This window comes from Nocardiopsis listeri NBRC 13360, from assembly GCF_001570765.1.
GTDB classification, from domain to species: domain Bacteria; phylum Actinomycetota; class Actinomycetes; order Streptosporangiales; family Streptosporangiaceae; genus Nocardiopsis; species Nocardiopsis listeri.
Genome location: NZ_BCSH01000006.1, coordinates 56,363 through 114,033 on the forward strand (window position 1 = coordinate 56,363; position 57,671 = coordinate 114,033).

52 protein-coding genes and 1 tRNA gene (2 of these 53 running past the window's edge) are annotated in these 57,671 nt (G+C 67.6%); 30 read left to right on the forward strand and 23 right to left on the reverse strand.

The genetic code is table 11. The annotated features are described in order from the left end of the window. Nucleotides 1–470, reverse strand: partial view of a pyruvate dehydrogenase gene (locus tag NLI01S_RS02010; protein WP_067598170.1) — the beginning only. Its footprint begins 1,270 nt before the window's first position; 470 of the gene's 1,740 nt are visible here — the first part of the coding sequence; the start codon lies at nucleotides 468–470; the stop codon falls past the left edge of the window. A gap of 187 nt (nucleotides 471–657) precedes the next feature. On the opposite strand from NLI01S_RS02010, the gene NLI01S_RS02015 reads away from it, so the two are divergent. The 3 genes from NLI01S_RS02015 (at nucleotide 658) to NLI01S_RS02025 (ending at nucleotide 4,194) form a co-directional block, all read left to right on the forward strand. Next, entirely contained in the window at nucleotides 658–1,434 is a 777-nt protein-coding gene (locus tag NLI01S_RS02015; RefSeq protein WP_067598173.1) for an SGNH/GDSL hydrolase family protein, read from the forward strand. Between the two features lie 122 nt (nucleotides 1,435–1,556). Beyond that, nucleotides 1,557–3,572, forward strand: coding sequence for an NADPH-dependent 2,4-dienoyl-CoA reductase (locus tag NLI01S_RS02020; protein ID WP_067598175.1), 2,016 nt, complete (start codon nucleotides 1,557–1,559; stop codon nucleotides 3,570–3,572). A 55-nt stretch (nucleotides 3,573–3,627) separates the two neighbouring features. Further along, nucleotides 3,628–4,194, forward strand: coding sequence for a PadR family transcriptional regulator (locus NLI01S_RS02025; RefSeq protein WP_067598178.1), 567 nt, complete (start codon nucleotides 3,628–3,630; stop codon nucleotides 4,192–4,194). A gap of 50 nt (nucleotides 4,195–4,244) precedes the next feature. Here the strand turns inward: NLI01S_RS02025 and NLI01S_RS02030 are convergent. The 4 genes from NLI01S_RS02030 to NLI01S_RS02045 all read right to left on the reverse strand — a co-directional run bounded on the left by NLI01S_RS02030 (nucleotide 4,245) and on the right by NLI01S_RS02045 (nucleotide 5,871). Continuing rightward, nucleotides 4,245–4,332: transfer RNA gene (locus NLI01S_RS02030), tRNA-Ser, on the reverse strand. Between the two features lie 10 nt (nucleotides 4,333–4,342). Continuing rightward, nucleotides 4,343–4,795: a nucleoside deaminase gene (locus tag NLI01S_RS02035; RefSeq protein ID WP_084392254.1), complete on the reverse strand. Its 453-nt coding sequence runs from the start codon at nucleotides 4,793–4,795 to the stop codon at nucleotides 4,343–4,345. Nucleotides 4,796–4,839: 44 nt separating this feature from the next. Next, nucleotides 4,840–5,328, reverse strand: coding sequence for a tRNA adenosine deaminase-associated protein (locus NLI01S_RS02040; RefSeq protein ID WP_067598181.1), 489 nt, complete (start codon nucleotides 5,326–5,328; stop codon nucleotides 4,840–4,842). Nucleotides 5,329–5,370: 42 nt separating this feature from the next. Beyond that, entirely contained in the window at nucleotides 5,371–5,871 is a 501-nt protein-coding gene (locus tag NLI01S_RS02045; RefSeq protein WP_067598185.1) for a tRNA adenosine deaminase-associated protein, read from the reverse strand. A gap of 323 nt (nucleotides 5,872–6,194) precedes the next feature. Here NLI01S_RS02045 and upp point away from each other — a divergent pair, with 323 nt between their 5' ends. From upp to NLI01S_RS26700, 7 genes are all read left to right on the forward strand, one after another. Further along, entirely contained in the window at nucleotides 6,195–6,848 is a 654-nt protein-coding gene (gene upp, locus NLI01S_RS02050) for a uracil phosphoribosyltransferase (RefSeq protein WP_067598188.1), read from the forward strand. Nucleotides 6,849–7,282: 434 nt separating this feature from the next. Continuing rightward, complete coding sequence (locus NLI01S_RS02055; RefSeq protein WP_067598192.1) at nucleotides 7,283–7,525, forward strand: hypothetical protein; 243 nt, start codon at nucleotides 7,283–7,285, stop codon at nucleotides 7,523–7,525. Nucleotides 7,526–7,888: 363 nt separating this feature from the next. After that, nucleotides 7,889–8,053, forward strand: a complete 165-nt coding sequence (locus NLI01S_RS25905; RefSeq protein ID WP_190318334.1) for a hypothetical protein — start codon at nucleotides 7,889–7,891, stop codon at nucleotides 8,051–8,053. Nucleotides 8,054–8,072: 19 nt separating this feature from the next. Beyond that, nucleotides 8,073–8,588: a PH domain-containing protein gene (locus NLI01S_RS02060; RefSeq protein WP_067598195.1), complete on the forward strand. Its 516-nt coding sequence runs from the start codon at nucleotides 8,073–8,075 to the stop codon at nucleotides 8,586–8,588. Between the two features lie 240 nt (nucleotides 8,589–8,828). Further along, on the forward strand, nucleotides 8,829–9,059 hold the full coding sequence (locus NLI01S_RS26195; protein WP_084392240.1) for a hypothetical protein: 231 nt from the start codon (nucleotides 8,829–8,831) through the stop codon (nucleotides 9,057–9,059). A gap of 387 nt (nucleotides 9,060–9,446) precedes the next feature. Further along, the gene (locus NLI01S_RS02065) at nucleotides 9,447–9,635 is read left to right on the forward strand and encodes a hypothetical protein (RefSeq protein WP_067598198.1); all 189 of its coding nucleotides are present in this window, start codon (nucleotides 9,447–9,449) and stop codon (nucleotides 9,633–9,635) included. A 124-nt stretch (nucleotides 9,636–9,759) separates the two neighbouring features. After that, a complete protein-coding gene (locus NLI01S_RS26700) occupies nucleotides 9,760–9,930 on the forward strand; it encodes a hypothetical protein (RefSeq protein ID WP_371850597.1) in 171 nt (56 codons plus the stop codon). 74 nt (nucleotides 9,931–10,004) lie between these two features. Here the strand turns inward: NLI01S_RS26700 and dnaB are convergent, their stop codons facing one another. Further along, nucleotides 10,005–11,357 carry a replicative DNA helicase gene (gene dnaB / locus NLI01S_RS02070; protein WP_067598201.1) on the reverse strand — a complete coding sequence of 451 codons (1,353 nt, stop codon included), beginning with the start codon at nucleotides 11,355–11,357 and terminating at the stop codon, nucleotides 10,005–10,007. Between the two features lie 348 nt (nucleotides 11,358–11,705). Between dnaB and NLI01S_RS02075 the strand changes: the two genes are divergently transcribed. Continuing rightward, complete coding sequence (locus NLI01S_RS02075; RefSeq protein ID WP_067598204.1) at nucleotides 11,706–13,055, forward strand: MATE family efflux transporter; 1,350 nt, start codon at nucleotides 11,706–11,708, stop codon at nucleotides 13,053–13,055. Between the two features lie 68 nt (nucleotides 13,056–13,123). On the opposite strand, the gene NLI01S_RS02080 is transcribed toward NLI01S_RS02075, so the two are convergent. The 6 genes from NLI01S_RS02080 to NLI01S_RS02105 all read right to left on the reverse strand — a co-directional run bounded on the left by NLI01S_RS02080 (nucleotide 13,124) and on the right by NLI01S_RS02105 (nucleotide 19,077). After that, nucleotides 13,124–13,957 (reverse strand): peptidoglycan recognition protein family protein, encoded by an 834-nt coding sequence (locus NLI01S_RS02080; protein WP_067598207.1) that lies wholly within the window; start codon nucleotides 13,955–13,957, stop codon nucleotides 13,124–13,126. A 176-nt stretch (nucleotides 13,958–14,133) separates the two neighbouring features. Further along, entirely contained in the window at nucleotides 14,134–14,580 is a 447-nt protein-coding gene (gene rplI, locus NLI01S_RS02085; protein WP_067598210.1) for a 50S ribosomal protein L9, read from the reverse strand. A 27-nt stretch (nucleotides 14,581–14,607) separates the two neighbouring features. Beyond that, nucleotides 14,608–14,844, reverse strand: a complete 237-nt coding sequence (gene rpsR, locus NLI01S_RS02090; protein ID WP_067598213.1) for a 30S ribosomal protein S18 — start codon at nucleotides 14,842–14,844, stop codon at nucleotides 14,608–14,610. Between the two features lie 119 nt (nucleotides 14,845–14,963). Beyond that, a complete protein-coding gene (locus NLI01S_RS02095; RefSeq protein ID WP_067598217.1) occupies nucleotides 14,964–15,548 on the reverse strand; it encodes a single-stranded DNA-binding protein in 585 nt (194 codons plus the stop codon). A 116-nt stretch (nucleotides 15,549–15,664) separates the two neighbouring features. After that, nucleotides 15,665–15,955 (reverse strand): 30S ribosomal protein S6, encoded by a 291-nt coding sequence (gene rpsF / locus NLI01S_RS02100; RefSeq protein WP_067598220.1) that lies wholly within the window; start codon nucleotides 15,953–15,955, stop codon nucleotides 15,665–15,667. A gap of 290 nt (nucleotides 15,956–16,245) precedes the next feature. Further along, a complete protein-coding gene (locus NLI01S_RS02105) occupies nucleotides 16,246–19,077 on the reverse strand; it encodes a transglycosylase domain-containing protein (RefSeq protein WP_223809068.1) in 2,832 nt (943 codons plus the stop codon). A gap of 866 nt (nucleotides 19,078–19,943) precedes the next feature. Between NLI01S_RS02105 and NLI01S_RS02115 the strand changes: the two genes are divergently transcribed. The 3 genes from NLI01S_RS02115 (at nucleotide 19,944) to NLI01S_RS02125 (ending at nucleotide 23,284) form a co-directional block, all read left to right on the forward strand. Beyond that, complete coding sequence (locus NLI01S_RS02115; protein ID WP_067598226.1) at nucleotides 19,944–21,017, forward strand: inositol-3-phosphate synthase; 1,074 nt, start codon at nucleotides 19,944–19,946, stop codon at nucleotides 21,015–21,017. 119 nt (nucleotides 21,018–21,136) lie between these two features. After that, a complete protein-coding gene (locus tag NLI01S_RS02120; protein ID WP_067598229.1) occupies nucleotides 21,137–22,432 on the forward strand; it encodes an MFS transporter in 1,296 nt (431 codons plus the stop codon). Between the two features lie 120 nt (nucleotides 22,433–22,552). Further along, the gene (locus NLI01S_RS02125) at nucleotides 22,553–23,284 is read left to right on the forward strand and encodes a class I SAM-dependent methyltransferase (RefSeq protein ID WP_067598442.1); all 732 of its coding nucleotides are present in this window, start codon (nucleotides 22,553–22,555) and stop codon (nucleotides 23,282–23,284) included. Here the strand turns inward: NLI01S_RS02125 and NLI01S_RS02130 are convergent. Beyond that, nucleotides 23,262–24,764 (reverse strand): CCA tRNA nucleotidyltransferase, encoded by a 1,503-nt coding sequence (locus NLI01S_RS02130; protein ID WP_067598232.1) that lies wholly within the window; start codon nucleotides 24,762–24,764, stop codon nucleotides 23,262–23,264. The two genes, NLI01S_RS02125 and NLI01S_RS02130, sit on opposite strands and share 23 nt — an antisense overlap. 312 nt (nucleotides 24,765–25,076) lie before the next feature. Between NLI01S_RS02130 and NLI01S_RS02135 the strand changes: the two genes are divergently transcribed. From NLI01S_RS02135 to NLI01S_RS02160, 6 genes are all read left to right on the forward strand, one after another. After that, a complete protein-coding gene (locus NLI01S_RS02135) occupies nucleotides 25,077–27,692 on the forward strand; it encodes a DUF6049 family protein (protein ID WP_223809069.1) in 2,616 nt (871 codons plus the stop codon). Between the two features lie 160 nt (nucleotides 27,693–27,852). After that, nucleotides 27,853–29,694, forward strand: coding sequence for a murein biosynthesis integral membrane protein MurJ (gene murJ, locus NLI01S_RS02140; protein WP_067598237.1), 1,842 nt, complete (start codon nucleotides 27,853–27,855; stop codon nucleotides 29,692–29,694). A gap of 165 nt (nucleotides 29,695–29,859) precedes the next feature. Further along, nucleotides 29,860–31,656 carry a murein biosynthesis integral membrane protein MurJ gene (murJ, locus tag NLI01S_RS02145; RefSeq protein ID WP_067598444.1) on the forward strand — a complete coding sequence of 599 codons (1,797 nt, stop codon included), beginning with the start codon at nucleotides 29,860–29,862 and terminating at the stop codon, nucleotides 31,654–31,656. A gap of 246 nt (nucleotides 31,657–31,902) precedes the next feature. Next, entirely contained in the window at nucleotides 31,903–33,477 is a 1,575-nt protein-coding gene (locus tag NLI01S_RS02150; protein ID WP_067598239.1) for a protein kinase family protein, read from the forward strand. A 34-nt stretch (nucleotides 33,478–33,511) separates the two neighbouring features. Further along, the gene (gene sigM, locus NLI01S_RS02155; protein WP_067598242.1) at nucleotides 33,512–34,138 is read left to right on the forward strand and encodes an RNA polymerase sigma factor SigM; all 627 of its coding nucleotides are present in this window, start codon (nucleotides 33,512–33,514) and stop codon (nucleotides 34,136–34,138) included. Next, a complete protein-coding gene (locus tag NLI01S_RS02160; protein ID WP_084392241.1) occupies nucleotides 34,135–34,980 on the forward strand; it encodes a hypothetical protein in 846 nt (281 codons plus the stop codon). The genes sigM and NLI01S_RS02160 overlap by 4 nt, the downstream gene beginning before the upstream one ends. Before the next feature lie 136 nt (nucleotides 34,981–35,116). On the opposite strand, the gene NLI01S_RS02165 is transcribed toward NLI01S_RS02160, so the two are convergent. Beyond that, nucleotides 35,117–35,812: a response regulator gene (locus tag NLI01S_RS02165; RefSeq protein ID WP_067598247.1), complete on the reverse strand. Its 696-nt coding sequence runs from the start codon at nucleotides 35,810–35,812 to the stop codon at nucleotides 35,117–35,119. After that, nucleotides 35,809–36,960 carry a sensor histidine kinase gene (locus tag NLI01S_RS02170; RefSeq protein ID WP_067598250.1) on the reverse strand — a complete coding sequence of 384 codons (1,152 nt, stop codon included), beginning with the start codon at nucleotides 36,958–36,960 and terminating at the stop codon, nucleotides 35,809–35,811. Before NLI01S_RS02170 ends, NLI01S_RS02165 begins: the two co-directional genes overlap by 4 nt. 177 nt (nucleotides 36,961–37,137) lie before the next feature. Here NLI01S_RS02170 and NLI01S_RS02175 point away from each other — a divergent pair, with 177 nt between their 5' ends. The 3 genes from NLI01S_RS02175 (at nucleotide 37,138) to trxA (ending at nucleotide 39,010) form a co-directional block, all read left to right on the forward strand. Continuing rightward, nucleotides 37,138–37,575 carry a hypothetical protein gene (locus tag NLI01S_RS02175; RefSeq protein WP_067598253.1) on the forward strand — a complete coding sequence of 146 codons (438 nt, stop codon included), beginning with the start codon at nucleotides 37,138–37,140 and terminating at the stop codon, nucleotides 37,573–37,575. Between the two features lie 135 nt (nucleotides 37,576–37,710). Continuing rightward, nucleotides 37,711–38,643: a thioredoxin-disulfide reductase gene (gene trxB, locus NLI01S_RS02180; protein WP_067598255.1), complete on the forward strand. Its 933-nt coding sequence runs from the start codon at nucleotides 37,711–37,713 to the stop codon at nucleotides 38,641–38,643. A gap of 43 nt (nucleotides 38,644–38,686) precedes the next feature. Further along, on the forward strand, nucleotides 38,687–39,010 hold the full coding sequence (gene trxA / locus NLI01S_RS02185; protein WP_067598258.1) for a thioredoxin: 324 nt from the start codon (nucleotides 38,687–38,689) through the stop codon (nucleotides 39,008–39,010). A 293-nt stretch (nucleotides 39,011–39,303) separates the two neighbouring features. Here the strand turns inward: trxA and NLI01S_RS02190 are convergent, their stop codons facing one another. The 8 genes from NLI01S_RS02190 to rpmH form a co-directional block, all read right to left on the reverse strand. Then, entirely contained in the window at nucleotides 39,304–40,278 is a 975-nt protein-coding gene (locus NLI01S_RS02190) for a ParB/RepB/Spo0J family partition protein (RefSeq protein ID WP_067598261.1), read from the reverse strand. A 75-nt stretch (nucleotides 40,279–40,353) separates the two neighbouring features. After that, complete coding sequence (locus NLI01S_RS02195; protein WP_190318336.1) at nucleotides 40,354–41,181, reverse strand: ParA family protein; 828 nt, start codon at nucleotides 41,179–41,181, stop codon at nucleotides 40,354–40,356. Nucleotides 41,182–41,384: 203 nt separating this feature from the next. Continuing rightward, nucleotides 41,385–42,116 carry a 16S rRNA (guanine(527)-N(7))-methyltransferase RsmG gene (gene rsmG, locus NLI01S_RS02200; protein WP_067598264.1) on the reverse strand — a complete coding sequence of 244 codons (732 nt, stop codon included), beginning with the start codon at nucleotides 42,114–42,116 and terminating at the stop codon, nucleotides 41,385–41,387. A 376-nt stretch (nucleotides 42,117–42,492) separates the two neighbouring features. Then, nucleotides 42,493–42,981, reverse strand: a complete 489-nt coding sequence (locus tag NLI01S_RS02205) for a Jag family protein (RefSeq protein ID WP_067598450.1) — start codon at nucleotides 42,979–42,981, stop codon at nucleotides 42,493–42,495. Nucleotides 42,982–43,124: 143 nt separating this feature from the next. Next, nucleotides 43,125–44,063 (reverse strand): membrane protein insertase YidC, encoded by a 939-nt coding sequence (gene yidC, locus NLI01S_RS02210; RefSeq protein WP_067598267.1) that lies wholly within the window; start codon nucleotides 44,061–44,063, stop codon nucleotides 43,125–43,127. Nucleotides 44,064–44,091: 28 nt separating this feature from the next. Then, a complete protein-coding gene (gene yidD, locus NLI01S_RS24980) occupies nucleotides 44,092–44,406 on the reverse strand; it encodes a membrane protein insertion efficiency factor YidD (protein WP_084392256.1) in 315 nt (104 codons plus the stop codon). Further along, a complete protein-coding gene (rnpA, locus tag NLI01S_RS02215) occupies nucleotides 44,403–44,891 on the reverse strand; it encodes a ribonuclease P protein component (protein WP_067598270.1) in 489 nt (162 codons plus the stop codon). The genes yidD and rnpA overlap by 4 nt, the downstream gene beginning before the upstream one ends. A 131-nt stretch (nucleotides 44,892–45,022) precedes the next feature. Beyond that, nucleotides 45,023–45,166, reverse strand: coding sequence for a 50S ribosomal protein L34 (gene rpmH, locus NLI01S_RS02220; protein WP_033303406.1), 144 nt, complete (start codon nucleotides 45,164–45,166; stop codon nucleotides 45,023–45,025). A 782-nt stretch (nucleotides 45,167–45,948) separates the two neighbouring features. Between rpmH and dnaA the strand changes: the two genes are divergently transcribed. The 7 genes from dnaA to gyrA all read left to right on the forward strand — a co-directional run. After that, nucleotides 45,949–47,955 (forward strand): chromosomal replication initiator protein DnaA, encoded by a 2,007-nt coding sequence (dnaA, locus tag NLI01S_RS02225; RefSeq protein ID WP_067598273.1) that lies wholly within the window; start codon nucleotides 45,949–45,951, stop codon nucleotides 47,953–47,955. A gap of 1,166 nt (nucleotides 47,956–49,121) precedes the next feature. Next, entirely contained in the window at nucleotides 49,122–50,261 is a 1,140-nt protein-coding gene (gene dnaN / locus NLI01S_RS02230; protein ID WP_067598276.1) for a DNA polymerase III subunit beta, read from the forward strand. 112 nt (nucleotides 50,262–50,373) lie between these two features. Then, nucleotides 50,374–51,285: a phosphogluconate dehydrogenase (NAD(+)-dependent, decarboxylating) gene (gene gnd / locus NLI01S_RS02235; RefSeq protein ID WP_067598279.1), complete on the forward strand. Its 912-nt coding sequence runs from the start codon at nucleotides 50,374–50,376 to the stop codon at nucleotides 51,283–51,285. 95 nt (nucleotides 51,286–51,380) lie between these two features. Then, complete coding sequence (gene recF, locus NLI01S_RS02240) at nucleotides 51,381–52,511, forward strand: DNA replication/repair protein RecF (RefSeq protein WP_067598282.1); 1,131 nt, start codon at nucleotides 51,381–51,383, stop codon at nucleotides 52,509–52,511. Between the two features lie 79 nt (nucleotides 52,512–52,590). Continuing rightward, nucleotides 52,591–53,046: a DUF721 domain-containing protein gene (locus NLI01S_RS24985; protein ID WP_084392245.1), complete on the forward strand. Its 456-nt coding sequence runs from the start codon at nucleotides 52,591–52,593 to the stop codon at nucleotides 53,044–53,046. A gap of 438 nt (nucleotides 53,047–53,484) precedes the next feature. Further along, nucleotides 53,485–55,422 carry a DNA topoisomerase (ATP-hydrolyzing) subunit B gene (gene gyrB, locus NLI01S_RS02250; RefSeq protein WP_084392246.1) on the forward strand — a complete coding sequence of 646 codons (1,938 nt, stop codon included), beginning with the start codon at nucleotides 53,485–53,487 and terminating at the stop codon, nucleotides 55,420–55,422. A gap of 49 nt (nucleotides 55,423–55,471) precedes the next feature. Next, nucleotides 55,472–57,671, forward strand: the 5' portion of a protein-coding gene (gyrA, locus tag NLI01S_RS02255) for a DNA gyrase subunit A (protein WP_067598291.1). It continues 419 nt past the right edge of the window; 2,200 of the gene's 2,619 nt are visible here — the first part of the coding sequence; it begins with the start codon at nucleotides 55,472–55,474; the stop codon falls past the right edge of the window.

The following is a 57,671-nucleotide window of genomic DNA, read 5'->3' on the forward strand; positions in this document are numbered from 1 at the left end:
ACGGCCACACCTGGGGTCCCGAGGGCGTGTTGGATGGCCACGCGCGCCAGGCGGGGCATCTGTTGCGGGTGGGAGACGAGCTCGCGGAACTCGGTGACGTCGGCGAAGAGCCGTTCGGGGTGGGTCTCCTGGAAGAAGCCGGTGCCGATCTGGTGGGAGGGGATGTGCGAGGCGAGTGCGAGCACGGGCGCCCCACTGCGTTGGGCGTCGTAGAGCCCTTGGACCAGGTGGGTGTTGCCGGGGCCGCAGGATCCCGCGCACACCGCGAGTCGGCCGTCGATCTGTGCCTCCGCGGCGGCGGCGAAGGCCGCGCTCTCCTCGTTGCGGACATGGATCCATTCGATGCCGTCGATGTCGCGGACCGCGTCCACCACCGGGTTGAGACTGTCTCCCACCACCCCGTAGATCCGGGTGACCCCGGCGGCGATCAGGGTACGGACGAGCTGTTCGGCGACGGTGTTCCTGCTCAAGACGGACCTCCAGCGACAGGGTGCGGGGCGGGCGACGAGCCCCCGCTCCAACGCTAGGAACGCCCTACCCGGATCACCCGGATCGCCACACCACGAGGTTCGTCCCGTCCTCGTCGCCCGGACCCCACGGGGCGGATCGGCGCCGACGGGGGTAGTTTTCCCAAGGACCGAGGAAAGGGGACCGGGTATGCGGTGGGACGGGGATCTGCGTTACGTCGCCCTCGGCGACAGCCAGACCGAGGGCGTCGGCGACGGTGACGAGAGCAGCGGTTATCGGGGATACGCCGACCGATTCGCCGAGCACATGGTGGCCGCCGGGGCCCGGGTCGAGTACGCCAACCTGGCGGTACGCGGACGTTTGGCCGGACAGGTGCACGCCGAGCAGCTGGAACCCGCGCTGCGGTTGCGTCCGGACGTCGCGACCGTCTTCGCCGGGGTCAACGACCTGATCCGCCCCGGGTACGACCCCGACGTCGTGATCGGCCACCTGGAGACGATGTTCGCCGAGCTGACCGGCGCGGGGGCCAAGGTGGCCACTCTGACCTTTCCGAACATCACGAGGATCGCGCCCTTGACCAGGCCACTGCTGCCACGGGTCCTGGACTTCAACGCCCGGGTGCGCGCGGCCGCCGCCCGCCACGACGTCGCGGTGGCCGACTGCTTCCGCCACGCGGTCGCCACGGACCGCCGTCTGTGGGCTCCGGACCGGTTGCACTGTTCCTCGGAAGGACATCGACGGATCGCCGGTGCGGTGGCCCACGCGTTGGAGCTGCCGGGCGCGGACGTCTCCTGGACCGACCCGCTGCCTCCGTTGCCCACGCCCGCCGCCGTGACCCGGGTCTACGACGAGGTCACCTGGCTGGGTTCCTTCCTGGGTCCTTGGGTGGCGCGCCGGATCCGCGGCCGTTCCTCCGGTGATGGTCGTGTGGCCAAGCGTCCCGAGCTCGTTCCGCTGGTCCCCTGACCGACGCGGTCGGGGCCCCCGCCCTTCTCGGGGGCGGACCCTCGATCCTTTGTGCAACTTGTTGCATAATGAGGGAAAGGTCGGCCGGACACCGACCGAGAGGCACCGCGCGAGGAGAGACCATGACCGACTACCCCCACCTTCTGGAACCCCTGGACCTGGGCTTCACCACCCTCAAGAACCGCGTGATCATGGGCTCCATGCACGTCGGCCTGGAGGAGGCCCCCAACGGCTTCGAGAGGATGGCCGCCTTCTACGCCGAACGCGCTCGCGGCGGCGTCGGCCTGATCGTCACCGGCGGCATCGCCCCCAACCCCGAGGGCGCCACCTACACCGGCAGCGCCAAGCTCACCGATGACGAAGAAGTCGCCCAGCACCGCCTCATCACCGATGCCGTACACCGCGACGGCGGCCGGATCGCCATGCAGATCCTGCACACCGGCCGCTACGCCTTCAGCGAGGACTCCGTCTCCGCCAGCGCGATCCAGGCCCCGATCAACCCCTTCGTGCCGCACGCCCTCACCGACGAGGAGGTCGAGCGCACCATCGAGGACTTCGCCCGCTGCGCCGAGCTCGCCCGTCGGGCCGGGTACGACGGCGTGGAGATCATGGGCTCCGAGGGCTACCTCATCAACCAGTTCATCGCCCCCGCCACCAACAAGCGCGAGGACCGTTGGGGCGGCTCCTTCGAGAACCGCGTCCGCCTGCCCCTGGAGATCCTCCGCCGGGTCCGCGAGCGCGTGGGCATCGACTTCATCGTCATCTACCGCCTGTCCATGTTGGACCTGATCCCCGACGGATCCACCTTCGACGAGGTCGTCGAACTCGGCCGAAGGGTGGAGGCCGCCGGCGCCGACATCATCAACACCGGCATCGGCTGGCACGAGGCCCGTGTGCCCACCATCGCCACCTCCGTGCCGCGCGGCGCCTACACCTGGATCACCGAGCGCCTCAAGAAGGAACTGTCCGTCCCCCTGGTGGCGGTCAACCGCATCAACACCCCCGAGGTCGCCGAGCGCATCATCGCCGACGGCCAGGCCGACATGGTCTCCCTCGCCCGCCCGATGCTGGCCGACGCCGACTTCGTCGCCAAGGCCGCCGCCGGTGCCCCCGAGGAGATCAACACCTGCATCGGCTGCAACCAGGCCTGCCTGGACCACACCTTCAGCCTCAAGATCACCTCCTGCCTGGTGAATCCGCGCGCCTGCCACGAGACCGAACTCGTGCTCTCGCCCACCAAGACCCGCAAGAACGTCGCCGTGGTCGGCGCGGGCCCCGCCGGGCTCGCCTTCTCCGTCTCCGCCGCGAGCATCGGACACACCGTCACCCTGTTCGACGCGGCCGCCGAGATCGGTGGACAGCTCAACATGGCCCGCCGGGTGCCCGGTAAGGAGGAGTTCGACGAGACCCTCCGCTACTACCGCGTGCAGCTCGACAAGCACGGCGTGGACGTACGCCTGAACACCCCGGTCGCCGCCGCCGACTTGGAGGGCTACGACGAGGTCGTCGTAGCGACCGGTGTCTCCCCGCGCATCCCCCGGATCCCCGGCGTCGACCACCCCAGCGTGGTCGGCTACGTGGACGTGCTGCGCGGCGGCGCCGAGGTCGGCGAGAGGGTCGCCGTCATCGGCGCCGGTGGCATCGGCTTCGACGTCGCCGAGTTCCTCACCGACACCGGGGAGGAGGCGAGCCAGGACGCCGAGGCCTTCTTCCGTCAGTGGGGCGTGGACCTCGACTACAAGGAGCGCGGCGGTCTGCGCGCCCCCCGGCGCGTCGCCCCGCCCCGTCGAGTCCACCTGCTCCAGCGCAAGACCAGCAAGGTCGGCAAGGGCCTTGGCAAGACCACCGGGTGGATCCACCGTCTGGAACTGCGCCACCGCGGCGTGGAGATGGTCGCCGGAGCCGAGTACCGCCGCATCGACGACGACGGCCTGCACCTGACCGTGGACGGCGAGGAGCGTGTGCTCGACGTCGACACCGTGGTGCTGTGTTCCGGTCAGGACCCGCGCCGGGACCTCGCCGACGAGCTCATCGCCGCCGGCCACACCGTGCACGTGATCGGTGGCGCCGACGTGGCCGCCGAGCTCGACGCCAAGCGCGCCATCAAGCAGGGCACCGAACTCGCCGCCTCCCTGTGATCCCCGTGGCCGCGGACCCGAGCGGTCCGCGGCCGCCCCTTCCTAGAATGCGCACATGTCCCTGCCCCACGCGATCCTCACCGCCCTGTTGGAGAAACCCTCCTCGGGACTGGAGCTGACCCGGCGCTTCGACCGCTCCATCGGGTACTTCTGGTCCGCCTCCCACCAGCAGATCTACCGAGAACTGGGGAAGCTGGAGCGGTCCGGGCTGATCCGCGCCCTGCCCAGCGACTTCCCCACCCGGGGCCGGCGCAAGGAGTACGAAGTGCTGGCCGCGGGCCGCACCGAACTGGAGCGCTGGGTGGGAGAGACCGAGGAGCCCCGCTCCCTGCGCGACACCCTGATGCTGCGGGTACGTGCCACCGGGGTCGTGGGCGTGGATCCCGACTTCGTGGCCGAGCTGCGCCGGCATCGAGAACTGCACGGCGAACGACTCGCCGAATACCGCGAGTTCCAGCGACGTGACACCGCCCGAGGCCGAGGGACCGAACGCGACCGGGTCCAGGGGCTGGTCCTGCGGGGAGGGGTCGAGCTGGAGACCTTCTGGGTGAACTGGCTGGACAGGGCCATCGCCGAGCTCGAGGAGACCAAGGGACCATCCGGCGGGACCTCCCCCTCCTGACGGTCCCGGGGCAAGAAAAAACCGCCCCCGGTGTTCCCGGGGGCGGCTGGTGGCGGTGGAGGAGGGATTTGAACCCTCGAAGGGTTGCCCCTTACCCGCTTTCGAGGCGGGCGCCATCGGCCACTAGGCGACTCCACCGAGAGGAACTCTACCGGATCCTGCGCCGTGCGAAAAACCGGATGAGCAACCCCGAACATCTCTCGGCCACGTTTTCGCTGATCATCTCGGGTGGAATCACTTCAGGACGGTGGTTCTGCCGAGGGTCCCGGAGCAGGTCCCACATCGAACCGACCGCACCGGCCTTGGCGTCCCGCGCCCCGTAGACCACACGGTCCACCCGGGAGAGCACCGTGGCGCCCGCGCACATGACGCAGGGTTCCAGGGTCACCACCAGCGTGCAGCCGCTCAGGCGCCACTCACCGCGCGTCTCGGCGGCCGCGCGCAGGGCCAGCACCTCCGCGTGCCCGGTCGGGTCGCCCGTGGCCTCACGTTCGTTGTGGCCGCGCCCCAGCACCGTTCCGTCGGGTCCCAACACGACCGCGCCCACGGGCACGTCGTCGGTCTTCAGGGCACGCTCCGCCTCGACCAGGGCTTCGAGCATCGCAGAGTCGGCCGTGGCACGGTCGATCCCGGGAAGGGCCCCCGTCACAGTCGCATCGAGTCGAGGAGTTCGGCGAATCCGGTGCGTTCGGCCACCATCGCGAGGACGTCACCGGGCAGTACCCCGCCACCGGCGGAGAGGGAGCGCAGCTCCTCGCCCGGCACCCCGAGGTCCGAGAGCAGACCGTCGTCACCGTCGGGACGCGGATCCGGTCGGGCTCCCGCGCTCTCCACCGGCATGGGGGCGCCCAGACCACCGGCCTCGGAAAGGATCCCGGCCACCGGGTGATCGTGCACGACCCGACCGTCGGAGAGATAGACGCGCGGTTCGGAGCCCGTCACGTCCACACGCACGACGGCGAACCACTCGTCGTCGGCCTCCACCAAGAGCAGGGCCATGTCACTGCCCCACTCGGTCTCGTAGTCGAGCATGAGGTCGGTGATGTCGTCGATGACGTCCACATCACCGAGATCGACCTCGGTTCCGCGCCATGTCCCGCCGTTGGGAGCGAAGACAGCTGCGAAGGTCGACACGGCTCACCCTCCCGTCTTTCCAGGTCACTTCCGCAGGCGTCCTTACCCCATACCGTCGAGGACACGCTGAAAGGCCTGGGCGAATCCGAGCCGTTCGGAGACGCTGGCGAGCACCTCGTCCGGATACAGGTCCAGGTCACCGGCGAGGGCGCCCAGTTCCATCTCGTCCAGCCCCAGGTCCGCGACCACGGACAGGTCGCCCGCCGGTAGGACCTGGTCGAGGTCGTCGTCGTGGGGAAGGTCGATGTCCAGGTAGTCGAGGACGTCCCTGGCCACCTGCCAGTCCACCGAGGCGGTCACGTCGGACAGGAAAACGGTGACGTCCTCCCCGTACACCCGGACGATGATGAAGAAGTCGTCGCCCACGGACACCAGTCCGAGGGAACCGCTGATGCTCGGCTGTTGGCGCAGCGCGTGGATCAGACCCTTGAGGTCGTGCACCAGCGCGATGGGGAGGAGATCCACATCCCAGTACTCCTCTTCCCTGTATGCGACGGCCGCGAAGTCACCCGAGTCGTCGTCACCATGATCGAGCACTGTCATCGTCACCCCAACCCGGACGGTGTATCGGTGCGGACGAAGGGAACCGGCTCGCCCGTGCGAGTGTCATGGTAGCGATCACTCCCACCTCGTGGCCTTCCTTCGCCCGCCATGGAACGGACCCACGTTCTCATGACAGGAGGCTCCGGCGCGCCCCCGCATACGATCCCGGATCCCTTCTTCGCGGCCTCGGTGCCCCGGCCGGAGGTCGCGGCGCCCCGAGGCCCGCCCGAGACGCCCCGGGGCGGGGCATACGCGCGGTTAGACTCGTGCCGGCCCCTCTACCCACACATCGCCCTGTCGCCCCAGCTCACCCGGAGAACGTTTTGGAAACCCTGGTCGTCGACCACCCCTTGGTCTCGCACAAACTGACCACCCTGCGCGACGTGCGGACCGACTCACCGACCTTCCGGCGGCTGACCGACGAACTGGTGACCCTGCTCGCCTACGAGGCGACGCGGGATGTCCGAGTGACAGAGGTCACCATCGATACCCCGCTCGTGCAGAGCACCGGGTTCCAGTTGTCGCGCCCGACCCCCCTGGTCGTTCCGATCCTGCGCGCGGGACTCGGCATGCTCGACGGCATGACCCGGCTGTTGCCCACCGCCGAGGTCGGCTTCCTCGGCATGGCACGCAACGAGGAGACCCTCCAGCCGGCGACCTACGCCGACCGCCTTCCCCAGGACCTTTCCGGTCGTCAGTGCTACGTGCTCGACCCGATGCTGGCCACCGGTGGCACCTTGGCCGCCGCCCTGAAACTGCTCGTCGAGCGCGGCGCCGATCACATCACCGCGATCTGCCTGCTGGTCGCCCCCGAGGGTCTGACCGCGGTGGAGCGGAAACTGACGGAGAGCCTCCCGGAGAACCATGGGGCCACCCTGCGCGTGGTGACCGCGGCCGTCGACGAGCGCCTGAACGAGCAGGGCTTCATCCTGCCGGGACTCGGCGACGCCGGAGACCGCCTCTACGGCTGTTCCTGAGGCCGGACCGCGGCTTCGTCGCCCTCCCACCCCGAGCGCCCGATCAGATCACTGATCGGGCGCTTTTTCGGCTCTTTCTGGTCGAAGCCGAATGAACGTCCGAAAATCGGGCACTGACTCCTCATGACCGTGCCCCCGTCCGACGTCACCCCTGGTCGAGCCCGCTTGACCGACCGCACCGGAGACACGGGGCTGCTTTAGCCGAATTCATTTCGAGATTGGAACGTAACAGATTAGGGTGATCATGGTTCCTGACCACCCGTAACGGGGTAGATCAGCCCGACCGAAACCGCCCCGCCCAGGAACCGGGCCACCGATACCCAACACACCGCCCCCACATTCGAGGCGGTGCCACGGCTACCCCTCGGTGGCTACGCATAGCCCCCGTGCGCACACCCCCCGTGCCGTTCCGCCCGCAGCCCAGAAGGAGTGAGATGCCCGAGAACCCCTCCCCCTCGTCCACCCAGGCCGCCAGCGACTCCCACTTCAGCCCCGTCGTCAGTCGCCTTTCCACGGAGTTCTCCCACGTCCACCACTCCGCCACCGTTTCGCGGTGCGTGGACGCGGCACGACACGGAGCCCAGGACGTGACCGGACGGGCCACCCCGGACCTCGTCGAACGCATCGCACGGCAGCACCTCCAGGTTCTGGCCCTGGCCTTCGCCGAACAACGCTGACCACTCGCGTGGGCTGTTTCGGCCCTGCATTACACAGAACTACGGAAGACCGGGAACCGACGTCGAGCCGGCGCCGGTGATCCCCTTCCCGGGATCCGGATCTGCGGAAATCCGCAGCACTTTCGCCCCGGAACACGTTCGTCGGCGCCCTTCACCCCTTCTGACCTGCCCCTGAACAAAAGAGAATTTCGGACCGTCCTTCACAGGGGCAACAACCTCACCGGAACCGGACACAGTCGGCAAGTAGCGAACGGCCGACATACCGCCACGCCGAGGGTGCGCTTAAGGCTTTACGGGCATGATGGTCGATGCAACAATCACTGCTGGGTTGGTGGGTCAGGTGGATTCCAAGGGGAGTCAGTCGTGGCGAAGTTGAAGAAATGGGGCGGATACGCGCTCATCGGTTTCGTGTTGTTCTATCTACTCACGCAACCGGAAAGTGCGGCCGGGGTGATCCAGAGCGCCCTGGGCGGCCTGATGGGCGGCGCGGAGTCGATGTCCCGCTTCGTCAACGCACTGCTGCCGTAGTCGCGAGGAAGCGGGTGCCATGAAGCTCGTCGCCTCAAGTAACGCGGCACCGGCATCGGTCAACCGCTATCTCCTGCCACACGAGCAGGACGTGGTGACCATCCGACGTCACCCCGCGGTCCTCATCGGACCGGTGGCGATCGTGCTGGCCGCGTTGATCCTCGCGGGGATCCTGAGCCAGACGATCGGTAGCGGTGCCGACGGCGGCGTCGTCCTCGCCGTCATCTGGTGGCTGTGGCTACTGGTCCTGGTGTGGTTCGTCTGGCGGGTCGCGGAGTGGTCCGTGGACTACTTCGTCATCACGTCGGCCCGACTGCTCCTGACCACGGGGTTGATCACCCGACAGGTGAACATGATGCCGTTGGGCAAGGTCACGGACATGCGGTTCGAACGCACCCTGCTCGGCCGATTCCTCGGCTACGGAACCTTCGTCATGGAGTCCGCGGGCCAGGACCAGGCGCTCAGCAGGATCGACTTCATTCCCTACCCGGAGCAGCTCTACCTCGAGGTTGTGGGACTGATCTTCAAGGAGTGACCGGTACCCGCGTATGACGCTTCGAAGCACCCGTCCAGGTGGCGGGTGCTTCTTCGTGTTCGGGCCTTGGCCACCCCTCGCCACCACCCCGGTTACCGAGTTGTTCACCTTCCGTTCACCTTGAGGGCGAAGCAGCCACGAAATTCCCACGTGGTCAGGCACGACACCCCGGACCGAATTGACTCTTAGGTGAACAAAGGGTTAACATGAGCTATCCCAATCGGAAACGAGGAGGGCTTCATGGCACGCAGGACCGACCACGCGCCGCGCCCGTCTCGCTCATCGACCGCTCGTCGGCGCAATCGATCCGCTGCCCAGAGCCGCCGCCTCGCCGGCCTGGCTCCTCAGCCCACGCAGGTCCCTAGACCGCGTGAGAACGCCGACGCGACCACTTCGGAGCACCCCATCCTTCACTGGGTTCTGATCACCGACGAGAGCGGACGCACCCGCCCCGAGGCGCGCTGGCTCTGACCGCCGCCCGGACACACACGCCGAAGAGCCACCCGCACAACGCGGGTGGCTCTTCGCGTTCCCGGGCCGAGCAGGGTCGGCTCATCGCTTTGTCGACAAATCGGCAAGACCATAAATCTAGATGAGGACAACCGAATACCCGCCTCTAGAGAAGCGGCGAGGGTGACTCCTGTCTCACGAAAACGGTCTTGGCCATGAGTGAGACAGGACGTAGCGCCTCACTCATGTCGCTTTAGAACCTTCCTCGCGTCGGACCGCCACGTTCCGGGCACCCCGCGCCCACCTCCACACGGTGCGCGCGGCTCCGTCGGCGTCCCACATCGCGGTCGGGAAGGCCTTCGCCACCGGCGACAATCGGCTTTCGGCCGGCAGCGTATATGCGCGCCAATGACCGAAACCCACCCCTTCCCCGTCGTGGCACACAACCCCGGCCCACACACGCGACAGGAGGTCCCCCTGTTCGGACCACGTCACCGATGGCTCTCCCGGATCACCCTGAACGAGACCACCAAGAGGTACGGGGACCGGACCGTCCTCGACCGCGTCACCCTCACCATCGCGCCCGGACAACGGTGAGCTCGACCGTCCGGTTCGCTCTCCGTGGGGCAACGCCGTCGGATCGAGGTGGCCCGTTTGTCGTCGGATCGCTCACGACCTGCCGTCGCTGGACGAACCGACCGACCACCTCTCCCCCGGGCTGGTGGAGGAACTGGAGGAGGCGCGGTCCCACCACACCGGAGTACTGGTGAGCGTGATCCACGACCGAGGCGTGCACAGCGGCTTCAGCGGCCGACACCTGCGTCTGGAGGCCGGCGAGATCCACGACGACAAGTCGACGAATCGCTTTGTCGACATTTTGGTCAGCACATAAGTCGACTTATGGATTGACCGATACAGCGGGGCGTGATCGAACCGGTCACGCCCCGTACTCGTCGATCGCCAGGACTACCCCGGCGCCATGTCGACGAAGCGACTGTAGTGGCCCTGGAAGGCCACGGTCACGTCGGCGGTCGGACCGTTACGGTGCTTGGCCACGATGATGTCCGCCTCGCCGGCGCGCGGCGACTCCTTGTCGTGCACGTCCTCGCGGTACAGCAGGATGACCATGTCCGCGTCCTGTTCGATGGATCCCGATTCGCGAAGATCCGACACTTGTGGGCGTTTGTCGGTGCGCTGCTCGGGACCACGGTTGAGCTGGGAGAGCGCCACCACAGGCACCTCCAACTCCTTGGCCAGGAGCTTGAGCGAACGCGACATCTCGGAGACCTCCTGCTGACGGCTCTCCACTCGACCGGGCGAGCTCATCAGCTGGAGGTAGTCGACGATCACGAGCTTGAGGTCGTGCTGCTGCTTGAGCCGGCGGCACTTGGCCCGGATCTCCATCATCGACATGTTCGGGGAGTCGTCGATGAACAACGGCGCACTGGCCACCTCGCCCATGCGTCTGGCAAGCCGTGCCCAGTCATCGTCGGTCATCAGACCCGAACGCATGGTGTGCAGTGGCACCCGCGCCTCGGCGGAGAGCAGACGCATGACGATCTCGTTTCGGCCCATCTCCAGACTGAAGAAAACGGACGTCATCTCGTTCTTGATGGACGCAGCACGTGCGAAATCCAAGGCCAGGGTCGATTTCCCGACGGCGGGTCGAGCGGCGATGATGACCATCTGGCCGGGGTGGAGGCCGTTGGTGAGAGCGTCGAAGTCGGCGAAGCCGGTGGGGACACCGGTCATGCTGCCGTCGTTCGCGCCGATGGCCTCGATCTCGTCCAGGGCGCCCGGCATGATGTCGCCGAGGACGACGTAGTCCTCACCGGTGCGCTTCTCGGCGACCTTGTAGATCTCCGCCTGGGCGTGGTCGACCAGGTCGTCGACCTCTCCGTCGCCGGAGTAACCGATCTGCGCGATGCGGGTGCCCACCTCGACCAGGCGGCGCAGGACCGCGCGGTCGGAGACGATCTTGGCGTAATAGCCGGCGTTGGCCGCGGTGGGGATCGCTTCGGTGAGGGTGTGCAGGTAGGGGGCGCCACCGACGCGGGTGGCCTCGCCGCGCTTGGTCAGTTCGGCGTTGACCGAGATGGCGTCGACCGGCTCGCCACGGGAGAACAGGTCGACGACGCTCTCGTAGATGATCTGGTGCGCGGGCCGGTAGAAGTCCGCGGACCGGATGATCTCGACGACCTGGCTGATGGCGTCCTTGGACAGGAGCATGCCGCCCAGGACACTCTGTTCGGCCTGGATGTCGTGCGGTGGGGTGCGCTCGTATCCGCCTGCTTCAGGTGGTTGTTCGGCGACACTCACGGACTACTCCCCACACCGGACGCGTGCGTCGGCCCGGGTCCGGGCCGACCCTTCCAGCATGCCCCATCCGGGTGACGGGGGACGCCGCGAGGGAGGCCTGTGGACACCCCTTTACCATCACATCCCCAGCACCATGGGGCATTGTGCGCAGAGGTTATGCACATCACCTGTGGATAACTATGCCGCCAGTCGCCCATAACCCATTTGAGCTGCGAAAACGTGCTTCTCTACCGGGACGTGCAAGATGTCTCACGAGGAGGCTTTCCACAGGTTATCCACAGGGTTTCGGCGGCCTGTGGACAACCTCACCCCACCCATCGAACGCCTGTCCGGTACTGTGGCTCTGCCATGGCCACATTCCTCTCGGCGGCACCCTTCCGGCACCGCCACGATCGCGAGATCTTCGCCCTCGCTATCCCCACGTTCTTCGCTCTCATCGCCGAACCGCTCTTCCTGCTCACCGACTCCGCCATCGTCGGTTCGCTCGGTACCCGGGCCCTCGGTGGTCTCGGTGTCGCCGGACAGGTGTTGCTGACCCTGGCTGCGGTGTGCATCTTCCTCGCCTACGGAACGACCGCCGCCGTCTCCCGCAAGTTCGGCGCGGGAGACATCCCCGGCGGCATGCGCGACGGTGTGGACGGGCTCTGGCTCGCGATCCTGTTGGGCATCGCCGCGATCGGCATCGGTTGGCCGCTCGGCCCATGGATGATCGACCTCCTCGGCGCCTCCCCCGAGGTGGCCCCGTACGCGGTCACCTACCTGCGCATCAGCCTGCTGAGCACCCCGTTCCTGTTGATCATCATGGCGGGCACGGGGGTGCTGCGCGGGTTGCAGGACGCCCGTACCCCCCTGGTGGTGGCGGCCTCCTCCTACATCGGCAACGCGCTCCTGTGCGCCATCTTCGTCCTGGTCCTGGACTGGGGCATCGCCGGTTCCGCGTGGTCGACTGTGCTCGCCCAAGGGGCGGGCGCGTTCTGGTACGTGGCCACCATCGTCCGCGCCGCCCGACGCGAGGGTGTATCGCCGGTGCCGAGCGTGGCGGGGCTGAAGGCCTCGGCCTCGGCCGGGTTCGCGCTGTTCCTACGCAGTGTGTCCATGCGTGTGGTGGCGCTGGTGACCACTGCGGTGGCCGCCCGATTGGGCGACGAGTCGATCGCCGCGCACCAGGTGAGCTACAACATCTGGGCGCTGCTGGTCTTCGCCATGGACGCCATCGCCATCGCGGGGCAATCGATCGTCGGCCGCTATCTGGGTGCGGGAGACGTTCGAGGCACCAAGGACGCCACTCGACGCATGATCGAATGGGGGGTGCTGTCGGGCCTGGTGTTCCTGGTCCTGGTGTTCCTGGTGCTGCCGTGGGCGCACCTTCCGTTCACCTCGGACCCCCGGGTGGCCGGGTTGATCACGGCCTCCCTGGTGGTCGTGGCACTGATGCAGCCGCTCAGCGGAGTGACCATGGTCCTCGACGGGGTACTGATGGGCGCCGGAGATCAGCGTTACCTGGCGTGGGCCTCCCTGTGGACGATGCTCGCCTTCCTGCCGTTCGCCTTGGTCCTTCCGCACCTGGCCACGTCCCAGACCTGGGGTTTGGTGGGCCTGTGGAGCGCTTTCGCCGTGTGGATCCTGGCCCGGGCCATCACGCTCGGCCTTCGCGCACGCGGTACCGCCTGGTTGGTCACCGGCGCGACGCGTCCCTGACCACCCTTGGAAACAGAAGACCGCCGCCGCCCGTGTCGGACGGTGGCGGGCGACGAAGTGGTCCTGGGTCAGAAGGACGCGTCGAGGTCCCCGATCGTGGGGCCGTGGTAGAAGGTGGCGATCCGTTCCGCCTCCGGTGCGCCGGGAAAGCTCGGCAGCTGTTCCACACCGAGTTCCTCGCCGGCGTATCGGCTCAGGTGACCGAGCTGTTCCCGCAGGCGGCTCCCCACGTCGTTCCGGAGCTTGGGGAGCATCGAGTAGAGCTTGTCACCCGGGCAGTTGGTGGAGTTGTAGTCGCGGTGCCCCACGATCGCGTCCTGCGGATCCAACCGGTACACCAGGCACAACCAGGTACAGGTGTCCACCAACGCCGACATCAGCGCATCCGGCGGGGTCGCCGAGGTATAGGTGCCCTCGTTCTCGATCCCGATGGTGTGCGAGTTGTGGTCGGCGGTGTGCGCGCCCAGGACGTGCTTGCCTTCGCCGATGGCCTGAAGGGTCTTGTCGCGCCCTTCCATGATGTGGCCGCCTCGGCTGATGGTGAGCTGCTGACCGGTGTCGATCCAGCCGTTGCCGTCCATGTGGTGCTTCTGAATGGATCGGGACAGGGCGGCGGCGTGACTGGTGGACGTGTCGGACCCGTTGCCGGTCGCGGTGTGGTGGACGACGATGTGCGTCGGCCCCTTGCCCAGGATGTCCACCGATCCCTTCGGCGATCGGGCCTTCCAGTTCGACCTGGTGTAGACCTTGGGCGTCGCGGAGGCCGAAGCCCGGCCCACGGCGGAAACCCCCAGTGCGCCACCGAGGAGCACTCCCCCGGCGGCCAGAACCGTTCCGCGCAGCATCGTCCTGCGGCCCACCGCGAACGGGTGGTCGTTCTCGGGTCGTCTCTCAATGGCCATCGGTATGCTGTCCTCTCCGTGAGGAGCGTCGCGGGACGCGACGCAACACAGAGAACACGATAAGTTACAAAGAGTAGCCAAAGGGAGGTTCTCGTCGCCCGGGCGTGTTCGCCGGACGGCAAGAACCCCGCCCCTCTGAGGAGGAGCGGGGTTCCAGGACCGGAAAGGGTCGACGACTAGGCGCCGACGATCTCCAGCTTGATCGAGGCGGAGACCTCAGGGTGCAGGCGGACCTGGACCTTGTGGGCACCGACCGACTTGATCGGGTTCTTGATCTCGACGCGGCGCTTGTCCAGCTCGGGACCACCGGCGGCCTTGACGGCCTCGACGATGTCCGCGGGCGTGACCGAACCGAAGAGACGACCTCCCTGGCCGGCGCGCTGCTTCAGGCGCACGGTCAGAGCGTTGACCTGGCCGGCGACCTGCTGGGCCTCGTCCAGGGTGCGGATGTCACGCGCCTTGCGGGCACGCTGGATCAGGTCGATCTGCTTCTGCCCACCACGGGTCCACCGAATGGCGACCCCACGGGGGAGCAGGTAGTTGCGTCCGTAACCGTTCTTCACCTCGACGACATCGCCGGGGGCTCCGAGACCGTTGACCTCGTGGGTCAAAATCAGCTTCACGACAAAAACCTCCCTCGGATATCGCCGCTAGCGAGCGGTGCTGGTGTAGGGCAGCAGGGCCACCTCGCGCGCGTTCTTGATCGCGGTCGCGACGTCGCGCTGGTGCTGGGTGCAGTTGCCGGTCACCCGACGGGCACGGATCTTGCCGCGCTCGGAGATGAACTTACGGAGAAGCGTGGTGTCCTTGTAGTCGATGTAGGACTGCTTCTCGTGGCAGAACAGGCAAACCTTCTTCTTGGGCTTGCGTGCTGGGGGCTTAGCCATCGTGGTGCTCCTTCGCAAGAGCCCCGGGGTCCACCCGGGGATGGGCTGGTACATGGAAAGGGTGACTCGGCGACGTTTCGGGCGCCGTGTCGGGTGTTACGTGGGACCGTGGGGCCGGGCTAGAACGGGGGTTCGTCGGAGAATCCTCCGCCGCCACCGCCGAAGCCGCCGCCACCACCGCCACCGTTGGTCGCCCACGGGTCGTTGGCGGGAGGACCGCTGTGGCCACCCTGGCCGCCCTGCGGGCCGCCGAAGCCGCCGCCCTGGTTCCCGTAGCCGCCGCCCTGAGGCTGGCCACCACCGAAACCGCCGCCACCGCCGAAGCCGCCACCACCCTGGCGCTGCGTCTTCGTCACCTTCGCGGTGGCGCTACGCAGTGCCGGGCCGACCTCTTCGACGTCGATCTCGAAGACGGTACGCTTCTCACCCTCACGGGTCTCGTAGGAACGCTGCTTCAGGCGGCCTTGCACGATGACGCGCATGCCACGCTGAAGAGTCTCCGCCACGTTCTCCGCGTATTGCCGCCAGACGCTGCAGGTGAGGAACATGGACTCGCCGTCCTTCCACTCCCCCGACTGACGGTCGAAGGTGCGGGGCGTCGAGGCCACACGGAAGCTGGCGACCGCGGCTCCACTGTTAGTGAAGCGCAGTTCAGGGTCGTCGACGAGATTGCCCACGAGCGTGATCTGGGTTTCGCCTGCCATGGATCGGCTCCGGTTCGAGATAGTTCGGATCAGGCGGTTCGCCTGGTCCCCGCATCATCCCTGTCGGCTAGGACAAAAAGAACGGACGGGGAACAGGGGGTCGGGCACCGGAGTGCCTAGTGAACCTCGGGACGCAGAACCTTGGTGCGAAGCACGGACTCGGCGATACCGAACTGCCGGTTGAGCTCCTTGACCGTCTCGGTCTTGGCGGTCAGGTCGATGACCGCGTAGATGCCCTCGGAGTTCTTCTCGATGTCGTAGGCGAGACGACGCTTGCCCCAGATCTCCGTCTTCTCGACCGAACCGCCGTCCTCGCGGACGACGTTCAGGAAGTTCTCCAGCGACGGGGCGACGGTGCGCTCGTCGAGGTTCGGGTCGAGGATGACCATGATTTCGTAACGACGCATAGGCGTACGTTCCTCCTCTGGACTGTCGCGGCCATGGAATCTCCATGGCAGGAGGGCAGGAGCCCGGGGTCTCACCGTCCCGATCGGACCGGGGGCGCACCACTCGGGCTCTGAGCCATACGGGAATCAAGGTTACCAGCAGCCGAATACCACCCGGGATGCCTTGTGGATACTTCGGACACGCCCGGTATCGTCTCGGCGTTCGGGGAAACGAACGGGGCCGGTGCCCGAGGTCCTCCCTCGGGCACCGGCCCCGCGAACCGGCGGCGTACCGCCCGGTCAGTCCGGGATCACTCCCTGGGCCTGATCAGGCTGTTGTTGCTCTGGTTCTGTTGATCGTTCTCACCCGGCTGCCCGGGCTCCTCGGTCTCCTCCTCATCGCAACCCGGCATGCCCGGGAAGAAGCACTCATCCGGGGCCTCGGGCGGCTCGGACTGCTCGCAGTCCTCTTCCCAGAAGTCACACTCATCGGGGCTCTCCTCGGTCTCACAGTCGGGTTCCCGAGGGTCGCACTCCGGTTCGCTGGGCTCCTCACTGGGCTCCTCGCTGGGCTCCTCACTGGGTTCCTCGCTCGGAGGGGGCGTGGGCAGGTAGCTCAACTCGTCACCGACCCACTGGGGTTCGGGGAACTGCTGGTGCTCTTGCCCCTCCATGGCGGTCTCCATGAAGGCCTTCCAGACCTTCGCGGAGGTGGTACCACCGTAGACGTCACCGAGCTCGGCACCGAAGTCGAGCGGCTGGGCCTCGGCCCGGCTCAGACCCACCGCGGCCGACAGTTGCGGGGTGTATCCCACGAACCAGGCGGAGACGGCGTCGGAGGAGGTACCGGTCTTGCCCGCCACGGGGCGACCGTCGGCCAGGGCCGCGTTACCGGCACCGCCCTCCAGGACCGCCTGCTGCATGGCGTAGGTGGCGTCCGCGGCGACCGCCTGGCTGAGGACCTCCTTGCCGGCCTCGATCTCCTCCGCGTCATCGGGGGTGACCACGTTCCCGTCCGCGGTCTGGAGTTCGGTGACCATGTGCGCGGGGAAGTGCCGCCCCTCGGCGGCGAAGGTGGCGTACCCGCTGGCCATGTCGAGCGCGTTCACCTGGTGCGTGCCCAGGGCGATCAGCGGACCGACGGTGGACGTGGTCTGCCGGTCCGGGTGCACGCCCATCTCGACCGCGAGTTCGTCGACCCGGGACTCACCGACCTCGATGGCCAGTTCCACGAAGCTGGTGTTGACCGAGTCCGCGGTGGACTGAACGAGGTCCACGTTGCCGTAGTCGACCTCGCCGGAGTTGATCACCGGGCTGGCCAGTCCGGGGAACTCGCGTCCACTGTCTCCGTTGAACTGACTGCGCAGACCGATGTTGTCGGACAAGGCCCGGGCCAACACGTAGGGCTTGTAGGCCGAACCCGCCTGGGTCTGGTGGACCAGGGAGTTGTTGATCACCGTGGACACGTCGGGTCCACCGTTGAACGCGACGATCTCCCCTGTGGAGGGTTCCACCGCGGTGAGGCCGTGCATGGTGTCGTCGGCCGCGCTCTCGGGCAGGACGTTGAACGCCTCCTCGGCCGCGACCATCAGCTCCGGGTCGAGGGAGGTCTTGATGACCAGGCCCTTGGTAGCGATTTCCGCACCGGTGATGCCCGAGCCCTCGTAACGCCGTTCGACCTCGTTGATCACGGCCTGGCGGACGTACCCCAACCTGGGGTCGCCACTCGTCTCCTCGGGGTTGTAGTCGATCCGTTCGGGGATCTCCAGGGCCTCGGCCTCGGCGCGGGGAAGACCGCGTTCGCCGTCGGTCTCCTCGTGCATCAGGGCCAGCTGGTTCTGAACGTAGGGCCAGCGCTCGTCGTTGAGGTAGGTCTCGGTCCAGGAACCCTCTTCGGGGTTCTCGAAGTTGCTGGGCATCTGGATGATGAGACCCAGGAAGGCGCCCTCGGCGTTGTCGAGCTCGCCCACGCTCTTGCCGAAGTACTTCTGCGCGGCCATCTCGATGCCGGAGGCGCCACGACCGAAGTAGATCGTGTTGAGGTAGATCGTGAGGATCTCGTCGTGCTCGACCTGCTGGCTGAGCTTGATCGAGATGAAGATCTCGCGGATCTTGCGGGTCAGCGGCTCGTCGCCCTTGAGGTCGTTGTAGTAGCCGCGGGCCATCTGCTGGGTGATGGTCGAGCCACCACCGGCCTCGCCACGGGAGAGCAGGGCGCGACCGATACCCATGACGTTGATGCCCGGGTCCTCGTAGAAGGTGCGCTGCTCGGCGGCGAGCACACCGTCGACGACGGTGTCCGGGATGTCCTCGCGCTCGACCGCGACGCGCTGGACGTCTCCGGTGGTGAGGGCGAGTTCGCCCTCCTCGTCCTCCCCGGCGCCGGTCCAGTAGATCTGGGTGGCCGACATCTCGTTCTCGGCGTTCGCGTCCAGATCCTTGGCGTCGGGTGCCATGGAGTACAGGACCGCGAAGGTGGCCACACCGGCGATGAACATCAGACCGCAGAAGGCCAGCGCGGGCTTCCACGCCTTGGACATGAAGCGCTTGAACCAGTGACGGTCGTCCGGCTCCTCCTCACGGGAACGCCGACGCCCTCCGCCACCACCACGGCCTCCCGCGCCCCCGGCGGCTCTGGCCCCTCTCCCCGGGGCGCGACGGCCCTCGGAGCGGGAACCGTGTTCGCGTTCACGGGGGTCACGAGGGCCCGACGCGGCCCTGCGGCGCCCACCGGCGCGCGGGTCGTCGGGGCGACGACGGGGACGTTCCCCTCCCTCGGGGCTGCGACGCCTGCCCTCTTCCGGGCGGCGCGGACGCTCACCGTCATCGGGGCGGCGACGTCGTGCGCCTTCGGGGCGTTGGGGCCGGCCGCCATCGGCGCGACGGCGTCCGTCCTCGGGGCGCGGACGTCCTTCGGCGCGGGATCCGGCCTCGGGCGGGCGCGGTCTCCGCGGGGCGGCGTTGTCGTCGCCTCCCCAGAAACCTCCCTCGTCCGCGGGATCGGGACGGCGTCGTCCGCCGGCACGTTCTTTCCCGGGCGAGCCGTCGGCCCTACGCCTTCCGCCGTCACCGCGCGGACCGTCGCCCGGGCCGTCGGCCCGGCGACGGCCGCCTTCGGCACTCCGTCGTCGTTCGGTACTCACGTGGTCCTCGATTGCCTCTCACGGCCGGTCGGCCTGACGATTCCTTGGTGGAAAGGGGGACTATCCCCCTGGGGGATCGGTGATTCGCGACCTGTTCACGGTGTACCGGCGTGGTTCTGGGCCGGATCAGCCTGGTTTTCCACCGCTGTTGCCTGTCGTTCAAGGCTTGATAAAGAGACGCCCAACCCCGGGTGAGGGTTTTCAACAGGTCGCGAAGACGTTGGCCGCTACTTCCTCCTGGTCGTTGGCCTGCGAGTGCGCATCCCCTGCTCAGCGGCCTTTTGGGACCGATCTGAACGTCGCCGCGGCGGTGGCTCGGTTCGGGGGTTCTACCGGCCGCACACGCAAATCATGAGTCACGGTAGAGCGATCGAACGGTATTGTACAACCCACGCGCGAGGGTATCGCGCGCTTCGTCCGACTTGTTACCGTGCGCCGGATTGGGCGCGTCGTAGCAGGTCACAACGTCGACCATGAACACCACCCCGCATGTGACGGCGATCACCAGAATGCGCGACCGTGGACATCGACCCAGTTGGGAGCCGTGATGTGACATCACCCGCGCGAGTTCCTCGAGATGATGGGGACCTTCTCCTGTTCGCTGTGGGCAATGAGACCCCTCGAGTGCCACGTGACATGCGTTCCCACGGCGAAAGCGAAGATAGAGTCATAGCAGACAAACCAGCCAGACAAGCACAGTTCGCCCTCGTAACCGACGGCCCTGAGGGGGAACAGAACCTTCGTGCGCGCTGCTGACCACATACGGAATACGGACGCAGGATGACGACCCCCGGACCGCCGTCGGCGCGGGTACGTCGCCATGCGCTGTGGAATCCATGTTCGCGAAGAAGAAGGAGCAAGGACCAATGGGTTCGGTACGTGTAGCCGTCGTGGGCGTCGGCAACTGTGCGGCGTCACTCGTCCAAGGCGTGCATTACTACAAGGACGCCGACCCGGAATCCCGGGTCCCTGGCCTGATGCATGTCCAATTCGGCCCGTACCACGTGCGCGACATCGAGTTCGTCGCCGCCTTCGACGTGGACGCCAAGAAGGTCGGCCACGACCTCGCCGACGCGATCGCCGCCAGCGAGAACAACACCATCAAGATCTGTGACGTCCCGCCGACCGGCGTGACCGTCATGCGCGGCCCGACCTACGACGGTCTGGGCATGTACTATCGCGAGACGATCCAGGAGTCCTCCGAGGACGCCGTGGACGTGGTCGCCGCCCTCAAGGCGAGCAAGGCCGACGTCCTGGTCTCCTACCTCCCCGTGGGATCGGAGGAGGCCGACAAGTTCTACGCCCAGTGCGCCATCGACGCCGGTGTGGGCTTCGTCAACGCCCTCCCGGTGTTCATCGCCTCCGACCCCGAGTGGGCCGAGAAGTTCACCAAGGCCGGGGTGCCGATCGTCGGTGACGACATCAAGTCCCAGATCGGCGCGACCATCACCCACCGGGTGCTGTCCAAGCTGTTCGAGGACCGCGGCGTGGTCGTGGACCGCACCTACCAGCTGAACTTCGGCGGCAACATGGACTTCAAGAACATGTTGGAGCGCGAGCGTCTGGAGTCCAAGAAGATCTCCAAGACCCAGTCGGTCACCTCGCAGATCCCGCACGAGCTCAACGCCGGCGCGGTGCACATCGGCCCGTCGGACCACGTGCCGTGGCTGGACGACCGCAAGTGGGCGTACATCCGTTTGGAGGGGCGCGCGTTCGGTGACGTCCCACTGAACCTGGAGTACAAGCTGGAGGTGTGGGACTCCCCCAACTCCGCCGGCATCATCATCGACGCGGTCCGCGCCACGAAGATCGCCATGGATCGCGGTATCGGTGGTCCGATCCTGGCTCCGTCCTCCTACTTCATGAAGTCGCCGCCGGAGCAGTACAGCGACGCCGAGGCGCACGACGCGGTGGAGCGGTTCATCGCGGGCGACGAGTAACCCGAGGGTCGCGTAGGAAGAGGCGCCGCCCGGGGCCGCAACGGTCCCGGGCACCCCACCCCGTCTCCTCGTTCCCCCCTCTCCTCCGCGGGCACCGTCGGCCCTCCTATCCTTGGCGGGTGTCCTTCTTCGGCGATCTGCGCGCGGTCCTCCAGGGGCCCCGGTTCCGTCGGCTGTTCGGTACCCGGTTGGTCTCGCAGTTCTCCGACGGGATCTACCAAGCCGGGTTGGCCGGCTTCGTCTTCTTCAACCCCGAACAGCACACCGGCGCCGGAGAGGTGGCCGCGGCCTTCGCCGTGTTGCTCCTGCCCTTCTCCGTGGTCGCCCCGTTCGCCGGGGTCCTCATCGACCGGTGGCCCCGCCGTCAGGTCCTGTTGCTGTCCTCGGTGTTCAAGGCGGTCCTGGCCACGGTGACCGCGCTCTTGGTCGCCAACGGCGAAGGGCCCGCGTTCTTCGTCACGGCTCTCTTGGTGCTGAGCGTCAACCGCTTCTTCCTCTCCGGCCTCTCCGCGGGGCTGCCGTACGTGGTGTCCCGCGACAGGCTGATGATGGCCAACGCCGTCACGCCCACCTGCGGCACCGTCGCCGGTTCCCTCGGGACCGGCGTCGGTCTCGCCATCGGCATGATCGGCGGCGAACAGACCCTCGGAACCGGGGTGATCCTGTTCGTCGCCGCGCTGGGCTTCGCCGGGACCGCCCTGGTCTCGCTCACGCTGCGCCACCGGGAGCTGGGTCCGCACCTGGAGAGGGAGCCGGAGGAGGTTCGGGCCGCCCTGGGCAACGTGGTGAGCGGCATGGTCTCCGGGGTCCGGCACGTCTGGGAACGCGTCCCGGCTCGCGCCGCGCTGCTCACCATCGGCGGCCACCGGATCCTGTTCGGCGTCTCCAGCCTGGTGACCCTGCTGCTGTACAACAACACCTTCACCGGGGGTGGTGTCGCCGGCCTGGCCGGGTTCTCCGTATCCGCGGGGCTGCTCGCGCTCGGATTCTTCCTGGGAGCCGTGGCCACGCCGTCGGCGACCGCGCGGATCGGGGAGAGCGCCTGGATCGCCGCCCTGTTGGCGTCGGCTGCGGTGACGCTGCCGGTGTTCGCGCTGCCCTTCTCCCCCGCGCTGTTCCCGGTGGCCGCGTTCGTGTTGGGTTTCGTCTCCCAAGGGGTGAAGGTGACCGTCGACACGTTGGTTCAACGACATGTCGACGACGCGTTCCGCGGTCGGGTCTTCTCCGTATACGACGTGCTCTTCAACGCCACATTCGTGCTGGGCGCGGCGCTGGCCGCGGGGCTCGTCCCCTTGTCCGGGGTGAGCGTGCCGGTGATCACCGGGATGGCGTCGGCTTTCCTCGCGATGGGTTGGGCCTGGACCGTCCAGGCTCGCCGTCCGGCCCGTTCCGACATGGAGCGCTCCGTCTCCTGAAGTCGACTTGTCGAGTCATCTCCCCGTCGACCTGTCGCCCCATCGACACATCAATGAGTAGCGAAAGAGTCACTTAATGTAGTGTCCCCGCAATGGCCGATCGATGAGGAGATGGTGACCATGAGCGTCGGACATGGACTCGGCAACCCCTCCAGCGCCTTCGGAGCGCGCGGGGTCGCCAAGAGGATCGGGGCGGTGCGCCGACAGCTCCCCACCCGTGGTGACCGGCTGCTCGATGTCGGCTGCGGAGACGGCACCTACACGGTGGAACTCTCCGAGGGGTTCGTGAGGGTGGACGCCGTCGACGTCGAACCCGCACGTCTCGAAGACTTCGCCGCGCGTGTGGCCGGTACCGACCTGGAGGACCGGATCGGCCTGCACAAGATGTCGGCCGACGCACTCGCCTTCGACGCCGACACCTTCGACCGGGTCACCGCGTTCGAGGTACTCGAACACCTCGACCACCTGGAGGAGAGCCTCGCCGAGATCCAGCGGGTGCTCAAGCCCGGGGGAGCCTTCTCCCTCACCACGCCCAACCGGTGGTTCCCGTTCGAGACCCACGGGGTCATGTGGAAAGAACGGCGCCGCTCCGCGCTGACCGCACCGTTCCTGCCGTGGGTCCGTCCGCTGCACGAGCGGATGTCGGACGCGCGGGCGTTCACCACCCAGGAGATGGGGCGCTTGCTGCGCGACGCCGGCCTGCGGGTACGGGCCATCGACTACCTCATGCCGCCGTTCGACCTCCGGATGCGTGCCCTCCAGCCCATCTCGGACGGTCTGGAGGGCACTCCGGCACGGGTCTTCGGCATGGCGATGGTCCTCACCGCCGTCAAGCCGGGTCTACATCCCTGAGGTGCTCGGCCGCCCAGGAGCGCAGCTCCGCGGCGGCGTCCTCCTTTGGCATGGGGCCGTTCTCCAGGCGCAGTTCCAGCAGGAACCGGTAGGCCTTGCCGATCAGGGGGCCGGGCTCGACACCGAGGATCTCCTGGATCTCGTTGCCGTCCAGGTCGGGCCGGATCTTGTCCAGCTCCTCCTGTTCGGCGAGTTCGGAGATGCGTCGCTCCATGTCGTCGTAGGAACGCGAGAGCGTCGCGGCCTTGCGCCGGTTACGGGTGGTGCAGTCCGCGCGCGTGAGGATGTGCAACCGCTCCAGCTGGTCACCGGCGTCACGGGCGTAGCGGCGCACGGCGGAGTCGGTCCACTCCCCCTTGCCGTAGCCGTGGAAGCGAAGGTGCAGTGCGACGAGGTTGCCGACCTGGGTGATCACGTCCTTGGGGAAGCGCAGCGCGGTGAGCCGCTTGCGGCTCATGGAGGCGCCCACCACCTCGTGGTGGTGGAAGGTCACCCGGTTGCCGCCCTCGAAGGAGCGGGTCTTGGGCTTGCCGATGTCGTGCAGCAGCGCGGCCAGGCGCAGCACCAGGTCGGGTTCGTGCCCACGGGAACGCTCCAGTTCCATGGCCTGGTCCAGAACGGTGAGCGAGTGCTCGTATACGTCCTTGTGCCGGTGGTGCTCGTCGATCTCCAGGCGCATCTTGGGGATCTCCGGGAGCACGTACTCGGCGATGCCCAGGTCCACCATGAGTTCGATGCCCCGGCGCGGGTTCGGGCTGAGCATGAGCTTGGTGAGCTCGTCGCGGATGCGTTCGGCGGAGACGATGGAGAGCCGGTCCGCCATGTTCCGGGCGGCCTCGGCCACCTCGGGGGCCAGCCCGAAACCGAGCTGGGCGGCGAAGCGCACCGCTCGCATGATGCGCAGCGGGTCGTCGCTGAAGGAGTCCTCCGGGCGCCCCGGCGTGCGCAGGATCTTGTCCCGCAGGTCGGACAGGCCACCGAAGGGGTCCACGAACTCGACGTCGGGAAGGCGCACCGCCATCGCGTTCACCGTGAAGTCGCGGCGCAGCAGATCGTCGTGGATGTCGGTGCCGTAGGACACCTCGGGCTTGCGTGACTTGGGAGAGTAGTCCTCGCTGCGGTAGGTGGTGATCTCCAGTTGGAGCCCCCTCTTGCGCAGACCGACCGTGCCGAACTCGATGCCGACGGTCCACACCGAGTCCGCCCAGCCGTCGACCAGCTTCAGGATCTGCTGGGGTACGGCGTCGGTGGTGAGGTCCACGTCGTTGGAGACACGCCCGAGGAGAGCGTCGCGCACCGGCCCACCGACTATGGCGAGTTGGTGGTCGTGCGCGGCGAAACGGTCCCCGAGGTCCTCGGGGACCGGGCGGATCGAGTCGATCAACGCGGTGATCGCCGCCCGCTGCTCACCGGTCGGCTCGTTCACCACGGGCCGGGTAGGGGCGGTGTCGTTCTCACTCGAAAACTCTGTGTTCGGCACACCACGCAGATTAAGCGGCCGCACGGGGTGACCGCGAATCGCCGACCTGCTCGCGTCGCCCCTGGCGCGCACCCTGCACCGGATGAAAGGCTGTCCTCCCGTCACGTGCCGGGGCACCGGGCGCACCAGAACCCGGGTTCGGTGGACACGGTATCTTCTGGTGGAGTGGTGGCCCGTCACTTTCGTCCTGCGGCCACCGGCCCCGCCTCACGCCGAGCGCGCCGCGCGGGCACCCCGATCCGTCCCCGCCCCGTCACTTCACGTTCCCGGCGGGACGGACCCCTGGCCCCGAATCAGGAAACCGGTCAAGCGTTGCGTCGAACTGCTTCCGCGGCCGCGGTCATGGCCATGACCGCCGCGCTGCTCCCGATCCCGGCCACGCTCTCACCCGTCGCGGCGGAACCCGAGAACGAGGAGTCGGTGCCTCCGATCGTCGTGGACCGCATCACGCCGGACGCCATCGACGAGGACAGCACGCTGCGCGTGTCGGGTGAGGTGACCAACGACACCGACGCCTCGGTCGAGGACGTCACCGTCCGGATCCGTTACTCACGGCGCTCCTTCGACACCCGTGAGGAGATGGACGAGTTCGCCACCGGCGACGGCCGGCAGCCGGACACCGAGGGGCCGGAGAAGGAGTTCAAGGGCGCGTTGGAGCCCGACCAGGGCCTGGAGTACTCGCTCAGCACCCCGGCGGAGGATCTCGACCTGGGCTCCTACGGCGTCTACCCCATGGTCGTGGAGGCCCTGGACGGCGACGGCGAACGGTTGGGCGCGCAGTACACCTTCCTCCCCTACACCGGGAACGACGACGTCGACGAACTCGATCTGGCGTGGGTCTGGCCGCTGATGGACGAACCACAGCGCGCCGACGACGACACCTTCCTGAGCGAGGACCTGCACTCGTCCGTGGCCGAGGAGGGGCGTCTGGGCCGTCTCCTGGCCGCCGGCGCCCAGACCCCCCTGTCCTTCGATCCCGGCGACGAGGACCTCGTCGATGAGCTCGGACTGGAGGAGGAAGAACCCTCGGAGGACGATCCCTCACCCGACCCCGAGAGCCCGACGGCCGAGGAATCCCCGGACGAGGCGTCCCCCGGCGATGAACCCACCGAGGACGACGCCACCGAGGAGGATGCTCCCCCCTCCCCCGAGGCGAGCGCGTCTGTGGAGGACGGCGCCACGGAGGCCCCGGACGCGCCCGAGGAGACCGAAGAGGGTGCGAACAATGTCCCCACTCGGACCGAGGGCGTCCCCATCACCTGGGCGGTCGACCCCGGGACCATGGACGACGTCCTGCGCATCGCAGTGGAGGAACACGACGTCCTGGAGGATCTGCTGGAGGTCCCCGGCGGGGCCGAACCGGAACGCCACCAGCGCGCCGCCGACGTTCCCGCCCAGGTGTGGCTGCGCGAGGCCCGTCGGGTCCTGCCCGCCGACACCGTCGTGACCACCCCGTACGCCAACGCCGACCTGGTCGCGCTGTTGCGCAACGACCTGCACGTCGACGCCGACGCCTCCCTGACCCTGGCCCAGGAGGCGGTGCGCCGCTCCCTGGCGATGGAGCCCGACTCCAGGTACGCGTTCCCGGCACGCGGTCTCATGGACGAGAACGTCCAGCAGCTGTACGCATCGCACGACGCCCACCGATTCATCCTTCGCGAGTCGGCGATGCCGACCGCGTCCTGGCTCTCCACCACCCCCACCGCGCAGGCGCCCCTCGCGGCCGGCGAGGACGACGAGGAGGACCCGTTCGCCCTGGTCGCGGACGCGGGCCTGACCGAGGTGCTGTCCATGCCCTCGCACGGCCCCGGTGAGTCCGCCCTGGCCTTGCAACGGTTCGCCGCGGAGACCGCGATGATCGCCGCCGAGAACGTCGACGACGACCGCGTCGTGGTGGCCGCTCCCCCGGCCGGTTGGGACCCGGGCACGGAACTGGCGTCCGGTGTCCTCGAAGCCACCGAGGACCTGCCGTGGCTCTCCCCCGCACGTCTGGACGAGGTCGAGCCGCCCTCCCAGGACGGCCAGGAGGAGACCCGGTCGGAGCTGCGTTACCCGGATCGGGCCGCCGAACAGGAGCTCGGCTCCGGCTACCTCGGCGAGGTCGAGGACGTGAGTCGGGACGTGCGCCTGTTCAACAGCATCCTCGTCGGGGACAGCGACCCCTTCCGCCCGGCCATCGTGCGTCTGGAGTCGGTGTACTGGCGTGAGCGCGAGGCCCTGGCCGGGGCGACCCGTTCGGTGGTCGGTCAGTCGGTGCAGGATCGTATGCAGGACGTGCGGGTCATCCCGGGCGAACCGGTGACCCTGGCCAGCAGCACCGGGATCACCGGGGTACTCGTCGCCAACGACCTGGAGGACGAGTCGGTCTACGTACACCTGTCGATCTACTCGGAGAACGCCGAACGGCTCGGCATCGGCACCTACACGTCCGACTTCCAGATCGCCCCGGGCGCCAAGACGACCGTCTACGTGCCGCTCTCGGCGAGGATCAACGGGACCACGGCGGTCCACGTGAGCCTGCAGAACTCCAACGGTGAGCCGATCAGCCCGCAGGACACCGTGATCCAGGTGAACGCCACGGGTCTGGGCACACAGGCACTGCTCATCAGCGGGATCGGGCTGCTGATCCTGATCGCCGCCCTGGCACCGAGGGCACTGCGCAAGTGGGCCCGCCGACAGGCCGCCAAGGCCAAGGCGTCCGAGGAAGGCGACCCTGACCGCGACGACCGCGGCGACCGCGACGAGGACGACGAGACCGAAGAGGAACCGGGCGACGGCGAGGACGCGAAGTCCGAGCAGGACGCGAAGGACACCGAGCCCGAGGGCACGTCCCGTTCCGAGGACTCATCCGACTCCGAGGGCGAGTCCGCCCCCGAGGACGGCGAACCCGGCGAGGACCGGTCGAATGACGGCGACACCCGCGCGTGAAGCCCGAAGCCGTGTCGACGAGATGACGGGGCGACATGACGACATGTCGCCCCGTCGACCTGTTCCCTTGTCCACACGGCACCACGCCCGCACCCCTCACGAGGCTCCGGCTCCCGGAGTCGCGTCTCGATACCTCCGATGAAAGGAATCCTGATCCACGGTGGTCACCGAATCCCCTAACGGCGAAGAACAACCCCCTCGTTACTCGCCGAGGCACAGTAAGCACTTCGACGGTCCCCTCCCGGGCGATAGCGCGACCCGGCCCTACTCGGGCTCGGCGCCCTCCTACGAGGAGGGTGAGTTCCCCGAGTCCGCGGGCGCCCCACGTGACCCCGCGCCCGGCGCCGAACCCGTGGCGGACAAGCCCGCGACGGACGAGGGCTCCGGCGGCATGATGCGCTCCAGCGCGATCATGGCCGTGGGGACCATGGCCTCCCGACTGACCGGCTTCGCGCGGACCATCGTGTTGGCCGCGGCCATCGGCACCCACCTGCTCGGTGACGCGTACCACACGGCGCACACGATCCCCTTCATCCTGAACGACCTGCTCATCGGTGGTCTGATGGCCTCCGTGGTCATCCCGTTCCTGGTCAAGCGCCGCAAGAACGACCTGGACGGCGGCAAGGCCACCGAGGACCGCCTGTTCACATCGATGGCGCTGGCGCTGCTGGCGGTGACCACGGTCGCGATCCTGGCCGCCGAGGGCCTGATCTGGCTGTACGGCTCCCGGTTCACCCCGCTACAGTTCGAGACGTCCGTCTACCTGGCGCGTTTCCTGCTCTCGCAGATCTTCTTCGTGGGTCTGAGCGGCCTGCTCAGCGCGATGCTCAACACCCGCAACAAGTTCGGCGCCGCGGTGTGGGCTCCGGTGCTGAACAACGTCATCATCATGTGCGTGGCCGGGCTGTTCCTGGCCGTGGCCGGCCCTGGGAAGACCCCCGACACGGTCACCGGAGCCGAGCTGACCCTGCTGGGCGCGGGCACCGCGGCGGGCATGGCCATTCAGGCCCTGGTCCTGTTCATCGCCCTGTCCCGCACCGGTTACCGGTGGCGTCCCCGGCTCGACCTGCGCGGCTCCGGACTCGGCGAGGCGCTCCGAACGGCCGGCTGGATGATGCTCTACACCCTGCTCACCCAGGCCGGGCTGTGGATCACCACCAACATCGCCAACGCCGCCAACGTCGCGAGCATCGAAGAGGGCCTGGACGTGGGTGCGGGCATCAGCGCCTACAACCTGGCCTACCAGCTCTTCCAGCTGCCCTACGCGATCATCGCGGTCTCGCTGATCACCGTGCTCCTGCCCCGCATGAGCGCACACGCCGACGACCGGAACTGGGACGCGGTCCGCTCGGACTTCTCCCGCACCCTGAGGATCTCCGCCTTCGTGCTGGTGCCGACCGCCTTCGCGGTCGCGATGTTCGCCGAGCCGTTGTCCGTCCTGGCCTTCGCTCGCGGGTCGGTCTCGGTGGCCGACGCATCCGCCATCGGCCAGATCCTCGCGGTGATGTCGCTCGGCCTGGTGCCGTTCACGGTCTTCCAGCTGATGCTGCGCGTCTTCTTCGCCATGGGCGACACGAAGACCCCCGCCCTCATCGGTGGCGCGAACCTCGCCGTGCACAGCGCGCTGGCCTTCGTGGCCTACCTGCTGCTGCCGCCGAACATGGTCGTGGTCGGTGTCGCCTCGGGCTTCATGCTGTCGTTCCTGTCCGGCCTGACCATCGCCGGTCAGGTGATCAGTCGTCGTATCGGGGGACTTGACGGAAAGCACGTGCTTGGCACATTGTTGCGGCTGCACCTGGCCGTCATCCCCAGCATCGCGGCGGGCTTCGGTGTGCTCTGGTTCTTCGACGCCTACGTCGGTCCCGGTCCGTTCACCTACGTCGGCGCTCCCCTGGTGGGTTGCGTCGCCGGTGCCCTGCTCTTCCTCGTCTCCGCGCGCGTGCTGCGCGTGCCGGAACTGAGCGCCGCGGTGGAACTGATCCGCGGCCGGCTGCGTCGATGATGAACGTCCCCCTGTTCCGGCCTCGTACCCGCCGGCGCACGAACCCGTAGCCGTACTCAGTCAGAAAAGGACCGCCCGACGGTGTCCAGCGACAACCCCCGTCAGTACGCCGACGGTTCCCGGAACGGACCCGAGGAACATCCGAAGCAACGCTCCGGCCGCCAGATGGTGATGCCGGAGGACGTACTCGACGCGTACGAACGTTCAGAACCTCAGGGCGAACCCGAGACCGGCCTGAAGACCCTCCGGGATCCGAGCGACATCGGTGACGTGGGTACCGCGGACCGCGCCGGTATGGAGGACGGCGACGAGATCGGTGGGTCGTCCCACACCGGTCCGGGCAACATCGCCAAGTCGACCGCGATCATGGCGGTCGGCACGATCGCCTCGCGTGTGACCGGGTTCGTCCGGACCATCGTCCTGGCCGCCGCGATCGGCACCCAGCTGCTGGGCGATGCCTACCAGACCGCGGGCATGGTCCCGTACATGATCTACGACCTGCTCATCGGCGGGTTGTTGGCCAGCGTGTTCGTGCCGTTCCTGGTCAAGCGGCGCAAGTTCGACCAGGACGGCGGCGACAAGACCGAACAGCGTCTGGTCACCCTGATGCTGCTCGGTCTGTTCGTACTGACCCTGGTCTCGGTACTGATCGCCGAGTGGTTCATCAGGATCTACGCGGGCGGGTTCATCGGGGCGCAGTACGACGTCTCGGTGATCCTCGCCCGGTACCTGGTGCTACAGATCTTCTTCATCGGCGCCAGCGGTCTGGCCAGCGCGATGCTGAACGCGCGGAACAAGTTCGGTGCCCCCATGTGGGCTCCGGTGCTGAACAACCTCGTGATCATCGGCATCTGCCTGTGGTTCCTGAGCATCGCCGGTCCGGGACGGACCCCGGAGACCATCACGCAGGGCGAGATCGCGCTGTTGGGTCTGGGGACCGCGCTGGGCCAGGTCGTGCAGGCCGCCGTGCTGATCTGGGCGCTGTTCGCGGCGGGCTTCCGCTGGCGACCGCGTCTGGACCTGCGGGGTTCGGGCCTGGGTGAGGCGGCCGGCGCCGCCTCCTGGATGATGCTGTACATCGTGGTCGCGCAGGTGGGCGCCCTCGTCTCCACCAACGTCGCCACGCGCGCCGGTGCGATGTCGGCGGAGCTGGGTTACGACAGCGGATCGGGCATCGCGGCCTACAAGTTCGCCTCGATGCTGTTCCAGCTGCCGTACGCGATCATCGCGGTCTCGGTGATCACGGCGTTGCTGCCCCGCATGAGCGAACACGTCGCGGCCGGGCGCAAGGACCAGGTCCGCAGTGACTTCTCCCGGGGCTTCCGCCTCTCCTCGGTGCTGATCGTGCCGATCGCGGTGGCGATGATCGTCTTCGCCATCCCGTTCTGCGTGATGATCTACGCGCAGGGCAGCACGAGCGCCGAGGACGCCACGGCCATCGGTCGCATCCTGATGGTCTTCTGCGTGATGTTGATCCCGTTCACGCTGTTCCAGTTGCAGATGCGCGTCTTCTACGCGCTGGGCGACACCCGCACGCCCGCCCTGGTGGCGATCCCCTCGGAGCTCACGCACGCGATCACCGGTGTCGCCCTGCTGTTCGTGTTCGCGGACGCCCCGCAGCACATCGTGGTGTGGTTGCCGGTCCCCTACGGCCTGTACTACATCGTGGGTTCGGCGATCATGTGGTACATCCTCCACAAGCGACTCAACGGCCTGGACGGGCGTCGCACCGTGGCCACCTTGTTCAAGTTGCACCTGGCAACCGTCCCCGCGGCCCTCTTCGGCGTCCTGATGCTCGTGGTCTTCAACGGTCTGCCCGGTGATCTGTGGCCGGCCCTCTCTTCGATGGTGGCCGGAGGCCTGGTAGGTGCCGTACTGTTCGTGGTCGCGGCCAAGTTCCTCAATGTGTCAGAAGTCACATCGTTCCTGGATTTGCTCAAGACACGCCTACGACGCCGCTGATCACCTGGAATGGATGACCTTGGGTAGTCGGATACGAATACGTCCAGGAAGGTGGATGGGTAATCAATGTCCTCCAAAGAGGCTGTTCACGCGTCCTAGCATGGACAGAGACCGCTTTACCGCCAGAGCATCGTTTATCCGAGCTGCCCGAAGGGAGGCTGGGGACAGCAAACAGGGCCGACCCCCTCGTGTGAACCCGCATGGGAACCACGCGACTCAGCGGCACTGGCACCCGTCACTCCCATCATGAGCACCTTCCTGATCGAACCCGGGGCGAAGCTGGCCAACCGCTACCGACTCGACCACGTGGTGAGCGAGACCGGTGGTGCGACCCGGTGGAAAGCCACCGACGAGACGCTGGCGCGTCCGGTCGCGGTATGGACCTTCGCCGACGGTTTCCCCCGAACGTCAGAGGTCGTGCGCGCCGCCAGGGCCACCAGCCGTGTGCCCGACGCACGCGTGACCCAGGTCTTCGACGCCGACGACACCTCACCCGTCCCCTACGTGGTCGAGGAGTGGGTCATCGGCTCCTCCCTGGCCGAACTGCTCCAGCAGGGCCCCATGGAGCCCGAACGCGCCGCGGGGCTGGTCGCCGAGGCCGCCGAGGCCATCGCCGCGGCCCACGCCAACGGTCTCCACCACCTGTGCCTGTCCCCCGGCAAGCTCATGTGGAGCAGCGGCGGAGCGGTCAAGGTCACCGGTATCGGGGTGGACGCCGCGCTGTTGGGCAGCAACGTCCCCCAGCCCGGTGCCATCGACGCCCAGGGGCTGGGCAACCTGCTGTACGCGGCCCTCACCGGTTACTGGCCGGGCGGACCGCAGAGCGGCCTGCCCGGCGCCCCACAGGGACCGATGGGCCCCTACCCTCCCGGTCAGCTCCGTCAGGGCATCACCGAGCAGCTCGCCACCATCACCACCCGCGCGGCCCTGCCGCAGCTGGCCGGTCAGATGGTGCCGGGCCCACCCATCACCACCCCCGCCGAGTTCTGCGCGGCCCTGGCAGAGGTCCCCCGTCTCATCCCCCTGCCCGTGGCTCCTGCGGAGGCGGTTCCCCCGCCCGAACCCGGCACGTCCCGACGCACGGGTGAGTTCGACACCACCACCGGCCCCCGTCGCAGCGCACGCAACGGCTCCACCGCCGCGCGTTCGGGCGGGTCCCGACCCCCGGCGAACTCACGAACGGAACAACGCGTCTCCCAGAGCCAGGGATCGTCGACCAAGCGCCTGCTCATCGGCGCCGTGGCCGTCCTGTTGTTCGCCGGTGTGGTCGCGGGTGCGTGGACCCTCGGCACGAACCTGCGCTCGGGCGGAGGTGAGGAGGCAGATCCCAGCGCGGACGCCACCGAGGACGTCGTCGACAGCGCCGAACTGGAAGTCCTCCCCATCGCCACGTCCGACGGGTTCGACCCACTCGGTGACGGTAGCGAGCACGGGGACAAAGCCCACCTCGCCCACGACGGTGACACGAGCACCCAGTGGAACACCGAGGGCTACAAGGACCCGATGGGTACCGAGAAGACCGGTGTCGGTCTGCTCATCGACCTGGGGTCGGCCAAGGAGGTCCACGAGATCGACCTGGTCACACCCGAGCAGAACTACGGCATGCAGATCCGGATCGGTGACGATGTCTCCGCCACGGACCCGGCGGCCCTCGACTCCGCTCTCCCCGTCGCATGGGAAGGCTCCGTCAACGGCTCGGAGACAGTGCAGCTCGAAGAGAGCGCGACGGGCCAGTACGTCGTGGTCTGGTTCGTCGAACTGCCCATGGACGGCGACCGCTACCGTGGAAGCGTCAAAGAGGTCGAGGTACGCGGACTCTAGTTCTCTCTAGTCGTGGGGTATGTGATCAGCGCTGATGGAAGCGGCCCAGGAGCTCCCTGACAAGGAGCTGTTGTCCAGGCACGCTCAGGGTGACGAGCAGGCGTTCGCGGTACTGGTTCGTCGACACCGTGAGCGCCTCTGGGCTGTCGCCATCCGGATGATGCACGATCCCGAGGAAGCGTCCGACGCCCTACAGGACGCCTTCCTCTCGGCCTTCCGCCCCGCGGATCGCTTCCGTGGTGAGTCCCAGGTCACCACCTGGCTGCACCGGATCGTGGTGAACGCGTGCCACGACCGGCTCCGGCGCAGGAAGGTCCGACCGGCCACCCCTACCGAGGACGAGACACTCGACGTCATCTCCAACGAACGACTCGGTCGGACCGGCGGGGCCCCCGACCACGCCTCCCAGACCGAGTCCCGCCTGGACGTGCACGCCGCCCTCGAACAACTGCCCCTGGACCAGCGCATGGCACTGACCCTGGTGGACATGCTCGGGTACCGGGTCGACGAGGCCGCCGAGATCCTCGAAGTCGCCACCGGCACGGTCAAGAGCAGATGTGCGCGAGGTCGCGCCAAACTACTTCCTTCCCTGGCCCATCTAAGGAACCCTGGACTTCCCCGAGACGTCACATCTGGGAGAGGAGGTGCCAACCCATCGTGACGTCCCATCCTGAGGTGGAGGCACTCGCCTTCTTCGCCGAGGACCTTCTGGAACCCGACGAGGAACGCTCTGTCGCCGACCACATCGAGACCTGCGCCATCTGCGCGACCACCATCGACGAACTCGCCGGGGTCACCCGTGTGCTCGCCGATGTCCCGGCGCCCACGATGCCGCAGGACGTCGCCGACCTCCTCGACGGTCGGATCTCCGAGGCCGTCTCCGAACGCGCGGCCGCGGAGCGGCCCACCGGGGGACGCGACGCCACACGACCGGCGGAATCGGACGCACCCGCGTCCGTCACACCGATCAGCCGGAAGCGACGTGGTTTCGGTCTGCCCAAGCTCTTCATGGTGGCCGCCGCTTCGGTGTTCGTCATCGGTGCCGGTACCGCGGTGGTCGGAAGCCTGATGTCCGATGAACCGGACATGGGAGCGGCCTCCCAGCTGTTGGAGGACACCGCGACCGAGGACGCCCCGGACACCGCCCGGTCCTACTCCGCGGAGGGCGTGGCCAGCGGCACCGTCTACACCGAGGACGGCTTCACGACGCAGGCCTCGGCGGTCCTGGACCAGGCCGGGGACGACGACAGCGTAGGCGTTCAGTCGGAGGAATCGGCGACGTTGCCCCAAGGAGTGCGAGAATGCGTCGCCCACGTGGAGGCGACCACCGACTCCCACGTCACCCTGGTCGACGACGCCAGGTGGGAGGGCCCCGAGGGCACCGACCGCGCCTGGGCCCTGTTCACCCGGAACGGTGAAGGCGTCGACGTGCTCGTGGTCGACCCGGTCTGCGCCCGCGGTGGTGACCTGGACTCGGCCGTCCTCGCCGAGGGAAGCCTCTGACGGTGCCGTTAGGCGCCTCCGCTTCGCTTCGGCGTGTTCGGGCACCCCGAAGAGTCAGGAATGGGTCGAAGGAAACACAGCGGTGCCTACGGCGTGATCCTCGTACCTCGGATCCCAGGTCGTGTTCCTCGGCCGACTACCCCCGTGCGGGTCCGCCCTCTCCGGGCCGGACGAGGCCGCTCTCATAGGCGACCACGACCAGACCCACTCGGTCCCGCACCCCGAGCTTGGCCAGCAGTCGACCGACGTGGGTACGTGCCGTCGCCGGGCTGAGGTGGAGCTCTGTACCGATCTCCTGGTTGGACATGCCCCGACCGACGAGACCGAGGACCTCACGTTCCCTTCCGGTGACGCCGGCCAGGCGTTCGTCCGCGTTCGGCGGAGGTTCGACGCGTGCCAGACGTTCGACGACCCGACGGGTCACCCCCGGGGACAACAGGGCATCGCCCGCGGCGACCGTTCGGACCGCCTCGCGCAGTTCCCGGGGGCCGGCGTCCTTGAGGAGGAACCCGGCCGCGCCCAGGCGCAGCGCCCCGAACACGTTGTCGTCCTCCCCGAAGGTGGTGAGCACCACCACCCGGGTGTCGACATGTCGGCGCCCCGACGTGTCGACACGTCGACGTTCCAACTCCCGCAGCACGCCCAGACCGTCCACCGCGGGCATCTGTAGGTCTAACAGCAGCACGTCCGGGCGGAAGCGGTCGAGTTCTACCAGGGCCGCACGCCCGTCGGAGGCCTCCGACACCACCTCGATGTCGCCGTCCCGTTCCAACAACGCCCGTACCCCGGCCCGCACCAGCGGCTGGTCGTCGGCCAACAGCACCCGGATCACACGCCACCTCCGACCGGCAGGCGAACACCGACACGGAAACCACCGGTCGGCGCCGTATCGAACACCACGGTCCCCTCCGCCATGCGCACCCTTTCCCGCATTCCCGTCAGTCCACTGCCCTCCCGCACCGGCGTCTCCATGGTCCTCCCGTCGTCGGCCACCGTGACGACGAGTTCGTCGCCGTCCCGTTCCAGGAGCACCGTGGCACGTCGAGCCCGCGCGTGCCGCAACGTGTTGGTGAGCGCCTCCTGGATCACCCGGTAGGCGGTCGCGTCGACCAACGCCGTCAGCCCCTCCCCCGCCGAGCCAGACACCCGCACCATCAGTCCCGCGTCGCGTACGGATTCCACGAGGCCCTCCAGGTGAGCCAGCCCCGCGATCGGTTCGACCTCCGCCCCCGGCTCGCGCAGGGCACGGACCGTGGAGCGCAGATCGCGCAGCCCCTCACGGGACGCCTGGGTGACGTGGGCCAGTTCGTCACGAGCGGTGGGAAGGTCGACCTCGTCCTCCTCCAACGCCTCGGCGGCCACCGAGGCGTGCAAGGAGACCACGGACAGGTGGTGCCCCACCGCGTCGTGCAGGTCCCTGGCGATCCTGGTACGTTCCCGAGCCAGCAGTTCGGCGGCCTCGGCGTCCCGCGCCTGGGCATCCAGCACGGCGATGCGTTCCCGCTGCCGTGCCCCCTCACGTCGTTGTCCGGTTCCGTCCCCGAGCGCGATCGCCGCGCCCATGACCGCGACCGTGGACGCGAGTTCGTACCCGAGCAGGTAGGCGACGTCCTGGCCTTGGCCCAGGCGTGCCAGGGTCGACACCACCAGGAGGGTGATCGAACTCCCGGCCGCCCACTCCGTCCTCCCCGCCTCGGCGGCCGAGTACAGGGCACCGGCCATGGGGATCGCCAGTCCGATCGTCGGCAGTCCGATGACGTAGTTGCCGACGACCAGGACACAGGTGACCAGAAGGACCGTCACGGGGGCCTGTCGGCGCAACAGCATGAGCGCGCCGAGCAGCAGGGCCATCACGTAGCCCAGGGCCTGGTTCCCCTCACCACCGACATCCGCTCCGACCGCGATCGCCACCACGGCGAACACGGCGAAGCCGAACAGGACGTCGACGACGAGGCCTTGACGGGTGGACTGTTCCGGCATGCGTCGATTCTAGGGAGCGAGGACTCCCTCGCTCGTAGGCCCACGGACGCGCGTCGGTACGCGTTCCGACGTACGAACGAGAGCCCCCGCGCAGACGCGGACGAGGGTGTGCGCGATGCAGGATCGGTGCCGTCGGGACACATCGACGACGCGAAGCCATCGACCTGTGAGGCACCCATGCCACAGCACACCACTTCCACGCCACGAGGACTGTTCTCCGACATCACGTGGCCACTCGTCCTCGGCCTGGGGGCGCTCGCCCTGATCCGGCCCCTACTGCGCGTCACGGGCATCGCGGACGCCCTCGCCCAGGGCGGGCCCTTGGTCCCCGTGTCCACGACCGTCCTCATCACCGTGTCGTGGGTCGCGGCGGTCCTGGTCGCGCGCGTCCCGCGCCCCTTCCTCACCCTCGTCCACACCGGTGTGGCCTACGGAGTCCTCGCCGTCGCGCTGAGCGCGGTCCTGTCGCCCATCCTCGACGGTCGACTCCAGGGGCCGCTCACCGACCCCTTCGCCCTGGTGATGGTGCTCGTGCTGAACGCCGGCTGGGGTGCGGCGGCGGGTGGGATCGCCCTGGGGATCCGAGGCCTGACCGGAGGGGGTGTCGAACGCTGAGGCCCACACCCGCCCACGAGCAGGACGGATGTCCCGGAGGGAATGCGGTGCGCCTACCATCGGTTGTGCTAACCATCTTCCCTCCGGTCACTCCATGGTGGCCAGGAAAGCCGACTGCTTGAAGGGCCTACCAGCGTGAGCGACGTCCGCAATGTCATCATCATCGGTTCCGGTCCGGCGGGATACACCGCCGCCGTCTACGCCGCCCGGGCCGAGCTGCGCCCGCTGGTCTTCGAAGGTTCGATCACGGCCGGCGGCGCCTTGATGAACACCACCGACGTGGAGAACTTCCCCGGCTTCCCGGACGGCATCATGGGCCCCGACCTCATGGACAACCTGCGCAAGCAGGCTGAGCGTTTCGGTGCGGAACTGGTCCCCGAGGACGTCACCGAGGTCGAGTTGAACAAGCCCGTCAAGGAGGTCACCGCCGGGGGCGAGACCTTCCTGGCGCACACCGTCATCCTGGCCACCGGTTCGGGCTACCGCGAGTTGGGCGTGCCCGGTGAGAAGGAACTCTCGGGCCGGGGCACCTCCTGGTGCGCCACCTGTGACGGCTTCTTCTTCCGCGACCAGGACATCGCCGTGGTCGGCGGTGGCGACACCGCGATGGAGGAGGCCCTGTTCCTCACCCGCTTCGCCAAGTCCGTGACGGTGATCCACCGCCGCGACGAGCTGCGCGCCAGCAAGATCATGGGCGAGCGCGCCTTCGCCAACGACAAGATCAAGTTCGTCTGGGACACCGAGGTCGTCGAGGTCCTCGGCGATGAGCGGGTCAGCGGCCTCAAGATCCGCAACCGCGAGAGCGGCGAGGAGAGCACCCTGGACGTGACGGGCCTGTTCGTCGCGATCGGCCACGACCCGCGGGTGGAGCTCTTCAAGGACCAGATCGAACTCGACGGGGAGGGTTACGTGAAGGCGGACTTCCCGTCCACCCGGACCAACCTCGCCGGTGTATTCGCCGCGGGCGACGTGGTCGACCACCAGTACCGCCAGGCGATCACGGCCGCGGGCACCGGCTGCTCCGCCGCACTGGACGCCGAGCGTTACCTCGCCGAGCACGGCAACTGACCTTCCCCCCACCCGGTTTCGTCGAACCAAGGAGAACCAAGCAGTGTCGACCGTCAAGAACGTCACCGACGCCACCTTCAAGGAGGAGGTCCTCGCCAGCGACAAGCCCGTGCTGGTGGACTTCTGGGCCGACTGGTGCGGCCCCTGCAAGCAGATGGCCCCGGTCCTGGACAAGCTGGCCGAGGAATACGGCGACAAGATCGATGTCGTCAAGATCAACACCGACCAGAACCCCGAGACGCCGCGCGCCTACAACGTCATGTCGCTGCCGACCATGAACGTCTACAAGGACGGCGAGGTCGTCAAGCAGCTCATCGGCGCCAAGCCGAAGCGGGTCCTGGAGAAGGAACTCGGCGAGTTCCTGTAACCGACCCCGCGAGAGGCCCTCAGGTGATGCCTGGGGGCCTCTCGTCGTCTTCGGTGGCCCGCGTGCGAGTCGGCGCACGCCGACCGCCCCAGGGGGGGCCATGGCGCTTCGGCCATCTTCGAGGCCGTTCGCGTTTCACGTGAAACGTCTCGAAAGCGGGGGCGCGTGTTTCACGTGAAACACGCGCCCCCGAAGACGCCTCGGTGACGACCCTCGAACACGAACGAGGGCGGTGTTTCACGTGAAACACCGCCCTCGGATCACGCCCCCACTCGGTTACGAGGGTGGCGCCATCACGGTTCGATCTGCTTGATGATCCGCTCCAGGTCCTCCATCGTCGCGAACTCCACGACGATCTTGCCCTTCTTTCGGCCGATGTCCACCTTCACGGTGGTGTCGAGCCGGTCTCCGAAACGGGACGCCCACTCCTCGACCTGAGGCGGATTGGAGATGCGCCCGGTGGACCGGCGCGCCTTCTCCCCGTCGTCGAGGTCATGACCCTTGCGGCGCAGGGCGACGATCTCCTCCAACGTGCGGACCGACAGGCCTTCGTTGTTGACCCGCTCGGCCAGACGCTCCTGGGCCTCCGGGTCATCGATCGACAGAAGCGAACGGGCGTGCCCGGCGCTCAGTACCCCGGCCGCCACCCACCTCTGCACCTTCCCCGGGAGGCGCAGCAGACGCAACGTGTTGGAGATGTGCGACCGCGACTTGCCGACGCTCTGGGCCAACTCCTCCTGGGTGGTCCCGAAGTCGTCCAGCATCTGTTGGTAGGCGGCCGCCTCCTCCAGCGGGTTGAGCTGCTGCCGGTGCAGGTTCTCCAGCAACGCCTCTCGGAGGAGTTCGTCGTCGTTGGTCCTACGAACGATCGCCGGCACACGGTCCAGGCCCGCGGACTTGCTCGCCCGGAACCGCCGCTCCCCCATGATCAGCTCGTAACGAGGATCCTTCCCGCCCTGGAGCTTGCGGACCACGATGGGCTGGAGCAGACCCACCTCGACGATGGAGTCCCTCAGCTCTTCGAGGGCCTCCTCGTCGAAGTGGGTGCGAGGCTGCCGAGGATTCGGCGTGATCGCGGTGAGCGCGATCTCGTCGATGTAGGTGCCGTCGGGGAGTTCGTTGGGGGCTTCGACCACCGCGGGCTCGGGGGTGGTGGGTTCCGTGGGCGCGGGTGCCTCCGGGACACTCTCCACCGGCGCGGGGGCCGCCGGTCCCTGCGGGATGAGCGCCCCCAATCCCTTGCCCAGTCCGCGCCGCTGCTGGCTCACCGGCAATTCCCTTCACAATCCTTGTACTGATCCGACCGACCGACGGCCGGGATGTTTCACGTGAAACAGTCGCCGTCAGCCGGCGCTGAGCCCCTCCGCGCGGTGGGCGATCTCGCGCGCCGCCCCGAGGTAGGCCACCGCACCGGTGGACGTGGGGTCGTAGGTCATGACCGACTGCGCGTAGCTCGGCGCCTCGGAGACACGGACGCTTCTCGGCACCAACGTGTTCAGGACCAGGTCCCCGAAGTGCGAACGCACCTCCTCGGCCACCTGTTGGGACAAACGGGTACGCCCGTCGTACATCGTCAGCAGGATGGTGCTTATCGACAGCCCGGTGTTGAGGTGGGACTTGACCAACTCGACGTTGCGCAGCAACTGACCGAGCCCCTCCAACGCGTAGTACTCGCACTGGATCGGAATCATGACCTCATCACAAGCGACCATCGCGTTGACCGTCAGCAGGCCGAGCGAAGGAGGGCAGTCGATGAGGATGTAGTCGAGGTCCGTGGTGTCGTAGGCCGCGAAGGCACGCTTGAGACGGGCCTCCCGAGCCACCAGCGAGACCAACTCGATCTCCGCGCCGGCCAGGTCGATGGTGGCCGGGGCACACCACAGGTTCGGGATGTCCGGCACCGGCTGGGCCAGGTTGCGGATCTCCTCGTCCTCCACCAGGCAGTGGTAGATGGATCGAGTCTGGGCGTCGCGTTCCATGCCAAGAGCGGTGGACGCGTTCCCCTGCGGGTCGAGGTCGACCACGAGGACGCGCTGTCCATGCATGGCGAGGGCGGCGGCGATGTTCACCGTCGTGGTGGTCTTGCCAACGCCCCCCTTCTGGTTGGCGACGCTGATGATGCGACAGGTCTTGGGGCGAGGCCAGGCATCTTCGTGTCCTTGGCCGGCCATGGCCGCACGGGCCACCTGCGCTATGGGCGTTTCGGGTGCGACGGCGTGCGTGGCCCCCCATGTTTCACCTGAAACAGGGGGCTGGCCCGCCGCTGGTTCCGGCGATGTTTCACGTGAAACATCGAGCAGGTCGCCATAAGCACCCGCCGGTGTTTCACGTGAAACACCGGCTTCGTCGGCTGGATTCTGGGGCACGAATGAGTTCACCTCTTCCGTCCGCGCTTCTTCTTGCCGTCCCGCCTCTTCTTCTGTGAACCTTTGGAGGAGGACGGACCACCGTCGGATGTCACCGTGACGCGAACGACCGTGGTAGCGGGATCGACCTTACCCCGCCCCACCCTGATCACATCGCAGACGCTAGGCCGCATTTTCAAAACGTCTTGTTCCGCCTCCGCGAGTTCGGTCTCCGCCTGCTCCCCCTTGAGGGCCAACAGGCTGCCGTCCTTGCGCAACAGCGGCAACGACCAACCCGCCAGACGTGACAGCGGCGCGACCGCACGAGCGGTGACGAAGTCGGTGTACAACTCGCCACGCACCTCCTCGGCACGTCCACGGCGCACCGTCACATTGTCCAGGCCGAGCATCTCGACGGCTTCCTCCAGGAAGACCGTCCTTCGCAGCAGCGGTTCCAGGAGGGTCATCCGGATGTCGGGGCGCAGCAGCCCGATCACCAACCCGGGCAGCCCGGCACCCGATCCGACGTCGACCACCTCCGCCCCCTCCGGGATCAACTCCTCAACGACAGCACAGTTGATGAGATGCCGCTCCCATAGACGGGGCACCTCGCGCGGGCCGATCAGCCCTCGGCGCACACCATCGTCGGCGAGCAGTTCGGCGAAACGGATCGCCACGGGGAGGCTGTCGCCGAACACCTCCACCGCCTGTGAGGAGGGTACGGGGGGCGTAGCGCCGGTCTCCTCAGCGCCCGAGGTCATCGGTCACCACCTGTCGGAACTCGTCCATCGTCACTTCCATGAACCATTGATCGCCTTGTCGACCTGTCCACAGATCGACGGCGAGTGGAACGCACGGCGGATCACGGCAGTCCGCGCGTACAGGGCTCTCCCACCGACGGATCGCGCGGTGCGCGGAATCGGGTCGTCCTCGCACTGCCGAGGACGGGACGACTCGTGGGGAAGGCCTCGGGGACGATCCTATGTGTGAGGCACCCCCGGGTTTCACGCGAAACACATCCCCCGGGTCACTCGAACCGAAGGAAGACGCCTGAGCGGAGCTCCGGCCCCCTCCCCCGGACATACGTCGGGGGCGATGTTTCACGTGAAACATCGCCCCCGAGGATGCCGCTTCCGGTCAGTCCGCCGGACGCACCACCACGTAACGGTTGGGCTCCTCGCCCTCCGACTCACTGCGCAGGCCGGCGGCGGCGACCGCGTCGTGCACGACCTTGCGCTCGAACGGGGTCATCGGCTCCAGCGAGCGGGACTCACCGGAATCCTTGACCTTGTTCGCCGCGTCGGTACCGATCTGGAAGAGCACCTTGCGGCGCCCCTCCCGGTAGCCACCGATGTCCAGCATGAGTCGGCTGCGCTCACCGGTCGCCCGATGCACCGCGAGGCGGGTCAGCTCCTGGAGCGCCTCCAGAACCTCACCCTCGTCACCGATCAGCTCGTCCAGGGTGGCACCGACGACCGAGACCATCGCACGGTCACCCTCGACGTCCATGTCGATGTCGCCGTCGAAGTCCGCGATGTCGAGGAGACCCTCGATGTAGTCCGCGGCGATGTCGCCCTCGTTCTCCAGGGCCTCGATATCGATACCGGCCTCGGGTGCCTGGGCCACCGCTACGCCGCCGTTCTCTTCCTCGCTACGTCCCACAGCGTTCCCGTCTCCTCATATCCGTCGGTCCCTGGCCGTCGTACGCCTCAGGGGCATTGTCGCCTGCGCACTCGAAAGTCGCCGCGGCCGACACGAAACAGGGGGCCCTAGTTGGAACCGCCGCTGCGCTTGGAGCGCGTCTGCTTCTTCGGCTGCCTGCGTTCGATCTTAGGCTGTTCCGTCGGCTCCGGAGCGGTTTCGGCGACCTTCTTACGACCGAGCATGCCCTTGGCCGAGCCCTTGGTGGAGTTGCCCTTCGCGGTCGTGGCCTCCTCGCCCGGAGCCGGCTGGTTCCGGTACAGGAAGTGCTGCTGCACCATGGTCCACACGTTGGAGGTCACCCAGTAGACCAGGACACCGATCGGCATCATGAGACCGAAGAGCCCGAAGAGGGGCGCCATGTACATCATGATCTTCTGGGTCTGCATCATCGGGTTGTCGGGCTGCTGCGCGATGCTCCGCTTGATGCTCTGACGCATGGTCAGGAACGTCGTCGTGCCCATCAGCACACAGGCGATGGCGATGACGATCTTCGCCATGATGGGGTCGGTGGCCCCCAACGCCTCGAGGTCCTCGGGCGAGGTGTTGAACTGGGCCGCGACGGGCGCGTGGAAGATCAGCGCCTCACGAGCGCTGTCGACCAACTCCTGGGTGAAGCCGAACTGCACCTTGCCCTCGGCCACACCGCGCAGCACGCTGAACAGGGAGAAGAACACCGGCATCTGGAGCAGCAACGGGAGGCAGCCCATGATGGGGTTGGTGCCGCTCTCCTGGTACAGCTTCATCGACTCCCGCTGGAGTCGCTCCTTGTCGTGCTTGTAGCGCTCCCGAAGCTTGGCGATCTTCGGTTGCACTTCCTGCATCTTGCGCTGCGTGTTCATCTGCTTGACGAACAACGGCACCATCAGTAGACGCATGATGGCGGTCAGCAGCACGATGGACAGGCCCCAGGCCCACCCACTGTCGGGGTCCAGACCAACGAAGGCCAGACCCGAGTGGATCCAGACCAACACGTGGCCGATGATGTTGTAAAGCCAGTCGAGCACCGGCCAACTCCTCGGTGATTCGGTTCAGCTACTGGTCCCCGGAAGCGGTGCCGGTCTGCCCGGTTCCGCCCGTAGACTCCTCGGACTCCTCGTTCCGGCGCCCTCGGGGCGGCGGAACCGGATCAAGTCCTCCGGGGTTGAAGGGATGACAACGGGCGATACGCCTGACGGCGAGCCACCACCCGTACAACGCTCCATGCACGCGCAACGCCTCTACGGCGTACGCGCTGCACGAAGGATAGAAGCGACAGACCGGTGGAAAGAGCGGGCTGATGAAACGCTGATACCCGCGGATCGGCAGGATCCACAACCGTGCGAACGCCGTCGGTCTGTGCTCGGTCATCGGCTCGTCCACCGTTCTGCGCCCTCGTCGGGGCGGCGGTTCCCGTCTGTTCCGCTGATCGCGGGGGCGCTCGTGGCGGGCCTTCGCCCACCACGGCCGCCCCGCCCTCGCGAGGCCCCACGGGGTCGCTGGGCCGCGGCGATCGTGCTGTCGAGTCGTACCGCCAGGTCCTCCTGGCGCAGCTGGGCGGCGAGAGGTTTGGCACGTACTACCAGCAGGCTACCGTTTGGCAGAACACCCAATCGTTCCCGCATCAGGTGGCGCAGCCTGCGCTGTACGCGCTTGCGCACCACCGCTCCCCCGACGGCCTTGCTCACGACGAGACCGATCCGTGGCGGATCCGCTCGTTCGCAGGTCTCCGGGGAATCGGAACGCTGCGGGGCGAGGTAGACCACGCCCAGGGCGTCGCTCGAAGCGCGTCGCCCCGAACGCATGACCGATCCGAACTCGGCGCTGTGACGCATCCGGTTCCGTGGCGACAGCATCGGTGTTCCTCCGGGAGGGGTGCGGGCACCACCGGACCTCACACTCGCAACGGCCGGCGTGCCACACGACAAAGGGACCGGCCGGCGAGAAGGCCGGACGGTCCCAGTGAAGACTTGAGGCTTCGCGTGGCCTAGTGGCTCACGGTCAGCGCGGAGCGTCCCTTACGGCGACGCGAGGCGATGATGGCGCGACCGGCGCGCGTACGCATGCGCAGCCGGAAGCCGTGGACCTTCGCGCGACGCCGGTTGTTCGGCTGAAACGTACGCTTGCTCACTACTGGCTCCAGGGGCGTGTCAGGAAAATACTACGACAGACCCCCATGATATGCGGGTCCTTACAGTGCGTTCGCCGTGGCCGCGACGTCGTGCGGATGAACACACACGAGCGCAGGCAGAATCAACGGCATAAGCATAAAGAAGATACGACCTGGTCGGGTCGGGGTCAAATCAGACCCGGCCTCGTCGGTCCGGGGCAACCGGAACGGGGCGCCGAAACCGGTGTCGGGCACCACTGGGCGCCGGTTGCCCACACGCCTGTGGACAAGTGGGCGTCCACAGGGCTCGAAGGTTCCACAGAGGGGTGAGGGCTGTGGATAACCTCGACCTGTGGATAACTTGCCGGCGGCGGCCGCCCAGGGCTCGAAAATCCTGTGGACGGGCGCCTTACACATACCTTGACCTGCTGATTGTGGATAACTTCCGACTGTGCACGACCAGCTGCCATCCTGTGGATAAACCTGTGCACAACGTGTGGACAACTGCGAGAACCTGTGGATACCCGAAGGTAGTCAAAGCCTTGGCGACCGACCGGCGAACGAGTTGTCCACAGGGTGGTTCCAGGCGGGAAGTCCGGTTTCCCATCGGAGGTCCTGCCCCGACACCTCCCCCAGGGGAGGACAATGGAAGCAGTGGCCCCCGGACCCACGCACGGAAGTGACACGCAACACCCTCTCCCCCGTCCCCTCAACGCCTCCGAGCAACCCACCCGAACAGATTCGCATCGAAGGGACAGCAACCATGGCAGGTCACCTTGGCTGACGCACAGGTCAACCTCGCAATGGTCTGGTCGAGCGTGTTGGACGGGATCGACAACGACGCCCTCCCCGCTCACCAGCGCGCCTGGCTGCCTCAAACCCGTCCACTCGGCCTGATCGAGGACACCGCACTGATCGCGGCGCCCAACGAGTTCACGAAGAAGGTCCTGGAGAGCCGTCTCTACCCGGCGATCAGCAAAGCGCTCTCCGCACACCTGGGGCGGGAGATCCGGGTCGCGGTGACCGTCGACCCCACCGCCGTGCCCACTCCGCCTCCGACCCCGACTTCCCCGGGCCACTATGGCGGCCCGGACCGGTTCCCCGTGAGCCGGGACCAGCCCCGGCCCGTGCCCGGCGACCCGCCGTCGAACCCGAACCCGCAGCAGGGGCCGCAGACGTACCAAGAGCCCCGCGGGCAGCACGCGCGGCCGGCGTCACCACACCCGGCCGAGGCTCTGGGCGCCCACACCCTCGGACAGGGCACCGAGCAGGCCGACCTGCTCGGCTCGGACCAGCCGTACGCGGGTCCCCGCTACGACCCCGCCCCCGAAGCCTGGCCGGCCACCGACACCGGTGAACCCCGGTACCCGGCGCAACGTCATGGCGCACCTCCGGACGTCTCCGGACCCGACTCCCCGCCGGCGGCCGCCTCCCACGTGCCCGAGGGCCCGGCGGAGCCGGCCGCCGAGCCCCCCGCGTCCTGGGGTTCCTCCAGCGGTTGGCCCACCCAGGAGCAGCTGTGGCAGCAGCAGGGGTGGGGTGAGGCCGGTTGGGAGCAGCCCAACCGCTGGGAGACCCCGGCGCAGGAGGCCCCCGTGGCCCCACGGTCGACCGAGCCCTCCACGGCCCCGGCCCCCGAGCCGACCCCCTCCCCGGCTCCACGCCCGGAGGGTTCCGAGGGGTCCGCCGAACCGGTGCCCGCGCCGTCCGAGAGGGACCTCACCGCGTCTCCCAAGTCTCCGCCGGGGCGGTCCCCCGAGATCCCACCGGGCGACTACGCGCGCCTGAACCCGAAGTACACCTTCGACACCTTCGTCATAGGGTCCAGCAACCGGTTCGCGCACGCGGCGTCGGTGGCCGCGGCGGAGGCGCCCGCCAAGGCGTACAACCCGCTGTTCATCCACGGCGGTTCCGGACTGGGCAAGACCCACCTGCTACACGCCATCGGCCACTACACCCACCGGCTCTACGAGGGCTCGCGGGTGCGCTACGTCAGCTCCGAGGAGTTCACCAACGAGTTCATCAACTCGATCCGGGACGGCAAGGCGGACGGGTTCCGTCGTCGTTACCGGGACATCGACGTGCTCCTGGTGGACGACATCCAGTTCCTGGAGAACAAGGAGCAGACGCAGGAGGAGTTCTTCCACACCTTCAACACGCTGCACAACTCCGACAAGCAGATCGTCATCTCCAGCGACCGTCCGCCCAAGCAGCTGACGACGCTGGAGGACCGGATGCGCAGCCGGTTCGAGTGGGGGCTGCTCACCGACGTCCAGCCCCCCGAGCTGGAGACGCGCATCGCCATCCTGCGGAAGAAGGCCGCGCAGGAGGGGTTGGCGGCACCGCCGGAGGTGCTGGAGTTCATCGCCAGCAAGATCTCGACCAACATCCGCGAACTCGAGGGCGCGTTGATCCGCGTCACCGCCTTCGCCAGCCTCAATCGGCAGTCGGTCGACCTGGACCTGACCGGACAGGTGCTGCGGGACCTGGTGCCCAACAGCGAGGTCCCCGAGATCACGGCGAGCTCGATCATGTCCCAGACCGCCGCCTACTTCGGATTGAGCCTGGAGGACCTGTGCGGGACCTCGCGTTCGCGGGTGCTGGTGACGGCCCGACAGATCGCGATGTACCTGTGCCGTGAGCTGACGGACCTGTCGTTGCCCAAGATCGGCCAGCAGTTCGGCCGGGACCACACCACCGTCATGCACGCGGACCGCAAGGTCCGAGCCCTGATGGCCGAGCGCCGCTCGATCTACAACCAGGTGCACGAGCTCACCAGCCGGATCAAGGACCAGCCCACGCTGACCTGACCGCCCGTCGACGTGTCGACAAGGGGACACGTGCACAAGGGGAGAAGAGGGGTGCCGCCGAGCGGTGCCCCTCTTCTCCTGTCCGTGCCGGGCCGTACCCGCCCGGCGCTCCTTCGACCGATCGACCTGTGCACGGGCCCGACGGGGTCGACTCGTCGACCCCGTCTCCGGGCGGCCCACGGTCTCCACAGCCCCAGGGAAGCGCCCCGCGAGTTATCCACAGGCTTGTGCGGGGGTATCGCCGATCAAGAGCGATAGGCGAGTGTCGTACCGGGGCCGTGGTGTCCGTGCCCGAAGCCGACCGTTCGTCCTGCTTTCCAGGGCCTTCGCGGACTGTCGGTCCCCTCACAGTGGCGCCGGGCCGGATCGCGCGCACACCGTGACAACGGGCGATGGAGAGGACTTCGGAAGGGCCTGTGGATAACCCTGTGCACAGAGCCTTTGCCCAGGTTCGCGCGTTATGCGAGTGGGCCCCAAAATTTTTTTCGCCGACTTTCCGCGAAGTTATCCACAGGAGGAGGACCAAATCTGTGGACAACGCTGTGGATAACCTGTGGACAACCCCTCTCAGCCTGTGGGTAACCCGGGGTAGCCCTGTGGACATGAGAACCCGTCATCGGATCATCGAACCACCGGCTGCTGTGTACAACTAGGGGAAAACCTGTGGACGGACCTGTGGACGGGGTGTGGAAAAACTAGGGGCCTCGATTTTCGTCCACAGCCGACCCGAGTTACACACAGGGTCATCCACAGGGCCTGTGGACAAAAATCTCCGGAGTGACCTGCGAAAACAAGGGTTATCCACATTATCCACAGGCCCTACTACTACTACGCACCTTCCTTAGCTCAAATGTGGCTTCAAAGCCGCTCCGCGGAAAATCTGTGGACAACGCCCCGAGATCGAGGTGACGGCGGTCCGGTGCCGAGCCGGCAGCGACAGCGGAGGAATCCGGGTAACGTGTGTTCTCGCCCCTGTCCTGCGCCGCTCTCGATCTGAGCGGTGACCCCAACGGGATCCGAGACGGCTCCACGTGGTTCGGACCTGCACTCACGCCGGTTCGTCCACACCCTGTCGATGGAGCCCCCGGTAGACCCAAGAGACACCCACGAGCTGCAACGTTGAGGCTGCGACCGATCCAACGGTCGTGCGGAAAGTGAGTCGGAAAGTGAAGTTCCGGGTCGAACGCGACGTACTGGCCGACGCTGTCGCCTGGACGGCGCGCACACTGCCGACACGCCCCTCGGTGCCGGTCCTGGCCGGCATCCTCCTCGACGCCGGGGAGACCGATGGTCGTCAGCGGGTCCGCCTGTCCGGGTTCGACTACGAGGTCTCCACCCAGGTCTCCGTGGACGTCGACATCGAGGAGGCCGGGAAGACCCTGGTCCCCGGTCGACTCCTCGCCGAGATCACCCGCAACCTTCCTCCACAGACCGTGGAGATCGCGACCGACGGTCCCAAGGCCGTCGTGACGTGCGGCAGCGCGAAGTTCACCCTGAACACCATGCCGGTGGAGGACTACCCCTCGCTTCCGGAGATGCCCGGTGTCAGCGGAACGATCGGCAGCGACGTCTTCGCCGCCGCGGTGAGTCAGGTGGCCATCGCCGCCGGTCGTGACGACACGCTTCCGATGCTCACCGGCGTTCGGGTCGAGATCGAGGGCGAGACCATCACGCTCGCCTCCACCGACCGCTACCGACTCGCCGTGCGCGAACTGGCCTGGAAGCCCGAGAACCCGGAGCTCTCCGCGGTGGCCCTCGTTCCGGCCAAGACCCTGCACGACACCGCCAAGTCCCTCACCTCGGGCGCCGAGGTCTCCATCGCGCTGTCCGACGGTGACAGCGGTGAGGGCATGATGGGCTTCGAAGGCGGTGGTCGTCGCACCACCACCCGTCTGCTGGACGGTGAGTTCCCCAAGTACCGTGCGCTGTTGCCGGACACCTTCAACACGGTGGCCGAGGTCGGGCGCGCGGAGTTCGTCGAGGCGGTCAAGCGCGTCTCCCTGGTCGCCGAGCGCAACACGCCGCTCCGCCTGGCCTTCTCCCAGGGTGCTCTGGTCCTGGAGGCCGGCACCGGCGAGGACGCTCAGGCCGTGGAGACCCTCGAAGCCGACCTGGACGGCGAGGACATCCAGATCGCCTTCAACTCCGGTTACCTGCTGGACGGTCTCGGCGCCATCGGCACCGACGTGGCCCGCCTGCACTTCACCACCTCGACCAAGCCGGCGATCCTCACCGGCAAGCCGGCCGAGGAGGGTGGCGCCCCCGAATATCGCTACCTGATCATGCCGGTGCGCCTGTCCGGCTGACGGATCCGGCAGACTCGAAGACCGATGTCCGCCACCCGGGCCGTGGCCTTGTCCACTTCCCGGGCAGGTCGGCTTCCACGTGTCCAGCAGGTGTCCAAGGGGGAGCCCAAACATGCAACTCGGAATGATCGGCCTCGGCAAGATGGGCGGCAACATGGCCGCCCGACTGCGGGAGAAGGGCCACGACGTCGTCGGCTACGACGCCTCCCCCGGTGAGCGCGACGTGGAGAGCCTGGAGGCCCTCGTCGACCGACTCCAGGCCCCACGGGTCGTTTGGGTCATGGTTCCCGCCGGGGACCCGACCACGGGCACCATCGAGAAGCTGGGCGAACTCCTCTCCGAAGGCGACATCGTCATCGAGGGCGGCAACACCCACTACGTGGACGACGCTCCCCGCGCCGAGGCGCTGAACGCCAAGGGCATCGGATACGTCGACGCCGGTGTCAGCGGTGGTGTGTGGGGACGCCAGAACGGCTACGGGATCATGGTCGGCGGCCGTGAGGAGGACGTGGAGCGTCTGCGACCCCTCTTCGACTCGCTGACCCCCGACGAGGGCGGCGGCTTCGTGCACGCCGGTGCGGTCGGCGCCGGACACTTCGTGAAGATGGTCCACAACGGCATCGAGTACGGCATGATGCAGTCCTTCGCCGAGGGCTACGAACTGATGGTCGCCTCGGGGATCGTCAAGGACGTCCCCGGCACCTTCGAGAGTTGGCGCGAGGGCACCGTCGTCCGTTCCTGGTTGCTGGACCTGCTCGGTCTCGCCCTGGAACAGGACCCGGACCTGTCGGAGCTGCGCGGTTACGTGCAGGACTCCGGCGAGGGACGTTGGACCGTGCAGGCCGCCGTGGACCTCGCGGTCCCGGCTCCGGCCATCACCGCCTCGCTCTTCGCGCGCTTCGCCTCCCGGCAGCAGGACAGCGAAGCCATGAAGGTCGTCTCCGCGCTGCGCAACCAATTCGGGGGACACGCCGTCACCAGGTCCACCGACTCCGGTGGCGAACAAGGCGAACAACAGGACTGATCCCTGAGACCTTCGGGGCGGCAGGGCCCGGCCCGTGCCGCCCCGCACCTTTTCCCTTTCATCACCCAGCTCCCTCGCTCCAGGAGGAAGGCCGGATGTACGTTTCCCACCTGCAACTGGCCGACTTCAGGTCGTATGAATCGGCCCTGTTGGAACTCGAACCGGGCGTGAGCGTCTTCGTCGGTTCCAACGGCCAGGGCAAGACGAACCTGGTCGAGGCGATCGGTTACGTCGCGACCCTGGCCAGCCATCGGGTCTCCTCCGACACTCCGCTGGTCCGCATGGGCGCGGAACGGGCGATCGTCAGCACCCGGGTCATGCGGGACGGGCGCGACATGCTCGTCGACCTGGAGATCAACCCGGGCAGGGCCAACCGCGCCCGGGTGAACCGGGGCGCGGCGGGGCGGCCCAGGGACATCCTCGGCATCCTGCGCAGCGTGCTGTTCGCGCCCGAGGACCTGGCCCTGGTCAAGGGCGATCCCGGAGAGCGTCGCCGTTTCCTCGACGATCTCCTGGTGGCCCGGGCCCCACGTATGGCGGGGGTGCGTTCGGACTACGAACGGGTGCTCAAACAGCGCAACGCCCTGCTGAAGTCGGCGTCGGCACAGTTGCGCCGGCGGGCGACCCCGGACCTGAGCACCCTGGAGGTGTGGGACTCACATCTGGCCGAGACCGGCGCGGAACTGTTGGCGGCCCGGTTGGGGCTGGTCGAGGAACTGCGTCCGTTGGTGGCGAAGAACTACGCGGGACTGACCGAATCGGGTGGGCCGGCCGTACCCACCTATCGTTCCTCGGCCGTCGAGGAGGGGGTCGAGTCGCCGCGCGACCGTCCACAGCTTGTGGACGTCCTGCTCTCGGCCCTGGCCGAGTCCAGGGAGCGCGAGCTCCAGCGGGGGGTCGGTCTGGTGGGTCCACACCGGGACGACCTACAGCTGCGGCTCGGTGAGTTGCCCGCCAAGGGCTACGCCAGTCAGGGGGAGTCGTGGTCGTACGCGCTGGCGTTCAAGTTGTCGGCGTTCGACCTGCTCAGGGCCGATGGCGACGACCCGGTCCTGATCCTGGACGACGTGTTCGCCGAACTCGACTCCGAGCGGCGCCGTCGCCTCGCCGAGCGGGTGCGTGACGCCGAACAGGTCCTGGTGACCGCCGCGATCGGGACGGACATCCCCGAGGAACTCGTTGGTGCGAGGTTCGGGGTGCGCCGGGGGGTGGTCGAGGGTGAGTGATCCTTGTCCACAGCCTGTGGATCCGGGGTCCGGTCGTGGGCACGAGGGGTCTGGTGGGGTCGTCGGTCGTCCACAGCCTGTGGACGGCGCACCGAGCCCCGCTGCCCCGGTGGCGTCCGGGGCGGACCTGGCCCGTCAGGCCCTCGCCCGGGCCCGGGCCGAGGCTCGGGAACGCGGCGCGGTCCCGAGCGGTGCGCCGAGGGCTCGAAGGCGTGGCCGATTGCGGTCACGCAACGAGCCCCAGTTGTTCGGAGACGCGGTCCGAACCTGGCTGATCGAGCATGGTTGGCAGGAGCAGGTGGCCGTTGGAGGGGTCTTCGGTCGATGGGCCGACATCGTGGGCGATTTCAATGCCGAACATCTCCGACCCGAAAGTTATTCGGAAGGTGAACTTGTCGTTGTCGCCGATTCACCGACGATGGCGGCTCACGCACGCGCGATGGTGCGGGATCTGATGCGGCGTCTGAACGAGGAACTCGGGGACGGGGCCGTCATCACCATCAAGGTGAAGGGGCCGGGGTCCCGACGGAGGTGACGCCGTGACCAGGGATTTCGGGGTGATTCGGGTGGAATGTGGCGCGGTGTTCGCCTTGGGTCCACCCGCGTCCCGCGGGCGCCGGACCGGGGAGAAGGAGACCGCAGCCCCACCGGAGGGCACTGAAGCGCGCCGGGACTTGTGTGTGGCCCCTCCCGTGTGTAGGGGCTCGGCTCCCGCCCCGATCGTTCGTTCTGGTGCGGCACAGCGCCGCCAATGCCACTTTGTCGCACCGGGCGGGGTATCATGGGGACGGTTCTTCAGACGCCTGTAGCCGGTACCACGCCCCCATGTAGAGGGTGGGCGGGCGGCCCGTGTGGCGAACGGTGATCCCCCGGGTCCGCGGCTTGCCGCGCCCTGTCGGTCACCCTGCCGTGGGTTGACCGTCGTCCGTTCGGCCGCGGCCGACAGGCGTCCCCAGCAGGAGGGTGTTCCCACTTGGCCTACGACGCAGGATCAATCACGGTTCTCGAAGGGCTTGAGGCAGTACGCAAGCGTCCGGGTATGTACATCGGCTCCACAGGGGAGCGCGGTCTGCACCACCTGGTCTACGAGGTGGTCGACAACTCGGTCGACGAGGCGTTGGCGGGTCACGCCGACGCCATCGAAGTGACCCTGCTCGCTGACGGTGGGGTCAGGGTGGCCGACAACGGCCGCGGTATCCCGGTCGGCGTCCACCCCGTGGAGAAGCGCCCGGCCGTGGAGGTCGTCCTCACCACGTTGCACGCGGGCGGAAAGTTCGACGGCAAGTCCTACGCGGTCTCCGGCGGTCTGCACGGTGTCGGTGTCTCCGTCGTCAACGCGCTGTCCACGGCACTGGACGTGGAGATCCGCACGGACGGGCACGTGTGGCGACAGCACTACGAGATGACCGCTCCCACCGGCGACATCGTCAAGGGTGAGGTGACCGAGGAGACCGGTACCCAGCTCACCTTCTGGGCCGATGATTCCATCTTCGAGACCACCGTCTACTCGTTCGAGACGCTCTCCCGTCGACTCCAGGAGATGGCCTTCCTCAACAAGGGGCTCGCCATCACCCTCCGGGACGAGCGCCCCGAGTTCACCGATGACGGCCCCGTGGTGCAGACCTACCACTACGAGCAGGGCCTGGCCGACTTCGTCGACTACATCAACGCCAAGAAGGAGCCGGCGCACGCGTCGATCATCTCCTTCGAGGAGGACGGCGATGGCATCTCCGTGGAGATCGCCATGCAGTGGAACCAGTCCTACACCTCGTCGGTGCACACCTTCGCCAACACCATCAACACGACCGAGGGCGGCACCCACGAAGAGGGGTTCCGTTCCGCGCTCACGACCCTGGTCAACCGGTACGCCCGGGACCAGAGGCTGTTGCGGGAGAAAGAGGACAACCTCACCGGCGACGACATCCGTGAGGGGCTGACCGCGATCATCTCGGTCAAGCTCGCCGACCCGCAGTTCGAGGGCCAGACCAAGACCAAGCTCGGCAACACCGAGGCCAAGTCCTTCGTCCAGAAGGTCACCAACGAGCACCTGCGCGACTGGTTCGAGCGCAACCCCGGTGAGGCCAAGGACATCGTGTCCAAGGCCAGCCAGGCCGCCCGCGCCCGCGTGGCCGCCCGTCAGGCCCGCGACCTCACCCGTCGCAAGACCCTCCTGGAGACCACTTCCCTGCCGGGCAAGTTGTCGGACTGCCAGTCCACCAAGCCGGAGGAGTGCGAGCTCTACATCGTCGAGGGTGACTCCGCCGGTGGCTCCGCCAAGGGCGGTCGCAACCCGCACAACCAGGCCATCCTGCCCATCCGGGGCAAGATCCTGAACGTGGAGAAGTCCCGGATCGACCGGATCCTCAAGAACCAGGAGGTCCAGGCGATCATCACCGCCCTGGGCACCGGTATCCACGAGGACTTCGACCAGGAGAAGCTCCGCTACCACAAGATCGTCCTCATGGCCGACGCCGACGTCGACGGTCAGCACATCCGCACCCTGCTGTTGACGTTGCTGTTCCGCTTCATGAAGCCGCTGGTCGAGGCCGGGAACGTCTACCTGGCCGCGCCCCCGCTCTACAAGATCAAGTGGGACCAGAAGGGCTCGGACGCGGGCTACGCCTTCTCCGACGCCGAGCGCGACCGCATCATCGAAGAGGGCATCGCCGCCGGTAAGAGGGACCCGCGCCCGCGCGACATGGTGCAGCGCTTCAAGGGTCTGGGCGAGATGAACGCCAACGAGCTGTGGGACACCACGATGGACCCCGAGAGCCGAGTCCTCCTCCAGGTCACCCTGGAGGACGCGGCCCAGGCCGACGAGATGTTCAGCGTGCTGATGGGCGAAGACGTCGAGTCCCGGCGTTCCTTCATTCAGCGCAACGCCAAGGACGTCCGTTTCCTGGACATCTAGGTCCTCTCCGTCCCACTCGCTTCAGCAAGCTTAGAAGGGATCGACATCCGTGACGGATGCGAACAACCCCGACGCCCCTGAGGGCGGCTCCTCCATGGAGTCCCCGCAACGCGTGACGGACCGGATCGAGCCCGTCGACATCCAGGTCGAGATGCAGCGCAGCTACCTCGACTACGCGATGTCCGTCATCGTCGGTCGGGCCCTCCCCGACGTCCGGGACGGCCTCAAACCGGTCCACCAGCGCGTCCTGTACGCCATGTACGACGGCGGCTACCGCCCCGACCGCGGCTACTTCAAGTGTGCCCGCGTCGTCGGTGACGTGATGGGTAACTACCACCCGCACGGCGACAGCGCCATCTACGACACCCTGGTCCGTCTGGCCCAGTGGTGGTCGATGCGGATGCCCCTGGTCGACCCGAACGGCAACTTCGGTTCGCCGGGCAACGACCCGGCCGCCGCCATGCGCTACACGGAGAGCAAACTCGCTCCGCTGGCCATGGAGATGCTCCGGGACATCGACAAGGAGACCGTCGACTTCCGGCCCAACTACGACGGTCGTTCCTCGGAGCCCGTCGTCCTGCCGGCCCGTTTCCCGAACCTGCTGGTCAACGGCTCCTCGGGTATCGCGGTCGGTATGGCGACCAACATCCCGCCGCACAACCTGCGCGAGGTCGCCGAGGGTGTCTACTGGTACCTGGACAACCCCGAGGTCGACGACGAGCGGCTGCTCGACGAGCTGATGGCCCGGGTCAAGGGCCCCGACTTCCCGACCCGCGGCCTCATCGTGGGCAAGCGCGGTATCGAGGAGGCGTACCGTACCGGGCGCGGCTCCATCACGATGCGCGCCGTGGTCGAGGTCGAGGAGGACAGCCGCGGCCGCCAGATCCTGGTGATCACCGAGCTGCCCTACCAGGTCAACCCGGACAACCTCGCGCTGAAGATCGCCGACCTGGTCAAGGACGGCAAGATCAACGGCATCGCCGACGTGCGCGACGAGTCCAGTGGCCGTACCGGCCAGCGTCTGGTCATCGTGCTCAAGCGCGACGCCGTGGCCAAGGTCGTGCTGAACAACCTGTACAAGCACACCCAGCTCCAGGAGACCTTCGGCGCCAACATGCTGGCGCTGGTCGACGGGGTGCCGCGCACCCTGCGCTTGGACCAGATGATCCGCCACTGGGTCAAGCACCAGATCGAGGTCATCGTCCGTCGGACGAAGTACCTGCTGCGCAAGGCCGAGGAGCGGGCGCACATCCTGCGTGCGCTGCTGCGGGCGATGGACCGCATCGACGAGGTCATCAACCTCATCCGGGCCAGCCCCTCGGCCGACGAGGCGCGTACCGGTCTGATGGGTCTGCTGGAGATCGACGACATCCAGGCCCGGGCCATCCTCGACATGCAGCTGCGCAAGCTCGCCGCCTTGGAGCGCAACGCTCTGACCGCCGAGTACGACGAGCTGATGGCGCTCATCGCCGACTACAACGACATCCTCGATTCGGAGGAGCGTCAGCGCTCGATCATCCGCGAGGAGCTCGGCGAGATCGTCGAGAAGTACGGCGACGAGCGACGCACGCACATCATCCCGTTCGAGGGCGACATGCGCATGGAGGACTTCATCGCCGAGGAGGACGTGGTCGTCACGATCTCCCGCGGTGGATACGCCAAGCGCACCCGCATCGACAACTACCGGGCGCAGAAGCGCGGCGGTAAGGGTGTGCGCGGGGCCCAGCTCAAGCAGGACGACATCGTCCAGCACTTCTTCGTCACCACCACCCACCACTGGATCCTCTGCTTCACGAACCAGGGTCGGGTGTACCGGACGAAGGCCTACGAGCTGCCGGAGGCCGCACGCGACGCGCGCGGTCAGCACGTCGCGAACCTGCTGCCGTTCCAGCCGGGCGAGGAGATCGCGCAGATCATGGCGCTGCGTGACTACGAGGCGGCGCCGTACCTGGTGCTGGCCACCCGCGAGGGCCTGGTCAAGAAGTCGCGTCTGGCGGACTTCGACTCCGCCCGTTCTGCCGGCATCATCGCGATCAACCTGCGCGAGGACGACGAGCTCATCGCCGCACGTCTGGTCTTCTCCGAGGACGACCTGCTGCTGATCTCCAGCGACGCCCAGGCGATCCGTTTCTCGGCCTCAGACGAGTCGCTGCGTCCCATGGGTCGTGCCACCAGCGGTGTGATCGGCATGCGCTTCCTGGAGGGCGACTACCTGCTGTCCATGGACGTCATCCGACCCGGTGACGGTT

Excerpts from the sequence above, each read along its gene's own strand:
- NLI01S_RS02015 (WP_067598173.1), top strand. The coding sequence starts at position 658 with ATGCGGTGGGACGGGGATCTGCGTTACGTCGCCCTCGGCGACAGCCAG.
- NLI01S_RS02020 (WP_067598175.1), top strand. The coding sequence starts at position 1,557 with ATGACCGACTACCCCCACCTTCTGGAACCCCTGGACCTGGGCTTCACC.
- NLI01S_RS02025 (WP_067598178.1), top strand. The coding sequence starts at position 3,628 with ATGTCCCTGCCCCACGCGATCCTCACCGCCCTGTTGGAGAAACCCTCC.
- NLI01S_RS02035 (WP_084392254.1), bottom strand. The coding sequence starts at position 4,795 with ATGCTCGAAGCCCTGGTCGAGGCGGAGCGTGCCCTGAAGACCGACGAC.
- NLI01S_RS02045 (WP_067598185.1), bottom strand. The coding sequence starts at position 5,871 with ATGACAGTGCTCGATCATGGTGACGACGACTCGGGTGACTTCGCGGCC.
- NLI01S_RS02055 (WP_067598192.1), top strand. The coding sequence starts at position 7,283 with ATGCCCGAGAACCCCTCCCCCTCGTCCACCCAGGCCGCCAGCGACTCC.
- NLI01S_RS02060 (WP_067598195.1), top strand. The coding sequence starts at position 8,073 with ATGAAGCTCGTCGCCTCAAGTAACGCGGCACCGGCATCGGTCAACCGC.
- NLI01S_RS26195 (WP_084392240.1), top strand. The coding sequence starts at position 8,829 with ATGGCACGCAGGACCGACCACGCGCCGCGCCCGTCTCGCTCATCGACC.
- NLI01S_RS02065 (WP_067598198.1), top strand. The coding sequence starts at position 9,447 with ATGACCGAAACCCACCCCTTCCCCGTCGTGGCACACAACCCCGGCCCA.
- NLI01S_RS02075 (WP_067598204.1), top strand. The coding sequence starts at position 11,706 with ATGGCCACATTCCTCTCGGCGGCACCCTTCCGGCACCGCCACGATCGC.
- NLI01S_RS02080 (WP_067598207.1), bottom strand. The coding sequence starts at position 13,957 with ATGGCCATTGAGAGACGACCCGAGAACGACCACCCGTTCGCGGTGGGC.
- rpsR (WP_067598213.1), bottom strand. The coding sequence starts at position 14,844 with ATGGCTAAGCCCCCAGCACGCAAGCCCAAGAAGAAGGTTTGCCTGTTC.
- NLI01S_RS02095 (WP_067598217.1), bottom strand. The coding sequence starts at position 15,548 with ATGGCAGGCGAAACCCAGATCACGCTCGTGGGCAATCTCGTCGACGAC.
- rpsF (WP_067598220.1), bottom strand. The coding sequence starts at position 15,955 with ATGCGTCGTTACGAAATCATGGTCATCCTCGACCCGAACCTCGACGAG.
- NLI01S_RS02115 (WP_067598226.1), top strand. The coding sequence starts at position 19,944 with ATGGGTTCGGTACGTGTAGCCGTCGTGGGCGTCGGCAACTGTGCGGCG.
- NLI01S_RS02125 (WP_067598442.1), top strand. The coding sequence starts at position 22,553 with ATGAGCGTCGGACATGGACTCGGCAACCCCTCCAGCGCCTTCGGAGCG.
- murJ (WP_067598444.1), top strand. The coding sequence starts at position 29,860 with ATGGTGATGCCGGAGGACGTACTCGACGCGTACGAACGTTCAGAACCT.
- NLI01S_RS02150 (WP_067598239.1), top strand. The coding sequence starts at position 31,903 with ATGAGCACCTTCCTGATCGAACCCGGGGCGAAGCTGGCCAACCGCTAC.
- sigM (WP_067598242.1), top strand. The coding sequence starts at position 33,512 with ATGGAAGCGGCCCAGGAGCTCCCTGACAAGGAGCTGTTGTCCAGGCAC.
- NLI01S_RS02170 (WP_067598250.1), bottom strand. The coding sequence starts at position 36,960 with ATGCCGGAACAGTCCACCCGTCAAGGCCTCGTCGTCGACGTCCTGTTC.
- NLI01S_RS02175 (WP_067598253.1), top strand. The coding sequence starts at position 37,138 with ATGCCACAGCACACCACTTCCACGCCACGAGGACTGTTCTCCGACATC.
- NLI01S_RS02195 (WP_190318336.1), bottom strand. The coding sequence starts at position 41,181 with ATGGCCGGCCAAGGACACGAAGATGCCTGGCCTCGCCCCAAGACCTGT.
- rsmG (WP_067598264.1), bottom strand. The coding sequence starts at position 42,116 with ATGACCTCGGGCGCTGAGGAGACCGGCGCTACGCCCCCCGTACCCTCC.
- yidD (WP_084392256.1), bottom strand. The coding sequence starts at position 44,406 with ATGACCGAGCACAGACCGACGGCGTTCGCACGGTTGTGGATCCTGCCG.
- rnpA (WP_067598270.1), bottom strand. The coding sequence starts at position 44,891 with ATGCTGTCGCCACGGAACCGGATGCGTCACAGCGCCGAGTTCGGATCG.
- dnaA (WP_067598273.1), top strand. The coding sequence starts at position 45,949 with ATGGTCTGGTCGAGCGTGTTGGACGGGATCGACAACGACGCCCTCCCC.
- gnd (WP_067598279.1), top strand. The coding sequence starts at position 50,374 with ATGCAACTCGGAATGATCGGCCTCGGCAAGATGGGCGGCAACATGGCC.
- recF (WP_067598282.1), top strand. The coding sequence starts at position 51,381 with ATGTACGTTTCCCACCTGCAACTGGCCGACTTCAGGTCGTATGAATCG.